The sequence below is a fragment of the Streptomyces sp. NPDC050564 genome, assembly GCF_044457265.1.
GTDB lineage: Bacteria > Actinomycetota > Actinomycetes > Streptomycetales > Streptomycetaceae > Streptomyces.
In genome coordinates, this window is the sequence record NZ_JBITGS010000014.1 from 208,658 (window position 1) to 266,328 (window position 57,671).

A 57,671-nucleotide genomic window follows, 5' to 3' on the forward strand; every position below is an offset into this window, starting at 1 on the left:
CGGCCTCCCCAGCCCCCTTGGTTTTTTACAGGGGGGGGCTGTGGGGGGGGGCCCCGGGGGTGGGGGGGGGGTGTTTTTTACCCCACAAACCCCCCCCCCCCTCACCATGGCGTCGTCTAGCCGTCTACTGGATCCCCCGCCAGCCCTCGGGGTCCACCCCACCCGGCACAGGAGCCCCCTCGTCGTAGGGCTGCCGCGTGAAGACGAAGGACCCGAGGTCGAGATGGCTCACAGAGCCGTCCGGGCGCCGTACGGCCCGCAGCAGCTCACCCGCGTAGTAGCCGTCGAGCCCCGTCCATGTCCCGTCACCGTTCACCCGGAACCGGGCGCGCCGACCGATGCCGGACAGCGGCTCCAACGCGACGTCCCCACCGGCCGCCAACCGCAACCCGAACGCCTGAGTCCCCCAATACCACTGCCCGACCAACTCCAGTACAGAACCATCGACTTCGGTCATAGGGCGCCAGGGTTCGGGGATCCTCGGCTCGGCCTCCGCCACGATCCGTACGAGATCGGCGGCGACGGTCAGCGCGGGCGGGCCAGAGGTGCAGTTGGACAGCACGACCGCCGCCACGTCGTCCTCCATACCGATCACCAGGCCGGCCAGGAATCCCGGCAGGGAACCGGAGTGTCCGACGAGTGACCGGCCGTCTCGGTGCAGGATCTGCACGCCGAGGCCGTAGGCGGCACCGGCGGCCAGCTCCGCCGCCTCGGACGGCGCGGCAGGCGTACGCATCTCCCGTACGGACTCCGCGCTCAGCACTCGGTCGTCCCCCTGGGTCAGGAAGACGGCGAAGCGCGCCAAGTCAGCGGTGGTGGACCACAGTTGTCCGGCTGGAGCCATCCGGCCCAGGTCCTGGACGGGTTCGGGCATCATCACGTCCGCCCAGGGGTGAACGGCCCAGCCTCCCGCGTGCGGTGCCTGCGGGCGACCGCTCGTACGCTGCAGACCCAGCGGCTCGAGCACCTCGCGCCGCAGCACCTGCTCCCAGGGAGCGCCCCGCAACTCCTCGACCAGCGCGCCCAAGAGCGTGTAGCCGGGGTTCGAGTAGTGGTGTCGGCGCCCTACCGGGTGCCGGAAGGGCTGCTCGCCCAGGACGTCGGACAGTTCGGGGCGGAGCGAGCCCGGCGTGCGCTCCCACCAGGGCGCGGGCGACTCGGCCGCCAAACCGCCGGTGTGCGCGAGCAGTTCGGCGATGGTGACCTCCCCCGCGCCGGTACCCGGAAGATGCTTCTCCAGCGGGTCGCCGAGGCCCAGCACGCCCTCGTCACGCAACCGCAGTACGAGTACAGCGGTGAAGGTCTTGGTAATGGAGCCGATCCGGTACTGCACGTTCTCGTCGGGCCCGTGCCCGTCCACCGAGGTCCGTGCCCCGTTCCACACCGTCTCCCCGCCCCGGACGACGGCCGCGACCAGCGACGGCGCCCGACCCTGGGTCTGTGCGACGGCGATACGGTGCAGCAGAGCCCGGCGCGTGGCGGGAAGCAGATCATCCTGAGGTGTCGTCATGGCACCAGTCCACCCGGCCCGGCACCACACGTCGAGCGCATTAACCCGGGGCCGGCGCCGCAGGGCGTCGGATCAGGTCTGTGCCATGTCCACGAAGCGCGAGTAGTGGCCCTGGAAAGCCACCGTGATCGTGGCCGTCGGGCCGTTACGGTGCTTGCCGACGATGATGTCCGCCTCGCCCGCGCGCGGTGACTCCTTCTCGTACGCATCCTCGCGGTGCAGCAGGATCACCATGTCCGCGTCCTGCTCGATCGATCCGGACTCACGCAGGTCGGAGACCATGGGCTTCTTGTCCGTACGCTGCTCGGGACCACGGTTGAGCTGTGACAGCGCGATCACCGGCAGCTCCAGCTCCTTGGCCAGCAGTTTGAGGTTTCGCGACATGTCGGAGACTTCCTGCTGGCGGCTCTCGGACCGCTTGCCGCCCGACTGCATCAGCTGCAGATAGTCGATGACCACGAGCTTCAGATCGCTACGCTGCTTGAGGCGGCGGCACTTGGCGCGAATCTCCATCATCGACAGGTTCGGGGAATCGTCGATGTAGAGCGGGGCGGCCGAGACATCGGGCATACGGCGCGCGAGCCGGGTCCAGTCCTCGTCGGTCATCGTGCCGGACCTCATGTGGTGCAGGGCCACTCGGGCCTCGGCCGACAGCAGACGCATCGCGATCTCGTTGCGGCCCATTTCGAGCGAGAAGATCACGCTGGGCATGTTGTGCTTGATCGAGCAGGCCCGCGCGAAGTCCAGGGCCAGCGTCGACTTACCCATGGCGGGACGAGCCGCGATGATGATCATCTGGCCCGGGTGCAGACCGTTGGTGAGCGAGTCGAGGTCGGTGAAACCGGTCGGCACGCCGGTCATCTCCCCCGAACGCGAACCGATCGCCTCGATCTCGTCGAGAGCGCCCTCCATGATGTCGCCGAGCGGCAGATAGTCCTCGGTGGTGCGCTGCTCGGTGACCGCATAGATCTCGGCCTGGGCGCTGTTGACGATCTCGTCGACGTCGCCGTCGGCCGCGTATCCCATCTGGGTGATGCGCGTGCCCGCCTCGACCAGGCGGCGCAGGACCGCCCGTTCGTGCACGATCTCCGCGTAGTACTCGGCGTTCGCCGCGGTCGGGACCGTCTGTACCAGGGTGTGGAGATACGGTACGCCGCCGACCTTCGTGATCTCGCCGCGCTTGGTGAGCTCGGCCGCGACCGTGATGGGGTCGGCCGGCTCGCCCTTGGCGTACAGGTCGAGGATCGCCCCGTAGATGGTCTCGTGCGCAGGCCGGTAGAAGTCGTGCCCCTTGAGGACCTCGACGACATCGGCGATGGCGTCCTTGGACAGAAGCATGCCGCCGAGGACGGACTGCTCGGCGTCCAGATCCTGAGGCGGTACACGTTCGAAGGACGAACCTCCGCCCTCCCACGAGCCACTGTCCCGGTCGCGGTCGTGCTGCTCGTCTCGGCCGCGGCCACCGTTGCTGTGCTGGCGGGAAGAGGGCAGACGATCACTGGGACCGCTGTCGGCCCAGGGGTCGTCCAAGGGCTCGGAAATACTCACCGAGCCACCTCCTCCCGTCCGCAGAGCGGACCTAACCGTGCCTCTCATTTCTACGGCACGGCACTGACAACTGAGATGCCCAACTCCGGTTCTGACGCGTTGGTTTTGCCAGGTTTCCGAGGACGGAGGAGAGAGCGGGCGCCGCACCACGTTAGGGCCGCGGGCACCGTCAGCCAATCTGGTTATCCACAGGCCATGTGGACGACGGCCCGGATGCTGTGGAGAACCCCACAAAACCTGTGCACGACCCGGTGGACAGCCCTGTGAACAAGCCCTCAACCCCTGCGATGAACCCGCTCTGACCTGCTACTTTCCCATCCACCGGCTGTGCAGAAGAAAAACTTTCCCAGTCGGGCCAAGATCGCTGCAAACAGTGCGCGGGGGCACGCCTTGCCGGCGAGCGAGTAAGGGTCCTTTCGGCATTGCATCTCTTACCTGTGGAAGATTAGATTGGTGCTCATGACACAGGCTCCCGTGGCACCCAGGGCCACCCGCCGCCGGCACGACCGAGAGATCGTCGCGCTGGCTGTTCCGGCCTTCGGCGCACTCGTTGCCGAGCCTCTCTTCGTGATGGCCGACAGCGCCATCGTCGGCCATCTCGGCACCGCACAGCTGGCCGGCCTCGGCGTCGCCTCGGCGCTCCTCATGACCGCCGTCGGCGTCTTCGTCTTTCTCGCCTACGCCACCACGGCCGCCGTCGCCCGCCGTGTCGGCGCAGGCGATCTGCGGGCCGCAATTCGCCAGGGCATGGACGGCATCTGGCTTGCCGTGCTGATCGGCGCAGCCGTCATAGCCGTCGTCCTGCCGACGGCGCCCAGTCTCATGGAGCTGTTCGGCGCCTCTGACACCGCCGCCCCGTACGCCACCACCTATCTCCGGATCTCGACGCTCGGCATCCCTGCCATGCTCGTCGTGCTCGCCGCCACCGGTGTCCTGCGCGGACTGCAGGACACGAAGACCCCGCTCTACGTGGCCATAGGGGGCTTCGTCGCCAACGCCGCCCTCAACGCGGGCCTCGTCTACGGTGCCGACCTGGGCATCGCAGGCTCCGCCTGGGGTACCGTCATCGCCCAGTGCGGCATGGCGGCCGTCTATCTGTACGTCGTCGTCCTCGGAGCGCGGAAGCACGGTGCCTCGCTGCGGCCGGATGTCGACGGGATACGGGCCTGCGCCCAGGCCGGCGCTCCTCTGCTCGTGCGTACGCTGTCACTGCGGGCCATTCTCATGATCGCCACCGCGGTCGCCGCCCGGCTCGGGGACGCCGAGATGGCAGCGCACCAGATCGTCCTCTCGCTGTGGAGCCTGCTCGCCTTCGCACTCGACGCGATCGCCATCGCGGGGCAAGCCATCATCGGGCGGTGTCTCGGCGCGGACGATGTCGAAGGCGCCCGCGAGGCCTGTCGGCGCATGGTGCAGTGGGGCATAGCCACCGGGGTCGTGCTCGGCATGCTGGTCATCGCCGCTCGCCCCCTCTTCCTGCCCCTCTTCAGCAGCGATTCGATCGTGCGAGACGCTGCGCTGCCCGCCCTGCTGATGGTGGCCGTCTCACAACCGCTCTGCGGCATCGTCTTCGTCCTGGACGGAGTACTGATGGGAGCGGGGGACGGGCCATACCTGGCGTGGGCCATGCTGTTCACCCTGGTGGCCTTCGCTCCCGTCGCGCTGCTCGTCCCGGCACTCGGAGGCGGTCTTACCGCGCTCTGGAGTGCGATGACGCTGATGATGACGATCCGGATGATGACCCTCTGGCTGCGTTCTCGCTCGGGGCGCTGGATCGTCACGGGCGCGACGCGCTGACCGTTTCACGTGAAACCCCCGTTTCACGTGAAACCGCGAGCACCGGTATACGTGTGAGACGCAGCCTCAGCTCACGAAACGCCGAAGGGCCACACCCCGAGGGGTGCGGCCCTTCTCTCAGCTATGCCGAGCGCTGCACTCAGGCAGCAACAACCTCGATGTTGACCTTGGCGGCAACCTCGGGGTGCAGACGCACGGACGTCTCGTGGGCGCCCAGGGTCTTGATCGGCGCGCCCAGCTCGATGCGGCGCTTGTCGACCTCGGGGCCACCGGAAGCCTTGATCGCCGAGGCGATGTCGGCCGGGGTGACGGAACCGAAGAGACGACCGGCGTCGCCGGAGCGAACGGCCAGGCGAACCTTGACGCCCTCGAGGCGGGCCTTGATCTCGTTGGCCTGCTCGATGGTGGCGATCTCGTGGATCTTGCGAGCACGACGAATCTGCTCGACGTCCTTCTCGCCGCCCTTGGTCCAGCGGATCGCGAAGTTCCGCGGGATCAGGTAGTTGCGAGCGTAACCGTCCTTGACGTCGACGACGTCGCCCGCGGCACCGAGGCCGGAGACCTCGTGGGTGAGGATGATCTTCATGTGTCGGTCACCCTTCCCTTATCGCGCGGTGGAGGTGTAGGGCAGCAGCGCCATCTCACGGCTGTTCTTCACGGCCGTGGCGACGTCACGCTGGTGCTGCGTGCAGTTGCCGGTCACGCGGCGGGCACGGATCTTGCCGCGGTCGGAAATGAACTTCCGCAGCATGTTCGTGTCCTTGTAGTCCACGTACGTGACCTTGTCCTTGCAGAAAGCGCAGACCTTCTTCTTCGGCTTGCGCACAGGCGGCTTCGCCATGGTGTATCTCCTGTGTGATCAAGAAGTGAGGGTACGACCCACCCTCGGCCCGGGGGCCTAGAAGGGGGGCTCGTCCGAGTAGCCGCCGCCGGAGCCGCCGGAGCTTCCGCCCCAGCCGCCGCCGCCACCGCCGCCGCCCTGGTTGCCACCGGCAGGGGCGCTGGTCGCCCAGGGGTCGTCGGCGGGAGCGCCGCCACCCTGCTGCTGACCGCCGCCGGAGCCTCCGCCCCAGCCGCCGCCCTGCTGGCCGCCACCACCACCGCCGCCGCCGTAACCACCCTGGCCGCCTCGACCCGTGGTCTTGGTGACCTTGGCCGTGGCGTTCTTCAGGCTGGCGCCGACTTCCTCGACGTCCAGCTCATAGACCGTGCGCTTGACGCCCTCACGGTCCTCGTAGGACCGCTGCTTCAGCCGGCCCTGCACGATGACGCGCATGCCTCGCTGGAGCGATTCCGCGACGTTCTCCGCCGCCTGACGCCAGACCGAGCAGGTCAGGAACAGGCTCTCGCCGTCCTTCCACTCATTGGTCTGACGGTCGAAGGTGCGGGGAGTGGACGCGACACGGAACTTCGCGACCGCCGCACCGGAAGGGGTGAAGCGCAGCTCGGGGTCGTCGACAAGATTGCCGACGACCGTGATGACGGTCTCGCCTGCCATGGGGGAACCTCTCGGCGGGTTTGCTGCTGGCTGCTAGTGCTGCTACTCGATGCCCGAGATCAGCTGAGCTGGAGAGCTCAGTGGGTCTCGGGACGGAGGACCTTGGTCCGGAGGACCGACTCGTTCAGGTTCATCTGGCGGTCGAGCTCCTTGACGACCGCAGGCTCGGCCTGCAGGTCGATGACCGAGTAGATGCCCTCGGGCTTCTTCTTGATCTCGTACGAGAGACGACGACGGCCCCAGGTGTCGACCTTCTCGACCTTTCCGTTGCCCTCACGGACGACGGCGAGGAAGTTCTCGATCAGGGGGGCGACAGCGCGCTCCTCGAGATCGGGGTCGAGGATGACCATCACCTCGTAGTGACGCATGTGGAACCCACCTCCTTTGGACTCAGCGGCCACGGTCGTTCCGTGGCAGGAGGGTTGTGATGCGTACGCAACGGTATCGGCCGCCACTGACAATCGGGCTCCCCGTCGGTGGACCGAGCGGGAATCCCTGTCGTGACCTGGCCTTGGCCTGGGCAGACACCGGTGCAGACGCTACAGACTACCTGCACACCCGCTTCCGGTTGAAATCCAACCGGGTTGACCGTCAATCTGTACACATCGGGTGTGTATGGCGCTACGATGCGCCGCCTTCCGCAGGAGGTGCCACATGGCACAGGTATTGCGACCCAACACGACCGGCTCTCTCTTCGCCACGGATGGCAAGGCCCATCCGCTCCAGGACACCTTGCTCGCGGTGACCCTGGTGCTCGGGATCACGGCCTTCGTCACGGCGATGTTCCACAACCTGCACCTGCTCACCTCTTGGGCCGGGCTGATCGGAATCCTGACCGGCGCGTACGGACAGTTCATCTCCGTGACGACGCGGGAGCGCTTCGGGCTGATCCTCGGGCTCGGTGCGTCGGCCATCGGCTTCTTCCTCGGCATGGCGCATGGGGGTCTCTTCGGCGGCCTCTTCTAATCCGAACGCCCGATTTCCTCTGCCCCCGGGACTCTTCTTCATCCGTCCCCAGGGCGCAGGTTCCATACGGCCATTCGAGGCGCTCCCAGGGCGCAGTAGGCTTCGGCGCGAGAGCCGGAGCCCCTGTACCCATGGGGACACACCAGCCCGAGGAGCGCCCCGAATGAGCCTGACCCTGAGGACCATCAGTCGAGAGCAGCATCTGGCGTACATCCAGAGCCTGCCCGCGGCGAGCCACATGCAGGTCCCGGCCTGGGCAGACGTCAAGGCGGAATGGCGCTCCGAGAACCTCGGCTGGTTCGACGACAGGACCGGCGAGATGGTCGGCGCGGGCCTGGTGCTGTACCGCCAGCTGCCCAAGATCAAGCGCTACCTCGCCTATCTGCCCGAGGGCCCGGTCATCAACTGGTACGCGCCGAACCTCGACGACTGGCTCCAGCCGATGCTCGCGCACCTCAAGCAGCAGGGTGCCTTCTCCGTGAAGATGGGTCCGCCGGTGATCATCCGGCGCTGGGAAGCCGCGTCCATCAAGGGCGGCATCCAGAACCCGGACGTCAAGCGCCTGCGCGACATCGAGGCGGACTTCATCGAGCCGCGCGCCTTCGAGGTCGCCGACAAGCTGCGCCGCATGGGCTGGCAGCAGGGCGAGGACGGCGGCGCCGGCTTCGGCGATGTACAGCCCCGCTACGTCTTCCAGGTGCCGCTGGCCAACCGCTCCCTGGAAGAGGTCCACAAGAACTTCAACCAGCTGTGGCGCCGCAACATCAAGAAGGCCGAAAAGGAGGGCGTCGAGGTCGTCCAGGGCGGCTACCAGGATCTCGAGGAATGGCAGCGGCTGTACGAGATCACGGCGATCCGCGATCACTTCCGGCCCCGCCCACTGTCGTACTTCCAGCGCATGTGGACGGCCCTCAACACCGAGGACCCCAACCGGATGCGGCTGTACTTCGCCCGGCGCGACGGTGTGAACCTGTCCGCCGCGACCATGCTGGTCGTCGGCGGGCACGTCTGGTACTCGTACGGCGCCTCGGACAACATTGGACGTGAGTTCCGGCCCTCGAACGCGATGCAGTGGCGGATGCTGCGCGACTCGTATGCCCTGGGTGCGACCGTCTATGACCTGCGCGGCATCTCCGACTCGCTGGACGAGACCGACCACCTCTTCGGCCTGATCCAGTTCAAGGTGGGCACGGGCGGGCAGGCCGCCGAGTACCTCGGCGAGTGGGACTTCCCGCTGAACAAGCTGCTCCACAAGGCGCTCGACATCTACATGTCGCGCCGCTGAGCCGGCCCGAAACGCATGCCGAGCCGCTGATCCGGCCCGGCGTCGCCCCGTCGGTCCGGCGGATCCGCCACAATTTCCTTTCATACCCTGATACACCGCAGCCACGAGAAAGGTTCCGGGACCGGCCATGGCGCTCACGCTCTACGTCGACACCGCGCGCTGGCGGGCACACCACAAGCACGTGTCCGAGCAGTTTCCGGGGCTCGTCCCCGTCTGCAAGGGCAACGGCTATGGCTTCGGCCACGAGCGGCTCGCTGACGAGGCCACCCGCCTGGGCTCGGACGTCCTCGCCGTCGGCACCACGTACGAAGCCGCCCGGATCAAGGACTGGTTCGGCGGCGACCTACTGGTCCTGACGCCGTTCAGGCGGGGCGAGGAGCCCGTGCCGCTGCCCGACCGCGTCATCCGCTCCGTGTCGTCCGTTGACGGCGTGTACGGCCTTGTGGGGGCCCGTGTCGTCATCGAGGTGATGTCCTCGATGAAGCGGCACGGCGTGAGCGAGCACGACCTGCCCCACCTGCACTCCGCCATAGAGAACGTCCGGCTGGAGGGCTTCGCCATCCATCTGCCGCTGGACCGCACCGACGGCTCGGACGCCGTCGAGGAGGTCATCGGCTGGATGGACCGCCTGCGCGCCGCCCGCCTGCCGCTGCACACGATGTTCGTCAGCCACCTCAAGGCCGAGGAACTAGCCCGTCTCCAGCAGCAGTTCCCTCAGACCCGCTTCCGCGCGCGCATCGGCACGCGGCTGTGGCTGGGGGACCACGAGGCGACCGAGTACCGCGGGGCCGTCCTGGACGTCACTCGCGTCTCCAAGGGCGACCGCTTCGGCTACCGGCAGCAGAAGGCCGCCTCCGACGGCTGGCTGGTCGTCGTGGCGGGCGGTACGTCGCACGGAGTGGGCCTGGAGGCCCCGAAAGCGCTGCACGGCGTCATGCCGCGCGCCAAGGGCGTCGCCCGCGCCGGCCTCGCGACGGTCAACCGGAACCTTTCGCCGTTCGTCTGGGCGGGCAAGCAGCGCTGGTTCGCGGAGCCCCCGCACATGCAGGTCTCGATCCTCTTCGTGCCCGCGGACGCCACGGAGCCGAGGGTCGGCGACGAGTTGGTGGCCCATCTACGGCACACCACCACGCAGTTCGATCGCATCGTCGAACGCTGAACCCAGGGCTCGACCAGCTCGAGCCCAGCAGAAAGGCCGTACACGGACACCCGTGTACGGCCTTTTGTGCGCCTTCTCTACGCCCTGTTCGCTCAGGGCGAACCGTCTCCGGCTGCCGCGCTCCGGCTGCCCCACTCGACCTGCGGCCCGTCGAAGTGCGCCGCGTGCCGCGGTGGATGGGCCGCTGCACCGAGCACGAAGACGTCCTCCGCACCGTCCAGGACGCCGCCCGACGGATCGTCGTCACCGGCTCGGCGCACCATGTCGCGCTCCGGCATGAAGATGTCGCGTACGACCACGGCGCACAGGTACAGCGTCCCCAGCAGGTGGACGGCGATGGCGATTTGGTACCCGTCGGTCGGCAGGCCCTTGTGGGCGTCCCCGCTGGTCGTGTACGCGAGGTACATCCAGATGCCCAGGAAGTACGCGACCTCGCACGCCTGCCAGATCAGGAAGTCCCGCCAGCGCGGCCGGGCCAGCGCGGCGAGAGGGACCAGCCACAGCACGTACTGGGGCGAGTAGACCTTGTTGGTGAGGATGAAGGCCGCGACGATCAGGAAGGCGAGCTGGGCGAAGCGGGGGCGGCGCGGGGCGGTGAGCGTGAGCGCGGTGAGGCCCACGCAGATGAGCAGCATCATGATCAGCGCCCAGTTGTTCGCCGTCTCGAAGGTGATCGTGATCTTCAGCCACTGCGAGATGAACAGGAACACCGACCCGAAGTCGACCCCGCGGTCGTGGCTGAAGCTGTAGAACTTCGCCCAGCCTTCGGGCGCGAAGTACATCACCGGAAGGTTCACGGCGAGCCAGGCACCGACGGTGCCGAGCAGCGCGATTCCGAACTCACGCCACTTACCGGCCCGCCAGCACAGCAGGAAGAGCGGTCCGAGCACCAGGAACGGGTAGAACTTGGCAGCCGTGGCGAGCCCGATCAGCACACCGAACGCCAGAGCCCGCCCCCGCGACCACATGAGCATGGCGGCGGCCAGCAGGACCACAGCGAGGAGATCCCAGTTGATGGTGGCCGTGAGCGCGAAGGCGGGCGCGAGGGCGACCAGGAGGCCGTCCCAAGGCCGCCGACGGTGGGTGCGCGCGGTGCACACAGCGATGACCGCCGCGCACACCATCAGCATCCCGGCGTTGACCATCCAGTAGATCTGCTCCTGGTCCTGGATGCTCCCGCTGCCCGGCGTGAGCCAGGCTGCGACCTCCATGAACACACCGGTCAGCACCGGGTACTCGAGGTAGTCCATGTCGCCGGGGATCTTGTCGAAGTACGGCACAAGACCGTCGGCGAAGCCGCGTCCCTGGTAGAGGTGCGGGATGTCGGAGTAGCACGCGTGTGTGTACTGCGAGCTGGCGCCGAAGAACCAGGCGCCGTCGTAGCACGGCAGCTTCTGCACCATGCCGAGGGCGAACATGCCGATCGCGACGAGCGCGACGACCCGCACGGGCGTCCACCACGACGTCCCGAGCAGGGCTCGTCGCCCGATGGGGCCGCCGATCAGCTCGCTGCCGCTCGCGGCGACCTCGTCTTCCTTGGTCGGCCGTACCAGCTCCGGCTCGTGCACGCTCACTCGCGTCGTCTCTGCACTGGGCATGCCGCACATCCTGCCGTACGCAGCTAGGAATACGCCGAGGGCCGCCGCACCTGGTCGGTGCAGCGGCCCTTGTTTCACGTGAAACGGTGCGTTTCACGTGAAACACACTCGGAGGTGGCTATCCGGTCGGCCCTCCGAAGATCCCTCCATTGCCGTTGCCGTTACCTCTGGTGGATCCGGTGCTGGTGGTCTCCGTCGGTGTGGCGGTTACCCCTCCGTCCGTTCCACCGGTATCAGTGCCGCCGGTGTCGGTACCACCGTTGTTGCTGCAGTTCCAACCGAAGTTTCCGCAGGTCTCACTCGTGGACGGCGAGGGAGACGTCACGGTCTCACTGGGCGTCGGAGTCGGCGTCGCGCTCTCCGTGGCACTCTCGGTGGGCGAGGGGGTCACGCTCGGGCTCGGGGTGTCGTTGAGGACCTGGCCGATCGGCTCGGGGGTCTGGAAGTTCTCCGCGGGTTGCCCCTTGAGCGCCTGTTCCATGTAGTCGCGCCAGATCTGGGAGGGGAACGAGGCACCGTGGATGGTCTTCTCGCCACCCGTGCCGTACATCTGCAGGAACTCGCGGTTCTTCTTGGTCTCGTCGTCGTCCAAGCGGTACATGCCGATCGCAGTCGACAGCTGAGGGGTGTATCCGACGAACCAGGCGGACTTGTTGCCGTCGGTGGTACCGGTCTTACCGGCCACTTCACGACCGGTCAGCTGGGCGTTGGTACCGGTTCCCTTCTCGACCACGGTCTTCAGAACGTCCGTGACGTTGTCGGCGACCTGCTCGGTGAAGGCCCGCTTGGTCTTCGCGATGTCGGCGTGCTGGAAGACCGTGCCGTCCTTGTCGGTGATCTTCTCGACCGAGTACGGATCGCGCTGCTTGCCACTGGCCGCGAACGTGGCGTATGCGCCGGCCATCCGGATCGCGCTCGGGGAAGACGTGCCCAGGGAGAATGACGGATAGTTCGCGCTGGCAAGGCTCGACTTCAGGATGCCCGAGTCCAGGACGGCTTCCTTGACCTTGTCCAGGCCAACATCCATGCCCAGCTGGACATATGCGGAGTTCACGGACTCCCGCATCGCCTCACGCAGGTCGATCTTGTAGCTGGGCGGGTTGTACGACTGCTCACCGTCGTTCTTCTGCAGCCACTCCCTGCCCTTGTCGTCCTTCCAGTCGGTGCCGTCGTAGTCCTGGATCTTGAGCTTGTTCTTACCGCTGTACAGGCTCTTCGGAGAGACGATGGTGCGTTCGTCCTGCGCCTGGACCGGGTCGCCCTTGGGATCACGAGCACCCCATGACATGGCAGCTGCCAGTACGAAGGGCTTGAACGTCGAACCCACCTGAGCACCGGTCTGATCGGCGTTGTTGGTGAAGTGCTTGGTCGCGTCCTCACCGCCATATATGGCCTGGATCGCCCCGGTGTCCGGGTCGACGGAGGCCCCGCCGAACTGGACGTGGGTGTCCGTCTTCGGGCGTAGCTTGGGCTTGATGTTGGCCTTGCGGACCTTGTCCACGGCCTTCGTGAGCGCATCGACCTTCTTCTTGTCGAAGGTCGTGTGGATCGAGTAGCCGCCCTGCTGGAGCTGGTTGGCGGTGATGTCGGTGTTGTTGATGATGTAGCCCTTGGCGAGGTCGACGAGATAGCCGATCTGGCCGCTGAGCCGCGTGTTCGAGCGCGGGTTCTGCCACTTGGGGAGTTCCTTGTACTTGGCCCGCACCGAGGCGCTCAGGTGGCCGTACTCGACCTCCTTGTCCAGGGTGTCATTCCACTGGGCCGTGGCCCGCTTCGTGTTGGACTTGGCGTCCGCAGCCGGGTCGAACTCCGCCGCACCCGCCGGGTCGTAGTACGTGGCGCCCTTGAGCATCGCCGCGAGGAAGGCGCACTCGCTGGGGTCCAGCTTGACGGCGTCCTTGTTGAAGTACGCGCGCGCGGCTGCCTGGATACCGTAGGCCCCGCGACCGTAGTACGCGGAGTTCAGGTAGCCGGCCATGATGTCTTCCTTCTTGACCGTGGCGCCGACCTTTATCGCTACGAAGAGCTCCTTGAACTTCCGCGAGACCGTCTGCGACTGGTCGTCCAGCATCGCGTTCTTCACGTACTGCTGGGTGATGGTCGAGCCGCCCTGCGTCTGACCGCCCTTGGCCATGTTGAAGAGGGCTCGGGCGATGCCCTTCGGGTCGATGCCGCTGTCGGTCTCGAAGGTCTTGTTCTCCTGCGAGATGACGGCGTACCGCATCGCTTCGGGGATCTGGTCGTAGTTGATGATCTGGCGGTTGGTCTCACCACCGGTGGCGACCATCTCGGTGCCGTCGGCCCAGTAGTACACGTTGTTCTGTGCCCTGGCGGTGTCGGCGACCTTCGGGACCGAGACCATCGCGTACGCGATACCGGCCACAGCGACCAGACTGCCGAAGAAGCCGATGCACAGTCCCGACACGAGCTTCCAGGACGGGACCCAGCGCGCCGCGCCGTACCTACCCGCGCGCGGGTAGTCGATGAAGCGCTTCTTGACGGGCCCGGAAGGACGGCCTCTCCCGCGCCCCGGACCGTTCGGGCCCGCGGGTCCACCGCGTCGGCCGCCACCGCCTCCGGGGCCGCCTCGGCCCGCGCCGTCGGCCGCTCTGCGTCGGCCTCCGCCACTACTCCTCTGTGCCGCCCGCCGGGCCTCGGCACGGCCACCGTACGGGCGCTCTTCACCCCCCGACCCATAGGAGCCGGAAGGAGACTCGGTGGCGCCTCGCGGTGCCGCACGGCGACCGGAGGACGTGCCGGGCTGGCCGCGTCGGGCCGCGGCACGTCCGCCTTCCTGCGGCTGCGGCAGTTTGCGACGGTGCTCGCTCATCGAACGATTACTCCTCGGGCAGGCGCACCCATGCGCGCCTGGAAACGGCGGCTGGTTTCCGGTCCCCCCGAAGTACGGATGCGGTCGTTTGCGCATTCACCCGTACTGCACCAAAGACGATGACGCCCTCAGGTGTCACTCGGTTCCCGGTGGTGTGCATGCCGCACAGACTACGCACCACCAAAACCCACCTAGGGACGAAGTTCACCGCAAATCAGGCAACTCGCTTCGTATGAATCGGTGATGTGACGCCGTTCACCGTGGCCCCTCTTGTCGCATCCGGATGACCGTTCTATCGTGCTGATGTATCGAGTCGATACATCAGCACGGCATAAAGACCGTGCCGACGAGGCCGCGACAGGGAGGAGGCGACGATGAGCCGGCGTTCCGGGATCCTCGAGTTCGCCGTACTCGGACTGCTCCGCGAGTCCCCGATGCACGGCTATGAGCTGCGCAAACGACTCAATACGTCACTGGGTGTGTTCCGTGCATTCAGCTACGGGACGCTCTACCCCTGCCTCAAGACGCTGGTCGCCAACGGCTGGTTGATCGAGGAATCAGGATCCACACCCGAAGACGCACTCACGGCAACGCTCGCGGGGCGTCGCGCCAAGATCGTCTATCGATTGACGGCGGAAGGTAAGGACCACTTCGAGGAACTTCTCGCACAGACGGGCCCCGACGCCTACGAGGACGAGCACTTCGCCGCTCGCTTCGCCTTCTTCGGGCAGACGTCGCGCGACGTACGCATGCGCGTACTGGAGGGCCGCCGCAGCCGGCTGGAGGAGCGCCTGGAGAAGATGCGCGCCTCCCTGGCGCGCACCCGGGAGCGCCTCGACGACTACACGCTTGAGCTCCAGCGCCACGGAATGGAGTCCGTGGAGCGCGAAGTGCGCTGGCTGAACGAGCTCATCGAGAGCGAGCGGGCGGGACGGGACGTCAAGAGTTCCGCCTCCGAAGGCTCCGCTCAGCAGGACAACACATCTGGAGAGACGGGCGGCCTGCCCCGGCACCGGGACAGCACCCGGCCGGATCCGTCCGACGACACCGCCACGTGAGGCCCATTCGGGGTTTCACCGATACACACAGGGAGCAACCGGAATGGGTTCGGTTCGCGTAGCCATCGTCGGCGTGGGTAACTGCGCCGCCTCGCTGGTTCAGGGCGTCGAGTACTACAAGGACGCCGACCCGGCGACCAAGGTCCCCGGTCTGATGCACGTCCAGTTCGGCGACTACCACGTCGGTGACGTCGAGTTCGTCGCCGCCTTCGACGTCGACGCGAAGAAGGTCGGCCTCGACCTCTCCGACGCCATCGGTGCCAGCGAGAACAACACCATCAAGATCTGCGACGTCCCGAACAAGGGCGTCACGGTCCAGCGTGGCCACACCCTGGATGGTCTCGGTAAGTACTACCGCATGACCATCGAGGAGTCCGCCGAGGCCCCGGTCGACGTCGTCCAGATCCTCAAGGACAAGCAGGTCGACGTCCTCGTCTGCTACCTGCCCGTCGGTTCCGAGGACGCGGCGAAGTTCTACGCCCAGTGCGCCATCGACGCCAAGGTCGCCTTCGTCAACGCCCTCCCGGTCTTCATCGCCGGCACCAAGGAGTGGGCGGACAAGTTCACCGAGGCGGGCGTCCCGATCGTCGGCGACGACATCAAGTCGCAGGTCGGCGCCACCATCACGCACCGTGTGATGGCGAAGCTGTTCGAGGACCGCGGTGTCCGTCTTGAGCGCACCATGCAGCTCAACGTCGGCGGCAACATGGACTTCAAGAACATGCTGGAGCGCGACCGCCTCGAGTCCAAGAAGATCTCGAAGACGCAGGCCGTCACCTCGCAGATCCCCGACCGCGACCTGGGCGAGAAGAACGTCCACATCGGCCCGTCGGACTACGTGCAGTGGCTCGACGACCGCAAGTGGGCGTACGTCCGCCTCGAGGGCCGTGCCTTCGGTGATGTCCCGCTGAACCTGGAGTACAAGCTCGAGGTCTGGGACTCCCCGAACTCCGCGGGTGTCATCATCGACGCCCTGCGCGCCGCGAAGATCGCCAAGGACCGCGGCATCGGCGGCCCGATCCTGTCGGCGTCCTCGTACTTCATGAAGTCCCCGCCGGTCCAGTACTTCGACGACGAGGCCTTCGCCAACGTCGAGAAGTTCATCAAGGGCGAGGTCGAGCGCTAAAGCACATCTTTGTGAGTGCTGCTGAGGGTCCCTGGGCATGTCGTCCGGGGACCCTCCTCGTATGTGAGGCTGTGCCCCATGGCTGTCGTGCGTGACCTGCGCGTACTTCTGCGCTTCCAGGGCTTCAGACGCCTGCTCGGCGTACGGCTGTTGTCCCAGGGCGCCGACGGCGTCTATCAGGTCGCGCTCGCCACGTACGTCGTCTTCTCACCGGAGAAGCAGACCTCCGCGGCTTCGATCGCGTCCGCGATGGCGGTACTCCTGCTCCCTTACTCCCTCATCGGCCCCTTCGCCGGCGTCCTGCTGGACCGCTGGCGACGCCGCCAGGTCCTCCTCTACGGCAATCTGCTGCGGGCGGTGCTGGCCTGCGTGACGGCCGTCCTGATGCTGAGCCATGTCCCCGACTGGCTCTTCTACGTCTCCGCCCTGTGCGTCACCGCGGTCAACCGCTTCGTCCTGGCGGGCCTGTCGGCGGCACTGCCGCGCGTCGTCGACTCCGAACGCCTGGTGATGGCCAACTCCCTGTCGCCGACCGCGGGGACACTCGCCGCGACCACAGGCGGCGGTCTCGCATTCGTCGTACGGCTGGTCGCCTCGGACTCCGACGCGGCGGTCGTCCTCCTCGGAGCGGCCCTGTATCTGTGCGCGGCGCTCGCCTCCCTGCGCATCGCCCCGGAACTGCTGGGCCCCGACGTGGAGTTGGTGGAGTCGCGCCTTGCCACAGCACTCGTCGGCACGGCACGCGGCCTAGCGGCGGGCGTACGCCATCTCGCCGAGCCCGGGCGCCGGGAAGCGGCCTGGGCACTCGCGTCGATGACGCTGATGCGCTTCTGCTACGGCGCCCTGTTGGTCATGGTGCTGATGCTCTGCCGGTACGCCTGGTCGTCCGACTCGGACGGTGGCCTCGCCCTGCTGGGGCTGGCCGTGACCATCTCCGGGGCGGGCTTCTTCGTGGCGGCCGTGGTCACGCCCTGGGCGGTGGGGCGCCTCGGCCCCGGCGGCTGGATCGTCACATGCGCGGGCGCCGCCGCGATCCTGGAGCCGGCGCTCGGCCTCCCCTTCGCCCCCGCGCCGATGCTGGTCGCCGCCTTCGTCCTGGGCCTGACCACACAAGGCGCGAAGATCGCCACGGACACGATCGTGCAGTCATCCGTCGACGACGGCTTCCGCGGCCGGATCTTCTCCCTTTACGACGTCCTGTTCAACGTCGCCTTCGTCGGCGCGGCCGGAGTAGCCGCTCTGGTACTGCCTTCTGACGGGCAGTCGGTGCCTCTCGTGGCCACAATCGCCGTTATCTACACAGCAACTGCAGCTTGCATGGCCCGATCTAGCGCGCACTGAGTATCCGAACTCTCTGATGAACCTCAACTCCCTTGTTTCAGCTAGTTGTTGGCTGCAAAGATCTCGTTTCGTGCCCGGAGATGACCTCCCGAGCACAACACCAGGAGACTTTCACTCCAGAAATCGGGGAACGTTCATGAAGACTCGCACCTCGCACGGAATAGCAGCAGCGCTCAGTACCGTCGCCATCCTCGCTGGCACCGCATCACAGGTTTACGCCACTGAGGCCCAGCAGACCGTGGCCAAGCAGACCGATTCCGCAGCCACCCCGGCCGCATACGCCAAGTATCTGCGTCACTCCCACGAAGAGGGTGCAGCTGATGCTCTCAAGCAATTCCAGCACCTGACGCGGGCCGAGCAGAACAAGTTCATCGGCTACCTCCACGACCCTGCCCTGCTCAAGTCGCTCTTCGACAAGAGCGCAGACCAGGGCAATGGAGTTTCTGCCTACGCCCGGAACACCAGCAGCACGACCTCGCTGCGCAACGGCGACGTCATCTTTGGGCAAGAGCGCACTATCAGCAACCTTTCCACCAGGGCAAGCAGGCCACTGCCCAGCGGAAACCACACGGTGACGTACACGGCCTACATGAAGCTCTTCGGCGTAAAGGTCATAAAGCTCAACCTGTCGGTGAACTTCCGCATCAGCGGAGGAGACATCACCAAGGCGAATTACGCCGAGGCCAGCAAGAAGAACCTCAGCGGCGTCATCACACTTTCCCACGACCGCCCGAAGAAGTCGCTGGGCACTTGGGAGTATTGCACGCTTCACCCTACCCGCTGCCATCACGGCCACCACGCCAACGCCTCTGTCATCTGGGAGGGCAGTATTGCGTTTCGCGGGAGCAACTTCCAGATCGACAAGAAGCAGTACATGGTGGCCAACAACTACGGCGAAGTCATCGACTACTACCTTCACAACGTGTAGGTAGGGGCGAAATAGCACGATGACTCTTTGATACATCGCCGCCGGGCAGGGAATGCTTTCTCTAATGCCCACTCAGGCTCATGGGAAGGAGGCGCCATGGTTCATGTGAAGCTAGGCGCCTCCTTGCCGTGACCCTCCCTTGCCTGGCCCACCACTCCTTGAGCCCGACCACAGCTGCATCACGGTGCTGACGAAGTCGGACAGATCGAGTCAGCTCCCCGTCTCCTGGAACTGCGCGATACGCTCCCCCAGTCCGTCGTTCGCCCGCGATGAAGATGTTAGAGCTGGTGAGCTTGTGCAGGCGCTGAGGAGCGCGCCCTCGGCGCATACGTAGCTGCGTACGTGGGTCAGCTGCGGTGGCCGCTCTGATATTGCCTTCTGACGGCTGCTCGGCTTCCTTCGTCGATACCGTGGCGGCGCTCTTCGCAGCGATTGCTGCCGCTATGGCCCGCTTTGCATTGCAGTAAGTGTCACATGAGTGCCACAGAGCCCCTCCGGGCTACTGAGTTGTCACAGGTCCCGATAACTTACGTGCGTCTTATTCGCGTCACGCGCCTACGTTCTAGGGGGACCCCCAAGTGACCACTCCGCCGCCCCAGGGCCAGAACCCGTTCGCCCAGGGCCAGCCAGCCTACGGCCAGCCGCCTCAGGGTCAGGCCCCCTACGGCCAGCAGCCCCCGCAGGGTTACCCGCAGCAGCCCAGCCAGCCGGGCTTCCCGCAGCAGGGAGCCCCGTACACCGCGGTCCCGCCGCAGCGGCCGAAGCGCGGCATCAAGCAGTACCTGCGCATTGGGATCGCCATTGTCGCCCTCATAGCCGCCGGAGTTGGCTATCTCGCGAGCCGTCACGACCCGGACACCGCCAAGGTCGGCGACTGCATGAGCATCAGCGACCCGAACAACCCCACCGACCCGGGCCTCAAGGTGGTGGACTGCAGCAGCTCCAAGGCCAAGTACAAGGTGGCACAGAAGAAGAGCGACAACTCTGGCTGCGACCGCACAAAGTACGCGGAGTACACCGAGACCGGCAAGAACGACTTCACCCTCTGCCTGTCTGAGTACTCCGCCAAGTAAGGCGCCGCTGACGCCCGGAGGGGCGGTGTTTCACGTGAAACACCGCCCCTCCGTGTCGCCCGGGGTCATGTTTCACGTGAAACATGACGCGCCGCGCCGGCCTCAGCTCTGCTCGGCCCACCACTCCTTGAGCGCAGCCACCGCTGCGTCGTGCCCCATGGGGCCATTCTCCAGCCGCAGCTCGAGCAGGAACTTGTACGCCTGACCGATGGCCGGGCCCGGGCCGATGCCCAGGATGTCCATGATCTGGTTGCCGTCGAGGTCCGGGCGGATCGCGTCCAGCTCCTCCTGCTCCTTGAGCTGGGCGATGCGCCCCTCCAGGCCGTCATACGCGCGGGAGAGTGCGGCCGCCCTCCGCTTGTTCCGCGTGGTGCAGTCGGAGCGGGTCAGCTTATGGAGGCGGTCGAGGAGCGGACCCGCGTCACGCACGTAGCGACGAACCGCGGAGTCCGTCCACTCGCCGGTGCCGTACCCGTGGAAACGCAGGTGAAGTTCGACCAGGCGCGAGACGTCCTTCACAAGATCGTTGGGGTACTTGAGCGCCGTCATGCGCTTCTTGGTCATCTTGGCGCCGACCACCTCGTGGTGGTGGAAGGAGACCCGCCCGTCCTTCTCGAAGCGGCGCGTCCGCGGCTTGCCGATGTCGTGCAGCAGCGCGGCGAGCCGGAGAGTCAGGTCGGGGCCTTCCTCCTCCAGCTCCATCGCCTGCTCCAGAACGATCAGCGTGTGGTCGTAGACGTCCTTGTGCCGGTGGTGCTCGTCACGCTCCAGCCGCAGAGCGGGAAGCTCCGGCATCACATGGTCGGCGAGCCCGGTGTCGACGAGCAGCGTCAGGCCCTTGCGTGGGTGTGCGGAAAGGAACAGCTTGTTCAGCTCGTCCCGCACCCGCTCGGCCGAGACGATCTCGATGCGGCCGGCCATGTCCTTCATCGCGGCGACGACGTCAGAGGCCACCTCGAAGTCCAGCTGAGCGGCGAACCGCGCGGCCCGCATCATCCGCAGCGGATCGTCGGAGAAGGACTCCTCCGGAGTGCCCGGGGTACGCAGAACGCGAGCGGCCAGGTCGTCCCGGCCGCCGTGCGGGTCGATGAACTCCTTCTCCGGCAGAGCCACCGCCATCGCGTTCACCGTGAAGTCGCGGCGCACCAGATCTTCCTCGATGGAGTCGCCGTAGGACACCTCAGGCTTGCGTGAGGTCCGGTCGTACGCCTCGGAGCGGTACGTCGTGATCTCGATCTGGAACGACTGCTGTGCGCCGTCCACGCGGGCATCCTTCTGCGCGCCCACCGTGCCGAAAGCGATCCCGACCTCCCATACGGCGTCCGCCCAGGGCCGCACGATCTTCAGTACGTCCTCGGGGCGGGCATCGGTCGTGAAGTCCAGGTCGTTGCCGAGCCGGCCAAGGAGCGCGTCCCGGACCGAGCCGCCGACCAGGGCGAGCGAGAACCCGGCCTCATGGAAACGGCGGGCGAGGTCGTCGGCGACAGGGGACACCCGCAGCAGTTCATTCACCGCGCGGTGCTGCACCTGACTCAGGGCACTGGAGTTGTCTTCGTTGGCGTTCGGCACAACAGAAAAGGGTACGTGGCCGAGGCACCCGCGGGCGCCTCCATAAAAAGTGCACGGGCACCCCTCCGTCCAAGGGCTTCAATAGGCGCACATACGGGACAGCCGACCCTGTCCCCCGATCTTGTCGAGCACTCCGCGGCACTTACCCTCAGCGCGCATCGTTACCATGCGTGGACGCACATTCCGACGACCACTGACGACGACGAGGGACGGGCGAGCGCGTGGCCGAGGCGGCAGACTTCCAGGGGACGAGTCCCTCACCTGCCCGCCGGTGGCTCCGGCGAAGCGGCGTACTGCTGGCCGGGGCACCCCTGCTGGCGGGGCTGCTCCAGCTGCCCATCAGCACGTCCGCGGCCGCCGCGGACAAGACCTCCGTGGCCGACGCCACCGGGTCGAGCACGGTCGACGTCTCACTCGACTCGCTCAGCCCCAGCGCTCCCACGGACGGCGACACGATCACCGTCGCCGGCTCGGTCACCAACAACGGCAAGCAGACGGTCACGGATGCCCATGTGGGCCTGCGCGTGGGACCGTCCCTGAACAGCCGCTCCGCCATCGACAGCGCCGCACAGCGCACCGGGTTCCAGGTGGGCCTGGACGCCCCGGAGGTCGGTGGCAAGTACGTGGCGAAGTTCTCCAGGCTCGCGGCGGGCGTCTCTCAGCACTTCAGCATCTCGGTACCGGTCAAGGAGCTGGACCTGGGCTCCGACGGGGTCTACCAGCTCGGTGTCTCGCTCACGGGCCGGACCGCCGCCCAGCCGTGGGACCAGATCCTCGGCATTCAGCGGACGTTCCTGCCATGGCAGCCCGAGGGGGCGGACACGAAGACGAAGACGACGTACCTCTGGCCGCTCATCTCCACGGTCCACCTCACGGCGGAAACCGGCTCGGACGAGCAGCAGACGCCCGTCTTCAAGAACGACGACCTGGCCAAGGAGATCTCCCCGGGCGGCCGCCTGGACCAGCTGCTGTCCCTGGGCAGCGACCTCGACGTCACCTGGGTGCTCGACCCGGACCTGCTGGCCTCCGTCGACGCGATGAGGGACGGCTACCAGATCCGGACCGAGGACGGCAGAACCACGAAGGGCAAGAGCCAGGCGGTGGCCAAGGCCTGGCTCGACAAGCTGGAGAAGACGGTCCAGGACAAGAAGGTCGTCGCGCTCCCCTTCGCCGACCCCGATCTCGCATCACTGGCCCACAACGGCAAGGACGTCACCGGGTCCCTCAGCCACCTGAAGGACGCCACCGATGTGGCCGCCGACACGGTGGACACGATCCTTCATGTGAAGCCGAGCACCGATTTCGCCTGGCCCGCAGACGGTGCCGTCGACCCGTCGATCGTCAAGGTGGCCACCTCGGCCGGCGCCGACAAGGTGATCGCCCGCAGCGACAGCCTGCGTGAGACGGGCGCGCTGTCGTACACGCCGAGCGCGGCGCGCCCCATCGGCGGCGGAACGACGGCCGTCGTCGCCGACGCCCGGTTGTCCACCGCGTTCCAGGGCGACATGACGAAGGCCGACACCTCCACGCTCGCGGTACAGGAATTCCTCGCCCAAAGCCTGATGATCAACCTGCAGGAGCCCGACGAGCAGCGCAGCATCGTGGTCGCCCCACAGCGCATGCCGTCCGGAAGCGAGGCCCAGACGATGGCACAGGCGCTCAAGGCTCTCCAGGACGGAAACTGGTCCGAGTCCCAGGACCTGTCCGCGGCCGCCAAGGCGAAGCCGGACGCGGGCGCCACCACGAAGGTGCCCTCCGCGCACTCGTACCCGTCGTCGCTGCGCAAGCAGGAGCTGCCGCGAGCGGCCTTCGAGCGGATCCAGGGCACGCAGACCAAGCTCGACAACTTCCAGGTGATCCTTACCGACAAGTCCCGGGTCGTCACCCCGTTCGGTCGGGCCATAGACCGTGGGATGTCCACGTCCTGGCGGGGCCGTGCCTCCGAGGGGGCGACCTTCCGGGAGGGCGTGGATTCGTACCTCAACGACCTCACCGGCTTGGTTCATCTGATCGAGAAGTCCGACGCGAAGCTCTCCGGGCGCAGCGCCACCATCCCCGTGACCGTCCAGAACAACCTCGTGCAGGGCGTCGACAATCTGGTGCTGCGCCTCACCTCGCGCCAGCCCAACCGCCTCAAGATCGGTGACGGCCCCTACGACGAGCAGCCGATCCAGGTCGCGGGCGAGCACAGCCAGTCGGTGAAGTTCACCACCTCGACCAAGGCCAACGGTCCGGTGGAGGTGTTCGCCCAGCTGTACACGAAGGACGGCCAGGCGTACGGCCCCGCGGTCCCCTTCGAAGTGAAGGTCACCGAGATCACGTCCACGGTGATGCTGGTCATCGGCGGTGGCGTCCTGCTGCTCGTGCTCGCCGGATTCCGGATGTACACGCAGCGCAAGCGCGCCGTCGCCCTGCAGGCCGAGGAAGAGCCGGAGGACGGTCTCGAGGCCGAGGGCGTGAACAAGGACACGGACGGCACCGTAGACACTGAGGACACCGAAGACTCCGAGAACGGTCCCGAAGGGGAATCCGGCACGGAGTCCGGGGCAGACGACCCGGAGCACCCGAGTGACCCGACACCGGACACCGCACCGGAAAGCACCGACCCATCCGGCACGGGTGAGAGAGTGGACCGTTGAGCGATGTCGTGGCCGGTGGGCCCGGGGACGATGAGGTGGGGTAACCATGAACGCGCCGTACGACGGTGACCGTGGCCAGGGCGCCGGCAGCCCGAGCCACCCCGAGGGCTACCCGGACCAGGGCGCGGGTCACTCCGGCTACCCCGAGGGATACCCGGAAGGCCCGCCGCCCGAGCACGCCCAGATGCCGCCGGGATCTCCCGCGGACATGTACTTCCAGGACGCCTACGACCAGGATCCCTACCGGGCACAGGACCTCGCTGCCCAGGATCCGGTGACCGAGGCGCTCTACGACCGTGCCGCGCACCCCCCACCGCCTCCCGGCACGTACTACCCGCAGCAGCCCCTCTACACTCAGCCGCCCACGCCGCAGCACGCACCCGACCCGCGCGTGTGGGCCCAGACACCCCCTCCGGAACCGGCCGGCCCGACACGGCACCTCCCGTACGGCGAGGACGCGCGCACAACCCAGTTCGTGGGCGTCGACGACCTGGTCACGCAGGCCGGTGAGGAGCGTCATGAACCCGACGCCTTCGCCCATCTCTTCCGCGACCAGCAGCAGGCCGGCGGTCGTCCTCCCGCGGAGGCCGCGGCCGTCCCCGCCCCGTCCCCGGCACCATCCGTGAACCAGGGCCCGACGGCACAGCCTCCCGGCCCGGTGTCCGACAAGACGATGACGCTCACCCCCACATCTGCGCCCGCGCCCGCGTCGAAGAAGGGCGGACGTGCCTCGGGTCTGCTGAAATCGAGCGCGGTGATGGCCGCGGGCACGCTGGTGTCCCGGCTCACCGGTTTCGTCCGGACCATGATCATTACGGCAGCCCTGGGCGCCGCGACCCTCGGTGACGTGTGGAGCGTGGCGTACACGCTGCCGACGATGATCTACATCCTGACGGTCGGCGGCGGCCTCAACTCCGTATTCGTGCCGCAACTGGTGCGGTCCATGAAGGAGGACGAGGACGGCGGCGAGGCGTACGCCAACCGCCTGCTGACCCTCGTCATGGTCGCCCTCGGCGTGATCGTCACGATCGTCGTCTTCGCCGCGCCGCTGCTGATCCGGCTGATGTCGGACGCCGTCGCCAGCGACCCGGCCTCGAACAACGTCGCCGTCACCTTCGCCCGCTACTGCCTGCCCACGATCTTCTTCATGGGCATCCACGTGGTGATGGGCCAGATCCTCAATGCCCGCGGGAAGTTCGGCGCGATGATGTGGACTCCGGTCCTCAACAACATCGTCATGATCGCCACTTTCGGGCTGTTCCTGTGGGTGTACGGAACCGCCGCGGACTCCGGCATGTCGGTGCACAACATCCCGCCCGACGGAGTCCGTCTCCTGGGCATCGGCACCTTGCTCGGCCTGGTCGTGCAGGCCGTGGCGATGGTGCCTTACCTGCGCGAGACCGGCTTCCGCTTCCGGCTGCGGTTCGACTGGAAGGGCCACGGCCTCGGCAAGGCGGTCAAGCTCGCGAAGTGGACCGTGCTGTTCGTCCTCGCCAACCAGGCAGGCGTCCTCGTCGTCACCCAGCTCGCCACGGCTGCGGGCAAGGCCTCCGGCAAGAGCGGCGCGGGCATCATGGCCTACTCCAACGCGCAGCTGATCTGGGGCATGCCGCAGGCGATCATCACCGTCTCGGTCATGGCCGCCATGCTGCCCCGCATCTCGCGCGCGGCTCACGACGGCGACCCCGGCGCGGTGCGCGACGACATCTCACAGGGGCTGCGCACCTCGGCCGTCGCGATCGTCCCCGTAGCCTTCATGTTCGTCGCGCTCGGCATCCCGATGTGCACCCTGCTCTTCGGCTCCAGCGGCATCGGAGCCGCCCAGTCCCAGGGCTATGTCCTGATGGCCTTCGGCCTCGGCCTCATCCCGTTCTCCGTGCAGTACGTGGTCCTGCGCGGCTTCTACGCGTACGAGGACACCCGCACGCCCTTCTACAACACGGTGATCGTGGCCGCGGTCAACGCGGCCGCCTCGGCCCTGTGCTACGTGATCCTGCCCGCGCAGTGGGCGGTCGTCGGCATGGCCGGCGCGTACGGGCTGGCGTACGCCGTTGGCGTCGGAGTGGCCTGGCAGCGGCTGCGCAGGCGGCTCAGCGGCGATCTGGACGGCGCACGCGTACTGCGGACGTACGCGCGTCTCTGCCTCGCGGCCATTCCTGGCGCCGTGGTCGGCGGCGCGGTCGGGTTCGCGATCACCGGGGCCCTGGGACACGGGGCCCTCGGGTCGATCGCTGCCCTGCTGGTCGGCTCGGTCGCCCTGCTCGGCGTCTTCTACGTCGCTGCGCGCAAGATGCGCATCGAAGAACTCAACTCAATGGTCGGAATGGTCCGCGGGCGCCTGGGGCGCTGAAGCGGGGGTATGCGCACAACCATCGTCCGTCGCCGTGTGTCGTGCATAGCGCCGGACTGTGGGCACAATTGGTTTCTGCGGCGGACAGCGCGCAACGGATGGGGAGGCAGGAACGACGGTGGCGGAACGGAGCACGGCTGCCGTCGACGTGGCAGACAACAGCGGTGACGAGCCGCTGACCGCCAAGGCGGACCAGTCCACGGCCGACGGGGTGGCCCAGAACCGGGAGCAGGACACGGAGAGCGAAGAGGCACAGGGGAGCGGCGGGACCGAGCGTCCCGGAAAGGCCTCACCGCCCGAGCTGCACAGCGGTCACAAGCTCGCCAGACGCTACCGTCTTGAGGAGTGCGTCACCCGTCTGGACGGTTTCAGCAGTTGGCGTGCGGTGGACGAGAAACTCCGCCGCGCCGTCGGTGTGCACCTGTTGCCCGCCGACCATCCGCGGGCCCGCTCGGTACTGGCGGCCGCCCGCTCGTCCGCCCTGCTGGGCGATCCCCGCTTCGTCCAGGTCCTGGACGCGGTCGAGGAGAATGACCTCGTCTATGTCGTGCACGAGTGGCTGCCGGACGCCACGGAGCTGACGACGCTCCTGGCCCCGGGTCCGCTCGAAGTGCACGATGCCTACCAGATGGTCAGCCAGGTCTCCCAGGCCATGGCCGCGGCGCACCGCGAGGGCCTCGCACATCTGCGGCTGACCCCTGGCGCCGTGCTGCGCACCTCGTCCGGCCAGTGGCGCATCCGCGGGCTCGCAGTGAACGCCGCGTTGCGCGGCATCAGCTCCGACACCCCCCAGCGCACCGACACCGAGGCGATCGGCGCCCTCCTGTACGCCGCGCTCACCCAGCGCTGGCCGTACGAGGACGACGCGTACGGCCTCTCCGGTCTACCCAAGGGCGTCGGTCTCATCGCCCCCGACCAGGTACGGGCCGGTGTCCACCGGGGCCTGTCGGAGCTCGCCATGCGCGCGCTCGCCAACGACGGCGCGACCGCCTCCCGCCATGAATCCCCGTGCACCACGCCTGAGGAACTGGTGAAGGCGATCAGCGAGATGCCCCGCATCCGCCCGCCGGAGCCGGCGTTCACCGCCCCGCCCGAGTACCAGCGCACGACGTACCAGCAGGGCACGTACGGCCGTCAGGCCCCGCGTCCGGGTGTCACGCAGCCCGTAGCGACCCCGCTGCCCCCGCTGCAGAGCCGTACCGGCAAGGCCCTCAAGTGGGCCGTGTCGGCACTCCTCATCGCCGCGCTGGGCCTTGGCAGCTGGCAGCTCGCGGACGCGCTGATGGACCGCAGCAAGTCGGACGACAACACCAACCAGACCCACACGAGCGACGGCAACGACAAGAGCGGCGACAAGACCAAGCCGGTCAAGCCGATCAAGATCCAGAGTGCCGCGGAGTACGTCGCGAAGGGGGATGCCCAGGCACCTGGAGACGTGGCCAACACGTACGACGGCAACAGCTCGACGTATTGGCGGACCAAGAGCTTCATAGACGGTCCTGAGATGAAGCCGTCCTTCAAGCCCGGCGTCGGCATCGTCTACGACCTCGGCTCACAGCAGACGGTCTCGGGCGCCTCAATAGGCCTCCTGTACCCCGGTGACCACACGACGATCACCCTCTACGCGACGGACTCGACGAACTCCTCGACGCCCCTGGAATCGATGACGAAGATCGGGACCGTGACGACGGGCGGCACCACCGCGAAGATCACGATCAGCAAGAAGGTGAAGAGCCAGTACGTCCTGCTGTGGATCACCGCGATGCCCCGTGCAGCTGGTGACCAGTACAGCGGCGACGGCTACAAGCAGGCCATCACGGACGTGAAGTTCACCGGCTGACGGCTCGGCGGCGAAGGGGAGGGGATCCGATGGCCGAGGAAGCCGGATACGGCGAAGCAAGCGATCAGGATCTCCTCACTCGCCATGTAGAGGGCGATCCGGATGCCTTCGGTGAGCTCGTACGGCGTCACCGCGACCGGCTGTGGGCGGTGGCGCTGCGGACGCTGGGAGACCGCGAGGAGGCCGCTGACGCCGTCCAGGACGCGCTGGTATCCGCCTACCGGGCCGCCCACACCTTCCGCGGCCAGTCGGCCGTCACGACCTGGCTCCACCGCATCACGGTGAACGCCTGCCTGGACCGGGCCCGCAAGGCCGCCTCCAGGAAGACCTCTCCCGTCGACGACACCGAACGCCTGGAGCAGCTCCTCGAGCCGCACGAGGCCGCCTCCGCTCCGGCCGAGCGCAACGATCTGCACCGCGAGCTCCTGGAGGCACTGGGCACGCTCCCGGCCGACCAACGTGCCGCCCTCGTCCTGGTGGACATGCAGGGCTACCCCGTGGCGGAAGCGGCCCGCATCCTCGATGTGCCGACCGGCACCGTGAAGAGCCGTTGCGCGCGCGGCAGAGCCAGACTGCTTCCGCTGCTCACCCATCTCCGTACGGGGAACGGGAGCGGCGAGGACGGCAAGAAGTCGGGCGACGGAAGGAACCGGACGCAGGGGACATCCGTCCCACCGGCAGCGGGACCACACGATGCAGGGCCAAGCGATTCAGCTGCTGTGAAGGGCGGAGGTGGGCGAGCGTGACAGCCACGACGGATACGGCCGGGCACCCGGACGTCGCGGAGCTCTCCGACCTCACCGAAGGTCTGCTCCCGCCTACCCGTACCGCGGACGTGCGACAGCACCTCGAAGACTGTGTGCTCTGTGCCGACGTGTACGACTCGCTGGAGGAGATCCGGGGTTTGCTCGGCACCTTGCCGGGTCCAACACGCATGCCTGACGACGTGGCCGGACGCATCGATGCCGCACTGGCCGCGGAAGCCCTGTTGAGTGCCACGTCGCCCGATCACGCATCCGGTGGAGCGAGTGTTTCACGTGAAACATCGACCGCCGACCTCTCCGGAGCAGCGGTCGACTCGGGCTCCACTTCGTCCGCAGACCGCCCCTCGGGACATCCTCGCGCGTCCACCGGCCCCGGCCGTGCCCGCCAGGTACCCCGTGGACGCCGCAGGACGGCGGTTCTCGGCACGGTCTTCACGGCTGCCGCTCTGGGGCTGGGCGCGATCCTCGTACAGTCGATGGGCGGCGACGGCAAAGGTTCCGAGACGGCGACGCAGCAGGAATCGGGCTCGACGGCCACCTTCTCCGAGGGGCAGCTGAAGGATCACGTCGCGGAACTCCTCGCGAAGAACAAGAGCACGGGCAGCCGTTCCGGCAGCGCGAAGCCCTGGGGAATCGAGTCCAATGGCGCGTCGACCGACTCCGGCGGAGTCGGCACCTTGATCACGCCCACCGTTCCTGTCCCTGACTGCGTCCAGCAGGGGACAGGCAACAGCGGGGTAGTCCTCGCTGCCGAGAAGGGCACCTACAAGGGGACGAGCGTCTATCTCGTCGTGCAGCCCGACGCCTCCGACAGCACGAAAGTCGCGGCCTACGTCGTCGACGACGCCTGCGAGAAACAGGGCTCGGCATCCCCCGGCAAGCTGCTGCTGACGCGGTCCTACGCCAAGTCCTGAGGACGTCCGTACCCAACCGTCTTCTCCCCGGACCCGCATGGCATCTGTGTGCGGTGGCGCGTCTCCGTGTGCCGGGACACAGCGGGAATTGAAGCCCCTTAGGATCCGTTGGGTGGGGTGAGAGTACTGAGAGAGGCTCCCACCGGTCCGCAGCAGTCTCCAGAGACGAGGAATCAAGCCGTGAGCGACGTCCGTAACGTGATCATCATCGGCTCCGGGCCCGCCGGCTACACGGCGGCGCTCTACACCGCGCGCGCGTCGCTGAAGCCGCTGGTGTTCGAGGGCGCCGTCACCGCAGGCGGTGCCCTGATGAACACCACCGAGGTGGAGAACTTCCCCGGCTTCCAGGACGGCATCATGGGCCCCGAGCTCATGGACAACATGCGCGGCCAGGCCGAGCGGTTCGGCGCCGAGCTGGTTCCGGACGACATCGTCGCCGTCGACCTGACGGGCGAGATCAAGACCGTCACGGACACCGCGGGCACCGTGCACCGCGCCAAGGCCGTCATCGTTACGACGGGCTCGCAGCACCGCAAGCTGGGCCTGCCCAACGAGGACGCCCTCTCCGGTCGCGGCGTCTCCTGGTGCGCGACCTGTGACGGCTTCTTCTTCAAGGACCAGGACATCGCCGTGATCGGCGGCGGCGACACCGCGATGGAGGAGGCCACCTTCCTGTCCCGGTTCGCCAAGTCCGTGACGATCGTCCACCGGCGGGACACCCTGCGCGCCTCGAAGGCGATGCAGGAGCGCGCCTTCGCCGACCCGAAGATCAAGTTCGTCTGGGACAGCGAGGTCGCCGAGATCAAGGGCAGCCCCAAGCTCGAGGGCCTGACGCTGCGCAACCTGAAGACCGGCGAGATCTCGGAGCTCCCGGTGACCGGCCTGTTCATCGCGATCGGCCACGACCCGCGCACCGAGCTCTTCAAGGGCCAGCTCAACCTGGACGACGAGGGCTACCTGAAGGTCGAGGCGCCCTCGACCCGGACGAACCTGACCGGTGTCTTCGGCGCCGGTGACGTGGTCGACCACACGTACCGCCAGGCGATCACCGCGGCCGGCACTGGTTGCTCCGCCGCCCTCGACGCAGAGCGCTACCTCGCCGCTCTCGCGGACAGCGAGACCGCTGCCGCGACCGCCACCGTCTAATCCCCCATCCGCCTCACCGCAGAAACAAGTTAAGGAGCCCGCCGTGGCCGGCACCCTGAAGAATGTGACCGACGACTCCTTCGAGCAGGACGTCCTCAAGAGCGACAAGCCCGTCCTGGTGGACTTCTGGGCCGCCTGGTGCGGTCCGTGCCGCCAGATCGCTCCGTCGCTCGAGGCGATCGCCTCTGAATACGGCGACAAGATCGAGGTCGTCAAGCTCAACATCGACGAGAACCCGGGCACGGCCGCCAAGTACGGCGTCATGTCGATCCCGACCCTGAACGTCTACCAGGGTGGCGAGGTGGCCAAGACCATCGTCGGTGCGAAGCCGAAGGCCGCGATCGTTCGCGACCTTGAGGACTTCATCGCCGAGTAGCGGGGGACGGCCGTGCGAGCGGCATGTTTCACGTGAAACACGAATGGGCCAGCCCTTCCGGGCTGGCCCATTCGCTGTAGAGGCAGAGCACCGGCTACAGGGGACGGAGCGCCGGTTCCTTCTGCACCGCTCCCAGGAGGCGGTCCAGCGCCAGCTCGACGTCCTCCTTCCAGGAGAGCGTCGTTCGCAGCTCCAGCCTCAGCCGCGGATAGGTGGGGTGCGGCCGGACCGTCTTGAAGCCGACGGCGAGCAGATGATCGGCGGGCAGCACGCAGGCCGGTTCCTTCCACCGCGCGTCCCCGAAGGCCTCGATCGCTTTGAAGCCGCGGCGCAGCAGATCCTTGGCGACCGTCTGGACCATCACCCGGCCGAGCCCCTGCCCCTGGTAACCCGGCATGATGAAGGCAGTCATCAGCTGAACCGCGTCCGGCGACACCGGGCTCGTGGGAAATGCCGTTGAGCGTGGGACGTAGGCGGGGGGCGCGTACAACACGAAGCCCACCGGTGCGTCGTCTACGTAGACGACACGACCACAGGAACCCCAGTCCAACAGGACCGCGGAGATCCAGGCTTCCTTCTCCAGTGCGGGAGTGCCCGCCTTTACCGCGGCCTCGCCGCTGACTGGATCCAGCTCCCAGAAGACACACGCGCGACAGCGGTTGGGAAGGTCCTGAAGGTTGTCCAGCGTGAGCGGTACGAGCCGGCGCCCCATGAAGGCTGTTCCTCGCTTCCTTCGCCCGCAGCATCGCGAGCGGCTGTCAGAGCGCTCCGCTCCCTGAGCAGGCTGCCGACGAAGCCGCCGACCGCTCCCAGGCCCAGGCCCGCGGTCACCAGTCCGGTACGGCTCACGGTTTGCATGGCCCCCGCCTCCCCAATGAAGGTGCCGCCGGGTGGATGCGCCATACCCGAATGCATCGTATCCACGATGCGATTCCATCGATACCGTCAGAAAGCAAAGAGCGGACCGTGTTCCGGTACACACCGGACACGGCCCGCGCTCCTGTTCGACCTGTCAAAAGTCCGTCCCGCCGTGGGCGGCTCAGTCTTCCGTGTCCGAGTCACCATCCACGAGGCTCTTCTGGAGGACAGGACCCTCGCCCGGGGCGAGGGCGCCCAGGATGCGCTCAAGGTCGTCCATCGAAGCGAACTCGACGGTGATCTTGCCCTTCTTCTGCCCCAGATCGACCTTCACCCGCGTCTCGAAACGGTCCGAGAGGCGGGTTGCCAGATCGCTCAGCGCCGGAGAGAGCCGCGCACCGGCGCGCGGCCCCTTGGAACGCGGAGCGGTCTGCGGCCGCGATCCCATGAGGGTGACGATCTCCTCGACGGCCCGCACCGAAAGCCCCTCGGCCACGATGCGGTGAGCGAGCCGGTCCTGTTCCTCCGAGTCATCGACGGAGAGCAGCGCTCGCGCATGCCCCGCGGAAAGGACTCCGGCGGCAACGCGACGCTGGACCGCCGGCGAGAGCTTCAGCAGACGCAGGGTGTTGGAGACCTGCGGGCGTGAGCGGCCGATACGGTCCGCCAACTGGTCGTGCGTGCAGTTGAAGTCTTTGAGCAGCTGGTCGTAGGCGGCCGCCTCTTCCAGCGGGTTCAGCTGGGCGCGGTGCAGGTTCTCCAGCAGCGCGTCCAGGAGGAGCTTCTCGTCCTCCGTGGCCCGCACGATCGCCGGAATGGCCTCCAGCCCCGCCTCACGGCACGCCCGGAAGCGCCGCTCGCCCATGATGAGCTCATAGCGTGCCGGGCCCACCTGCCGAACGACGACCGGCTGGAGCAGTCCGACCTCCTTGATGGAGGTGACGAGCTCAGCGAGAGCGTCCTCGTCGAACACCTCACGGGGCTGGCGCGGATTGGGGGTGATGAAGTCGAGGGGCAGCTCGGCGAAGTGAGCGCCGACAGGCGCAGAGGGAGCCTCCATGGCTCCGTTCGCCGAAGGCTCCTCCGTTTCATGTGAAACAGGCGGCAGTGTGGCCACCTTCGCCGCCGCCACCCCGCGCTCCGCAGTGAGCACCGGCACGGCCGCCGGCGAGGTGGAGGCTCCACCCGCTGCCGGGGAAGCCGCCTTCTCTCCGGTCGGAGCCGCGGGGATCAGTGCGCCGAGGCCCCGCCCCAGCCCTCGTCGTCGCTCACTCACTGGATCCCCTCCACCATGCTCTGATCATTCTGTGCGCCCAGGTGGGCGTGTTGTGCGTCGTAAGCCACACCGACTCCGCGGAGGGCGATTTCTCGTGCGGCCTCAAGATACGAGAGAGCACCGCTCGATCCTGGATCGTAGGTCAGTACTGTCTGCCCGTAGCTCGGGGCCTCGGAGATACGGACCGAGCGAGGAATGCTCGTCCGCAACACCTCGTCGCCGAAGTGGTTGCGTACCTCGTCCGCGACCTGGGACGCAAGGCGTGTCCGGCCGTCGTACATGGTGAGCAGAATCGTCGAGACGTGGAGGTTGGGGTTGAGGTGCCCCCGGACCAGGTCGACGTTGCGCAGGAGTTGGCCCAGGCCCTCCAGCGCGTAGTACTCGCACTGGATAGGGATGAGGACCTCCGCACCGGCAACCAGCGCGTTGACCGTCAGGAGTCCGAGCGACGGCGGGCAGTCGATGAGGATGTAGTCCAGCGGCTGCTCGTACGCCTGGATCGCGCGTTCCAGCCGGCTCTCCCGTGCCACCAGCGACACCAGCTCGATCTCCGCACCGGCGAGATCGATCGTGGCAGGGGCACAGAAGAGACCCTCGACATCAGGGACCGGCTGAACGACTTCGGAGAGCGGCTTGCTGTCGATCAACACGTCGTAGATGGATGGGACTTCGGCGTGATGGTCGATACCCAGCGCGGTGGAGGCGTTGCCCTGAGGGTCGAGGTCGATCACCAGGACGCGACCGCCGTGCAGGGCCAGCGAGGCAGCAAGGTTGACCGTGGTCGTGGTCTTACCCACCCCGCCCTTCTGGTTGGCGACCACCATGACGCGGGTCTGCTCGGGCCGTGGCAGGCCCTCACCGGCGCGACCTAGCGCCTCCACAGCCAGTTGGGCAGCACGACCGATGGGAGTGTCGTCCATCGGGGGCGGTGTTTCACGTGAAACATCCTCCCCCATCGACTCGGTACGGGGACCGGGGACCGGATCGGTCATCGGTCCCGCGATGTTGGCGTCGGACCGCAAGGATTCACTCTCCTCGACTTCAGGCTCGCAATGAACAGAGCCTCCCATGTCTTCGGGGTTGTGAACCAGCGAGGCCCGTTCTTCTGTGGAGAAATCCACCTCTGTGGACAACTCCGCACCCTCTCCGAGTGAGCCCAGAGGCCTCCGGTCGCGGGGTTCGGCCGCGGCGCGGCCGCGACTGATGATGCCGTGCAACAGTGAGCGACGTTTCACGTGAAACACGATGCATAGCGGCCACGGCCATCACGACGCGACACTCCGAGATGCATAGGTTTGGCAGCTTGTGTGGAGTACGGCTCGTCGTCAGGACGGATCAGCCGGAGTGACGAAGAACTCCTGGCCCCCGAACAGAAAAACTCTCGGCCCCACGCACAGCGGAGCCGAGAGTTCAGGGACAACCGGAAACCGTGTGGGTCAGCGGCGCCGTCGGGTCCGTCCCGTCCGAGCCGCCTTGGCCCGCTTCGCCGCGAAGCGCACCCCGCCGGGGCTCTCCCCGACCTCGACGCGCACCACAGTGGACAGCGGGTCCACGACGCCCTCGCCGACGTGCAGGATGGACGTCTCCACGGCGCCGAGCTTGCTCAGAGCCGTGGCGGCGGCCTTCAGCTCCTCCTCGGCGGTGTCGCCCTTGAGCGCGAGCATCTCGCCGTACGGGCGAAGCAGTGGGATTCCCCACGTCGCCAGCCGGTCCAGCGGAGCGACTGCCCTGGCCGTCACCACGTGGACGGGTTGCAGCTTCCCCATGACCTCCTCGGCGCGGCCGCGCACGACGGTGACATGGTCGAGGCCGAGCAGCTCCACGACCTCGGTGAGGAAGTTGGTCCTGCGCAGGAGTGGTTCGAGCAGCGTGATCTTGAGGTCCTCGCGGACGAGGGCCAGCGGGATGCCCGGCAGCCCGGCGCCGGAGCCCACGTCGCACACGGTGACGCCGTCGGGCACGACCTCGGAGAGCACGGCGCAGTTCAGCAGGTGTCGCTCCCACAGCCGGGGCACTTCGCGGGGGCCGATCAGCCCGCGCTGCACTCCCGCCTCGGCCAGCAGTTCCGCGTACCTGATCGCGTCCGCGAAGCGATCGCCGAATACCTCGCGCGCCTGCTCGGGCGCAGGGGGAAGCTCCGCTGCCTCCGTCACGGGGGACCGTCCTTCCGTACCGCATGAGCGCACTGAGCGCTGAGTTCCAGGACTATCAGGGACCACAGCTGCCCGGGACCGAAGCTGTCAGGGACTTCTACAGCTGCCGGGGGCTACCAGCTGTCAGGGACTACCAGGCTGACAAAGTTCGGCCCCGCCTGCGCAACAGACGGGGCCGGAGGAACGGACGTACCGATCAGGCGGGGAGCACGACGACGAAGCGCTCCGGCTCCTCGCCCTCGGACTCACTGCGCAGTCCCGCGGCCTTGACCGCGTCATGCACCACCTTGCGCTCGAAGGGCGTCATCGGCTTCAGCTTCACGGGCTCACCGGAGCTCTTGACCTCCGCTGCGGCCTTGGCGCCCAGCTCGGAAAGCTCCTCACGCTTCTTGGCGCGGTAGCCCGCGATGTCGAGCATCAGGCGGCTTCGGTCGCCGGTCTCCCGGTGCACGGCCAGGCGCGTGAGCTCCTGGAGGGCCTCCAGTACCTCGCCGTCCCGGCCGACCAGCTTCTGCAAATCGCGGCTGCTCGCGTCGCTGATGATCGAGACAGCGGCGCGGTCGGCCTCGACGTCCATGTCGATGTCGCCGTCGAGATCGGCGATGTCCAGCAGACCCTCGAGGTAGTCCGCCGCGATCTCGCCTTCCTGCTCAAGGCGGGTCAGGGTGTCGCCCTCAGCGGCGGCGGAGGTGGTGCCTTCCGTCACGGGATGGACTCCTTCTTACTTCTTGGACGGGGACTTGGGCCTCTGCGGGCCCTTGCGCTGTCCGGACTGGGCTTTGCTGCGGGTACCGGTGCCGGGCTTGCTGCCGCCGCCGGCCGCCTTGGGTGCGGGCTTGGCGTCCTCCGGCTCGTCGGACTTGGTCAGCGAGGTCTTCGGCTCGGACTCGCCCGCCGCCTTGGCCGTGCCGGCTGCCGCGCCCGACTGGCGCTGCGACTTGGACTGCCGCTTCGGTTGCTGCCGCTTGGGGGCGCCACCGGTGGTGGTCGTGGTGCCGTCCTCGGCCTCGACGACCGTCGCGGCCTCACCCTTCACCACGGTGCCGTCGGCCTGGGCCACCAGACCCGCCTTGGTCAGGCTGTTGATGAACTTGCGCTCGAAGTCATTGCGGTCGCGGCCCTTGGCGACGATCGCCTTGACGATGGCCTTCTCGCCCCGGCTGCGCGTCTTCTCGTGGTGCGTGACGTGCTTCTGCAGGCGCTCCAGGTACGCGGCCTGAGCCTTGCTGCCCGGGGTCGGGTTGTTGTGGATGACGTACATCTGCTGGCCCATGGTCCACACGTTGGTGGTCAGCCAGTAGACGAGAACACCGACCGGGAAGTTGATGCCGAAGACGGCGAACATGACCGGGAAGACGTACATCAGCATCTTCTGCTGCTGCATGAAGGGCGTCTTCACCGTGGTGTCGACGTTCTTCGTCATCAGCTGACGCTGGGTGTAGAACTGCGACCCCGACATCAGCACGATCATGATCGCGGTGACGACACGGACATCGGTCAGCGTGGCGCCGAGCTGGGCGACCTTGTCGGCGCTGTCGGTGAACTTGGCCGCGAGCGGGGCGCCGAAGATATGCGCCTTACGGGCGCTGGCGAGCAGCTGATCGTCGATGACGCCGATCGTCTTGCCCGTCGCGATGCCGTTGAGCACGTGGTACAGGGCGAAGAAGAACGGCGACTGCGCCAGGATGGGAAGGCACGAGGAGAGCGGGTTGGTACCCGACTCCTTGTACAGCTTCATCATCTCTTCGGACTGGCGCTGCTTGTCGTTCTTGTAGCGCTCCTGGATCTTCTTCATCTCGGGCTGCAGGGTCTGCATGGCCCGAGTGGCCTTGATCTGCTTCACGAAGAGCGGGATCAAGCAGATACGGATCAGGATCACCAGGGACACGATGGACAGGCCCCAGGCCCAGCCCGTATCGGGACCGAAGATCTTCCCGTACACGGAGTGGAACTGGACGATGACCCAGGAAACAGGTGTCGTGATGAAGCTGAAAAGACTGGCAATCGTGTCCACTAATCAGGCTCCTTGAGCATGGGACGGGGTCTCGGCGGCCGGACTCGAGGGATGGTCGGACATTCCATGACCCTCGATGGCCGGTTCGGCGGCGGAGTTCCCGCCCTTGCGTGCACGCCAGGCGTTACGCAGCATTTCGTGCCATCGCGGACGCTTGCGCGGCGGAACATGGTCCACGCCGCCAAGCGACCACGGATTGCACCGGAGGATGCGCCAGGCGGTGAGTGCCGTTCCCTTGATCGCACCGTGCCGGTCGATGGCCGTGTAGCCGTAGTGGGAGCACGACGGGTAGTACTTGCAGACCGGCCCGAGCAACGGGCTGATCGTCCACTGGTACAGCTTGATAAGAGCCAGCAGCGGGTACTTCATCGCGCGCCCCCTCCCAGCAGCCGCTGAAGGGCGGCGTCCAGGTCTCGGGCCAGCTGTTCATGGTCGGCGTCGCCCGCACCGGGCAGCGCTCGTACGACTACCAGGCTACCGGGGGGCAGCAGAGCGACTCGGTCACGCATCAGATGGCGAAGCCTGCGCTTCACCTTGTTGCGTACGACCGCTCCACCCACGGCCTTGCTCACGACGAAACCCGCACGCGTCGGGGGAGCGCTCTCCCCAGGCGCGTGCGGGTCCGTTGCACCGCTACGTAGATGGACGACGAGGAGCGGGCGTCCGGCCCGGCGTCCTCGGCGTACCGCGGTCGCGAAGTCCTCGCGCCGCCTCAGCCGATGCTCGGTAGGCAGCACGACGTCATGACCTGTAAGTGATCAGGCGGACAGGCTGGCGCGACCCTTGCCACGACGGTTCGCGAGAATCGCGCGGCCGGCACGGGTGCGCATCCGCAGGCGGAAGCCGTGGGTCTTGGCGCGACGACGGTTGTTCGGCTGGAAGGTGCGCTTGCTCACTCGGGGGCTCCAGAAAGAATCGGTGGTGGCGGGGTGCCGTCCTGGCTGTCACCGTGCGCCCACGAGGTAGCTCGTTACGCCCGAGTGCACCGCTTCCCGATCACTCTTCGCGATCTGTGCCCATCGGAGGCAGGCGGCAGCAGCCATCGACAACTCGACCTGGTTACGGTACGCGCGGCTACGCCATCCGGTCAAACCAGCCCCGGCCAGGGGACACTATCCACAGGCTGGGGACAACAACTTGAACCGCACCGGTCGCCCTGACTACCGTGGCTGGACTCCGATTCGTTCCCTTCCCACCGCCCCAGCGGTTTTGTTCCCCCCGCCCCACCCGACTGACTTCCCAACCCGTTCCCAGAACCACACGTTCGTGGGACCCATGAGAGAGCGTGCCCTGTGGCTGACGTACCTGCCGATCTTGCCGCAGTGTGGCCACGAGTACTCGAACAACTCCTCGGGGAAGGCCGGGGGCAGGGTGTCGAGGCGAAGGACGAGCACTGGATCAAGCGCTGCCAGCCGTTGGCACTGGTCGCGGACACCGCGCTCCTCGCGGTCCCGAACGAGTTCGCGAAGGGCGTACTCGAAGGTCGCCTCGCGCCGGTCGTCAGCGAAACCCTGAGTCGTGAGTGCGGCCGCCCGATCCGGATCGCGATCACCGTCGACGACTCCGCCGGTGAGCCCCCGGCCCCGGCACCACCGACCCAGTCCCGGTACGAGGAGCCCGAGCTCCCCTCCGGGTCGGGCCAGGGCCGCGACTCGTACGAGGGCCAGGGCCGCGACGAACGCAGCGTCTACGAGAGCCAGGGCCGCGAAGAACGCAGCGTCTACGAGTCCGAGGGTCGCGGCGAACGCAGCGCCTACGAGCCCCAAGGACGCGACGAGCGCAGCCCGTACGACGCCCAGCGCCGCGACGGCTACGAGGGGTATGGCCGCCACCGCGCCGACGACCGCAGGAACGGCCGCTCCGACCCGCTCCCGGGCGCCCCCGGCGACCAGCTGCCGTCCGGCCGCCAGGACCAGCACTCCTCGGGTCGCCCGGACCAGCTCCCGACCGCCCGTCCGGCCTACCCGGACTACCAGCGCCCGGAGCCGGGCGCCTGGCCGCGGCACTCGCAGGACGACTACGGCTGGCAGCAGCAGCGCCTCGGCTTCCCGGAGCGCGACCCGTACGCCTCGCCCTCGCAGGACTACCGGCCGCAGTCCATGGAGCGCCCGCCGTACGAGCAGCAGCGCCCGGACTACGACCAGCCGCGCTCCGACTACGACCAGCGCCCCGACCGCCGCGATCTTCAGGAGCCGCCCTCGGGCAGCGGCCAGGTGCACCGCGGCGGCCCCGCGCTGCCTTCCTCCAGTGGCGCCCCCGGTCCGCTGGCCGCGCAGCCCGCGCCGGCGACCGGTCCGGGCGAGCCCACCGCGCGCCTCAACCCGAAGTACCTCTTCGACACGTTCGTCATCGGTGCCTCCAACCGCTTCGCGCACGCCGCCGCGGTCGCTGTAGCCGAGGCGCCAGCGAAGGCGTACAACCCGCTCTTCATCTATGGGGAGTCGGGCCTCGGCAAGACGCACCTGCTGCACGCGATCGGGCACTACGCCCGCAGCCTCTACCCGGGCACGCGCGTGCGCTATGTGAGCTCCGAGGAGTTCACCAACGAGTTCATCAACTCCATTCGGGACGGCAAGGGCGACAGCTTCCGCAAGCGGTACCGGGAGATGGACATCCTGCTGGTCGACGACATCCAGTTCCTGGCGGACAAGGAGTCGACGCAGGAGGAGTTCTTCCACACCTTCAATACGCTCCACAACGCCAACAAGCAGATCGTGCTGTCCTCCGACCGGCCGCCCAAGCAACTGGTGACCCTGGAGGACCGGCTGCGGAACCGTTTCGAGTGGGGTCTGATCACGGACGTCCAGCCGCCCGAGCTGGAGACCCGTATCGCGATCCTTCGTAAGAAGGCGGTGCAGGAGCAGCTCAACGCTCCCCCGGAGGTGCTGGAGTTCATCGCGTCCCGGATCTCGCGCAACATCCGCGAGCTGGAGGGCGCGCTGATCCGGGTGACGGCGTTCGCGTCGCTGAACCGGCAGCCGGTGGACCTCGGTCTGACGGAGATCGTCCTCAAGGACCTGATCCCCGGCGGAGAGGACTCGGCCCCCGAGATCACCGCGACCGCGATCATGGCAGCCACCGCCGACTACTTCGGACTGACGGTGGACGATCTGTGCGGATCCTCGCGCAGCCGCGTCCTGGTGACGGCGCGGCAGATCGCCATGTATCTGTGCCGCGAGCTCACGGACCTGTCACTGCCGAAGATCGGCGCGCAGTTCGGCGGCCGCGACCACACGACCGTCATGCACGCCGACCGCAAGATCCGCGCGCTGATGGCCGAGCGCCGCTCCATCTACAACCAGGTCACCGAACTCACGAACCGCATCAAGAACGGCTGACGGCACAGCGGTACGCCGCTGAGGGCGCCCCGGGACACGCTCCCGCGGGCGCCCTTCGCCGTTCTCGTCCGCGCGGCGAGGGCGACCGTCGGCCTTCTCGTCCGCGCGGCGAGGGCACCCCCAGGCCTTCTGACGCAGGTGCCAGGGGCGCCCGCGACCGTTCTCGTGCACGTGTCGAAGGCGTCCTTCGCCGTTGCCGAAGACGTCCTTCGCCGTTCTCGTACGCGCGCAGACGGCTTCCGCCCCCTTGTCGCCGCTACCGACCCGACATCTGTTGTTCGAATACGAGCTCGGTTACGGCCACTCTCCACAGATTCGGTGACTTTCCGACGTCCACAACCTGGGGACTGGGAAGTTGTCCCGATCGTGTCCACAGGGGCTGCTGTTGCGAGACCATCGGACCAGGTCAACACCCTGTGGATTCGTGGACGAAGACTCTCCACAGACTGTGGACGAAGAAAAGATCCACAGGGTGTGTACGGAGTTGTCCACCGGAGACCCACAGGCCTGAGTCGGTTGTCCCCAGTGATCCCCAGCTTCTCCACACCTCTGTCCACTGTTCGGCAAGGCGCCGCGCCTTCTCACCGTGTCGAGTGAAAGGCGTCACACAAAGGTGTCCGGTTGGCCTGTGGGGAACGTGGGTAAAGCTGGGGACGGTGCTGGGGAGAAGTGGCACGAGGCTGTGCATCGAGTGTGCAGAACTTTTCGTCGTCCACAGAAACCCTCGGTTGTCCACCGCCTCCGCCCACAGGGCCAGTGGACAAAAAATCGCCTCTGAGCTGCGAAAACACGGTTATCCACGGTTTCCACAGGGCCTACTACTAAGACCAACTAGAGAGAGCCTGGGAATCGTTTCGAAGACGGGGCTGTGCACAACTCGCTCTCGGAGGCTCCAGTGCCACTCGGCACGACTTGACCCCGAGGGGCACCGACTGTCAGCGCGGTGCGTCAGACTGTTCCCCGGTGTCCTTCCCGTCACAGGGTCGAGGGACACCGAGTCAGACGACGAAGGCCAGCAGGGCGAGAGCGCCGGCAACAGACGGAGGCGGCAACGGTGAAGATCCGGGTGGAACGCGACGTACTCGCGGAGGCAGTGGCCTGGGCGGCACGCAGCCTCCCGGCCCGTCCGCCGGCGCCTGTGCTCGCCGGCCTCCTTCTGAAGGCCGAGGACGGTGCCCTCAGCCTCTCCAGCTTCGACTACGAGGTTTCGGCGCGCGTCTCGGTGGACGCGGAGGTCGACGAAGAGGGCACGGTCCTCGTCTCCGGCCGCCTCCTCGCCGACATCTGCCGCGCCTTGCCCAACCGGCCGGTGGAGATTTCCACAGACGGTGTACGGGCGACCGTGGTCTGCGGCTCCTCTCGATTCACACTCCACACCCTGCCTGTGGAGGAGTACCCGGCGCTGCCGCAGATGCCGTCGGCGACCGGCACCGTCCCGGGTGAGGTCTTCGCCTCGGCCGCAGCTCAGGTGGCCATCGCGGCAGGACGTGACGACACCCTCCCCGTCCTGACCGGCGTGCGCATCGAGATCGAGGGCGACACGGTCACCCTCGCCTCCACCGACCGCTACCGCTTCGCGGTCCGCGAGTTCCTGTGGAAGCCGGAGAACCCGGACGCGTCCGCGGTCGCCCTGGTGCCCGCCAAGACGCTCCTGGACACCGCCAAGGCCCTCACGAGCGGCGACAGCGTGATCCTGGCGCTGTCCGGCTCGGGCGCGGGCGAGGGCCTGATCGGCTTCGAGGGCGCCGGGCGGCGTACCACCACCCGTCTGCTCGAAGGCGACCTCCCGAAGTACCGCACGCTGTTTCCGACGGAGTTCAACTCCGTGGCCGTGATCGAGACCGCCCCCTTCGTGGAGGCAGTCAAGCGTGTGGCCCTGGTCGCCGAGCGGAACACCCCCGTGCGGCTCAGCTTCGAGCAGGGCGTGCTCATCCTGGAGGCCGGCTCGAGCGACGACGCACAGGCTGTGGAAAGGGTTGACGCCCAGTTGGAGGGTGACGACATCTCGATCGCCTTCAACCCGACGTTCCTGCTCGACGGCCTGAGCGCCATCGACTCGCCGGTGGCCCAGCTCTCTTTCACGACGTCCACCAAGCCCGCGCTGCTGAGCGGCAAGCCCGCCGTGGACGCCGAGGCGGACGACGCCTACAAGTACCTGATCATGCCGGTGCGCCTGAGCGGCTGAGTACTGCGAGCCCGCCGGTCCGCACGGCCCGGCGGGCAAATTCGCAGGTGGGGCGTTCGCCTGAGCGGCTATGCCCACAGGTGTGCGTGAGCGTCCGGGTTTAGGCTCGGATCCAGGTACGAGAGTGCCCTCACGCCACGTCGCAACCCCTAAGGAACAACTGATGGAGCTCGGTCTCGTCGGCCTCGGCAAGATGGGCGGCAACATGCGCGAGCGGATCCGCCGCGCAGGCCACACCGTCATCGGATACGACCGCAACCCGGACCTCGCCGATGTCCACAGCCTGGAAGAGCTTGTGGGCAAGCTCAAGGGCCCGCGCGTGGTGTGGGTCATGGTCCCGGCCGGTGCCGCGACCCAGTCCACCATCGACGAGCTGGCCGCTCTCCTGGAGCCTGGCGACGTCGTCGTGGACGGCGGAAACTCCCGCTGGACGGACGACGAGAGGCACGCGGTCGAGCTGGGCATCAAGGGCATCGGCTTCGTGGACTGCGGTGTCTCCGGCGGCGTCTGGGGCCTGGAGAACGGCTACGCGCTGATGTACGGCGGCACCGCCGAGAACGTCGCCAAGGCGCAGCCGATCTTCGACGCGCTCAAGCCCGAGGGCGACTTCGGGTCGGTGCACGCCGGCAAGGTCGGCGCGGGTCACTTCGCGAAGATGGTCCACAACGGCATCGAGTACGCCATGATGCAGGCCTACGCCGAGGGCTGGGAGCTCCTGGAAAAGGTGGACTCCGTCACGGACGTGCGCGAAGTCTTCCGCTCCTGGCAGGAGGGCACGGTCATCCGCTCCTGGCTGCTCGACCTCGCCGTCAACGCGCTGGACGACGACGAGCACCTGGAGAAGCTCAAGGGTTATGCACAGGACTCCGGCGAAGGCCGCTGGACTGTGGAAGCCGCCATCAACCACGCGGTGCCGCTGCCCGCGATCACCGCGTCGCTCTTCGCACGCTTCGCCTCGCGACAGGACGACTCGCCGCAGATGAAGATGATCGCGGCGCTGCGCAACCAGTTCGGCGGCCACGCCGTCGAGAAGGCCTGATCAGCGCCCCGGGTTCGCCACCCGGGGTGACCCGGTTGTCCACAGCCGGGGGAAAAGCCCGAAGGCCGGGGTAGACCCGACCGTCGGGAAGTACGGAAACACCACGCTGGGGGAGGTCGGCGAACGACCATGCACGTCACGCATCTGTCGCTGGCCGACTTCCGTTCGTACGCCCGGGTGGAGGTCCCGCTCGACCCGGGCGTCACCGCGTTCGTGGGACCCAACGGACAGGGCAAGACGAACCTGGTCGAGGCGGTCGGCTATCTGGCGACCCTCGGCAGCCACCGCGTCTCCTCCGACGCGCCGCTCGTCCGCATGGGCGCCGATCGGGCGATCATCCGGGCCAATGTCCGCCAGGGCGAGCGCCAGCAGCTCGTCGAGCTGGAGCTGAACCCCGGCAAGGCCAACCGTGCCCGCATCAACAGGTCCTCGCAGGTCAGACCCCGTGACGTCCTCGGCATCATACGAACCGTGCTGTTCGCCCCCGAGGACCTCGCACTGGTCAAGGGCGACCCCGGCGAGCGGCGCCGCTTCCTCGACGAGCTGATCACCGCCCGCTCCCCGCGGATGGCGGGTGTCCGCTCGGACTACGACCGGGTCCTCAAGCAGCGCAACACCCTGCTGAAGTCGGCCGCGCTGGCCCGGCGGCATGGCGGCCGCACCATGGATCTGTCCACGCTCGACGTGTGGGACCAGCACCTCGCGCGCGTGGGCGCCGAGCTGCTCGCCCAGCGGCTCGACCTGATCTCCGCGATCCAGCCGCTGGCCGACAAGGCGTACGAGCAGCTGGCGCCGGGCGGTGGGCCGATCGCGCTGGAGTACAAGCCGTCCGCACCCGGCGAGGCACACACGCGCGAGGACCTGTACGAGCAGCTGATGGCGGCGCTCGCCGAGGTGCGCAAGCAGGAGATCGAGCGGGGCGTGACCCTGATAGGACCCCATCGAGACGATGTGCTTCTCAAACTCGGTCAGCTGCCCGCCAAGGGATACGCCTCCCACGGGGAGTCCTGGTCCTACGCGCTGGCGCTGCGCCTGGCCTCGTACGACCTGCTCAGGGCCGAGGGAAACGAGCCGGTGCTGGTCCTGGACGACGTGTTCGCGGAGTTGGACACGCGCAGGAGGGAGCGTCTCGCGGAACTCGTCGCGTCGGGCGAGCAGGTGCTGGTGACCGCCGCGGTCGACGACGACGTACCGGACGTACTGGCGGGGACGCGATATGCCGTGTCCGAGGGCACGGTGGAGCGCGTATGACGGAGAACACACCCGGAAAAAACGCTCCCGAAGCCGCACCCGGCGAAGTACCCGGCAAGAAGACCCCCGAGCCCTCCGGCGTCGACCTCGCGCGCGTGGCCCTGCGCGCCGCGAAGGAACAGGCACGCGCGCGCGGGGACGCGGCGCAGCAGAAGAAGCAGGCGCGGCGTGGCGGGCTGCGCTCCGGCGCGCGCGCCGACGGGCGCGACCCGATGGCGCTCGGTGCCGCCATCAACCGGCTGCTCACCGAGCGTGGCTGGGAGACCCCGGCCGCGGTGGGCGGTGTGATGGGCCGCTGGCCGCAGATCGTCGGCGACGACCTTGCCAAGCACTGTGTTCCGCTGCGCTATGACGACGACCCGGCCGAGCGGGTGCTGACGGTGCAGTGCGACTCGACCGCCTGGGCGACCCAGCTGCGCCTGCTCGCCCCGCAGTTGGTCGCGCGGCTGAACCAGGACCTGGGGCACGGCACGGTGCGGTTGATCAAGGTGCAGGGCCCCGGGGGCCCCGCGCGCCGCTTCGGGCCCCTGCGCGCCCCCGGCAGCACGGGTCCCGGCGACACCTACGGGTGACCAAGGCCCGCGGGAATCGTCCATCACTGCTGATCACGACCGGCCTCGGCCTTCCATACTTGCGATCACGAAGCGGTCCGACAGCCCGGCACAGCCGATCATGAAGCGGCCCCTGCCATGCCCCACAGCCCGTCGTGGAACGGCCCCGGCCGTCGGTCCCGGGCAACCGCATGCGGTTGCGAACACCGACCTGACTCCGCAGTAGCCAAGGGTTGACACCCGGAAGCGCTGAGTGCCGCTGTGAGCCTCTTTGGGCCCGGGTCCGCATATGGGGAGTCGGCCGAGACCGGTTCAGGGCGGCACATGCGGACTCAGGTACCGGCAAACCCCCATCACTGTCGGCGCTACCGGTAGACTGAAAGCTAATCCCGCCCCGCTTGCGGGGACCATCGGGAAATGGTGTGCAACGCTGACTAAGGCTTACCAACGCAACACGCCGCAACCGCTCCGGCCACCCGCCGGGAGCTTGGCTTGTGCTGTGCCAGAAAGGGCGCTTCGTGGCCGATTCCGGCAACCCCAACGAGAACATCCCGTCCACCGACGCCGGCGCCAATGGCGAGGTCACAGCCTCGTACGACGCCAGCGCCATCACCGTCCTCGAGGGTCTGGACGCGGTCCGCAAGCGACCCGGCATGTACATCGGCTCGACCGGTGAGCGCGGACTGCACCACCTCGTGTACGAGGTCGTCGACAACTCCGTCGACGAGGCGCTGGCCGGCCACGCGGACACGATCGACGTGACGATCCTCGCCGACGGCGGCGTTCGCGTCGTCGACAACGGCCGAGGCATCCCGGTGGGCATCGTCCCCTCCGAGAACAAGCCGGCCCTCGAGGTCGTGCTGACGGTCCTGCACGCGGGCGGCAAGTTCGGCGGCGGCGGCTACGCGGTCTCCGGCGGTCTGCACGGCGTCGGTGTCTCCGTCGTGAACGCCCTGTCGAGCAAGGTCTCCGTCGAGGTCAAGACGGACGGCCACCGCTGGACGCAGGACTACAAGATGGGCGTCCCGACGGCCCCGCTCGCCCAGCACGAGGCCGCGGAGGAGTCCGGCACCTCGGTCACCTTCTGGGCCGACGCGGACATCTTCGAGACCACCGACTACTCCTTCGAGACGCTCTCGCGGCGCTTCCAGGAGATGGCGTTCCTCAACAAGGGTTTGACGATCAAACTCACTGATGAGCGCGAGTCGGCGAAGGCCACCGCCGGGGCGGACGAGGCGGGTGCTGACGAGAAGGACGAGGTCAAGACCGTCACGTACCACTACGAGGGCGGCATCGTCGACTTCGTGAAGTACCTCAACTCCCGCAAGGGAGACGCGGTGCACCCCACCGTCATCGACCTCGAGGCCGAGGACAAGGACAAGAGCCTGTCCCTCGAGGTCGCGATGCAGTGGAACAGCGGCTACAGCGAGGGCGTGTACTCCTTCGCCAACATCATCCACACCCACGAGGGCGGCACGCACGAGGAGGGCTTCCGTGCGGCGCTGACCTCGCTGATCAACAAGTACGCGCGCGACAAGAAGCTGCTGCGTGAGAAGGACGACAACCTCACGGGCGACGACATCCGCGAGGGTCTGACCGCGATCATCTCGGTCAAGCTGAGCGAGCCCCAGTTCGAGGGCCAGACCAAGACCAAGCTGGGCAACACGGAGGCGAAGACCTTCGTCCAGAAGGCGGTCTACGAGCACCTCAACGACTGGCTGGACCGCAACCCGAACGAGGCCGCGGACATCATCCGCAAGTCCATCCAGGCGGCCACCGCGCGCGTGGCGGCCCGCAAGGCGCGTGACCTCACCCGCCGTAAGGGCCTGCTGGAGTCGGCCTCCCTGCCGGGCAAGCTCTCCGACTGCCAGTCGAACGACCCCACCAAGTGCGAGATCTTCATCGTCGAGGGTGACTCCGCCGGCGGCTCGGCCAAGTCCGGCCGCAACCCGCAGTACCAGGCGATCCTCCCGATCCGAGGAAAGATCCTCAACGTCGAGAAGGCCAGGATCGACAAGATCCTGCAGAACCAGGAGATCCAGGCGCTGATCTCCGCCTTCGGCACCGGAGTCCACGAGGACTTCGACATCGAGAAGCTCCGCTATCACAAGATCATCCTGATGGCGGATGCCGACGTCGACGGCCAGCACATCAACACCCTGCTGCTGACCTTCCTGTTCCGCTTCATGCGGCCGCTCGTCGAGGCCGGTCACGTGTTCCTCTCCCGCCCGCCGCTCTACAAGATCAAGTGGGGCCGGGACGACTTCGAGTACGCGTACTCGGACCGCGAGCGCGACGCGCTGATCGAGCTCGGCCGCCAGAACGGCAAGCGCATCAAGGACGACTCGGTCCAGCGCTTCAAGGGTCTCGGTGAGATGAACGCCGAGGAACTGCGCATCACCACGATGGACCAGGAGCACCGCGTCCTCGGCCAGGTCACCCTCGATGACGCCGCCCAGGCCGACGACCTCTTCTCGGTCCTCATGGGCGAGGACGTCGAGGCGCGCCGCGCGTTCATCCAGCGCAACGCCAAGGACGTCCGCTTCCTCGACATCTGAGTCGGTCTCAGCTGACCGCAGCAGAAAGGATCTTCACCAGCAATGGCCGACGAGAATATTCCGAGCATCCCTGAAGAAGAGGGTCTGGCTCTCCGTGTCGAGCCCGTCGGGCTCGAGACGGAGATGCAGCGCTCGTACCTCGACTACGCGATGTCCGTCATCGTGTCGCGCGCGCTGCCCGACGTACGGGACGGCCTCAAGCCTGTCCACCGCCGCGTCCTGTACGCCATGTACGACGGCGGCTACCGGCCCGAAAAGGGCTTCTACAAGTGCGCCCGCGTCGTCGGCGACGTCATGGGCAACTACCACCCGCACGGCGACTCCTCGATCTACGACGCGCTGGTCCGCCTCGCGCAGCCGTGGTCGATGCGGATGCCGCTGGTGGACTCCAACGGCAACTTCGGTTCCCCGGGCAACGACCCGGCCGCCGCCATGCGGTACACCGAGTGCAAGTTGATGCCGCTGTCCATGGAGATGGTCCGCGACATCGACGAGGAGACCGTCGACTTCACGGACAACTACGACGGCCGCTCCCAGGAGCCGACCGTTCTGCCGGCCCGCTTCCCGAACCTGCTGATCAACGGCTCCGCCGGTATCGCGGTCGGCATGGCGACCAACATCCCGCCGCACAACCTCCGTGAGGTCGCGGCCGGCGCCCAGTGGTACCTGGAGCACCCCGAGGCCTCCCACGAGGAGCTGCTCGACGCCCTTATCGAGCGCATCAAGGGCCCCGATTTCCCGAGTGGTGCCCTGGTAGTGGGCCGCAAGGGCATCGAGGAGGCGTACCGCACGGGCCGTGGCTCCATCACGATGCGCGCGGTCGTCGAGGTCGAGGAGATCCAGAACCGCCAGTGCCTGGTGGTCACCGAGCTCCCCTACCAGGTCAACCCGGACAACCTCGCGCAGAAGATCGCCGACCTGGTGAAGGACGGCAAGATCGGTGGCATCGCGGACGTCCGCGACGAGACGTCGTCCCGCACCGGCCAGCGACTCGTGATCGTGCTCAAGAGGGACGCGGTCGCCAAGGTCGTCCTGAACAACCTCTACAAGCACACTGACCTGCAGACGAACTTCGGTGCCAACATGCTGGCGCTGGTGGACGGCGTCCCGCGCACGCTGTCGCTCGACGCGTTCATCCGCCACTGGGTGACGCATCAGATCGAGGTCATCGTCCGCCGTACGAAGTTCCGGCTGCGCAAGGCCGAGGAGCGCGCGCACATCCTGCGCGGCCTCCTGAAGGCCCTGGATGCCATCGACGAGGTCATCGCGCTGATCCGGCGCAGCGACACCGTCGAGATCGCACGCGAGGGCCTGATGGGCCTCCTGGAGATCGACGAGATCCAGGCCAACGCGATCCTCGAGATGCAGCTGCGCCGGCTGGCCGCCCTGGAGCGCCAGAAGATCATCCAGGAGCACGACGAACTCCAGGCGAAGATCCGCGAGTACAACGAGATCCTCGCCTCGCCGGTGCGCCAGCGCGGCATCATCAGCGAGGAACTCGCCGCGATCGTCGAGAAGTTCGGCGACGACCGCCGCTCCAAGCTGGTGCCCTTCGACGGCGACATGTCCATCGAGGACCTGATCGCCGAAGAGGACATCGTCGTCACCATCACGCGCGGCGGCTACATCAAGCGCACCAAGACGGAGGATTACCGCTCGCAGAAGCGGGGCGGCAAGGGCGTACGCGGCACGAAGCTGAAGCAGGACGACATCGTCGACCACTTCTTCGTGTCGACCACGCACCACTGGTTGCTGTTCTTCACCAACAAGGGCCGCGTCTACCGCGCGAAGGCGTACGAGCTTCCGGACGCCGGCCGTGAGGCGCGCGGCCAGCACGTCGCGAACCTTCTCGCCTTCCAGCCGGACGAGGCGATCGCCGAGATCCTCGCGATCCGCGACTACGAGGCGGCGCCTTATCTGGTCCTCGCCACCAAGGGCGGTCTTGTGAAGAAGACGCCCTTGAAGGATTACGATTCCCCGCGCTCCGGCGGTGTCATCGCGATCAACCTCCGTGAAACGGAGGACGGTTCCGACGACGAATTGATCGGAGCCGAGCTGGTTTCGGCAGAGGACGATCTGCTTCTGATCAGCAAGAAGGCGCAATCGATCAGGTTCACCGCTACGGACGACGCGCTGCGCCCCATGGGCCGTGCCACCTCGGGCGTCAAGGGCATGAGCTTCCGCGAGGGAGACCAGCTCCTCTCGATGAATGTTGTTCGACCCGGTACGTTCGTGTTCACTGCCACAGACGGCGGGTACGCGAAGCGGACCGCCGTCGACGAGTACCGCGTCCAGGGTCGCGGCGGCCTCGGCATCAAGGCCGCCAAGATCGTCGAGGACCGTGGGTCGCTCGTCGGCGCGCTGGTGGTGGAGGAGACGGATGAAATCCTCGCCATCACACTGTCCGGCGGTGTGATTCGCACGCGAGTCAACGAGGTCAGGGAGACAGGCCGTGACACCATGGGCGTCCAACTGATCAACCTGGGCAAGCGCGATGCCGTGGTCGGTATCGCACGTAACGCCGAGGCCGGTCGCGAGGCGGAGGAAGTCGACGGCGATGTCGCTGTGGACGAGACCGCCGAGGGCGTGGAGGCCGTCGGTACGGACGAGGGCGAGCCGTCCTCGGACGAGTAGCGCGAGGAGTGAGGCATCGTGAGCGGAGCCACGGGCGCCGGATCGACCGGTACGGAAACGGACGGCGGCCGTGGCCCCGCCACGGATACTGACTCCCATGACTCTCATGGATCCCAGGGGGGAACTGTGACGGACACCCGAGGCCCGCAGGCCCAGCAGTACGCGGGCGGGCAGGCGGCCCCGGCCGCGGCGCCACCGGCGCCTGGCTCGCCGCCGCCGGGTTCGCCGCTTCCGGGGGAGCGGCAGCCGCAGGCTGCTCAGCCGTACCACCCGCCGCAGGCGTACCCGGCTCAGCAGCCGTCGGCGGGCGCGGTCCGTCGGCCACGCACCGGGGCGCGTACGACACCGCGCACGCGCAAGGCGCGGCTGCGAGTCGCCAAGGCCGACCCGTGGTCGGTGATGAAGGTCAGCTTCCTGCTCTCCATCGCGCTCGGCATCTGCACGATCGTGGCGGCCGCGGTGCTGTGGATGGTCATGGACGCGATGGGCGTCTTCTCGACGGTCGGCGGCACGATCTCGGAGGCGACGGGGTCGAACGAATCCAACGGATTCGACCTCCAGTCCTTCCTCTCGCTCCCGCACGTCCTGATGTTCACCACGGTCATCGCGGTCATCGACGTGGTCCTGGCCACCGCGCTGGCCACCCTCGGAGCGTTCATTTACAACCTCTCCGCGGGCTTCGTCGGCGGCGTCGAGCTGACGCTGGCCGAGGACGAGTAGACGCCGGCAGGCGCCCTCTCAAACGTCCGCCGACTATCGATTTTGGGACTGGCCACGTCGTGCGCTAATCTTCAGAGGTCAGCGCGCGGGACACACACCGCACAGCGCGGCGGGGCTATAGCTCAGTTGGTTAGAGCGCATCCCTGATAAGGATGAGGCCACAGGTTCAAATCCTGTTAGCCCCACCAGCACGAAGACCCCCAACCGATCATGGTTGGGGGTCTTTGCGTTGAGTGTGCCGAGAGGTCCTGGTGCCGCAGCAGATCAGTACGAGCGTCGCCAGAAGCGAGAATCTCGGCAGGGCGTAGGGCGTAGGGCATGGCGGTGGCGAATTGATCGACTCCCTGGTCCTGGATCATCCCCGGTGCCGGTTCCTCCAGGGAATTGCCGTACAGCAGAGGCGTACAGCGGGGCCGTACAGCTGAGATGTACAGCAACCCTGCCGATCGGCAGCAGCCATTCAGCCGGGGTTGCCCTGGCATGCGGAAGGCCCGGCAACTCATACGAGTTGCCGGGCCTTCGCCCTGTGTGGCTTTGTACGCAAGTTCGCCGCTACGTCAGGGGTGCCGTGGGTGGTGCCGCGCGCTCAGAGCTGGAGGGGCGTGAGGGGCTCCGTGTCGGCCTTCGCGAGGGCTTGGGGGCTGCAGAGGGTCGCGAGGTCCGCCATGGCGTCGTCGGCGGGCGGACGGTGGCGACAGCTCGGCGAGGAGCCGTGGGCCTCGGCGCGGATGCGTTGCTTCATCGTGGGGGGCAGGGCCCGGCTGTTGGACCAGGTGCCGTAGGACATCGCCGGGAGCGTCAGGGAGGGCGCGCTGTTGCGCGTCGCCTCGGCCTGCGGTACCGCGGCGGCCGCAGTGGTCGTGATGAGTCCGAGCGCCGTGCACAGCGCCAGGAAGGCGGTGACGAAGGCGGTCCACAGCTTCATGACCTTGTTCTGGGTCATGGCCCCTCACTTTCGGGTCAGGCGATTTGCGTACTTTCCTCATGATGTGTATGTGGGCCGCGAAGTGGTGGACCGACGCCCGTGGCGCGTCGATGTTCAGATGAACACCACCCGGATGGCCGCAAGAGGCCCGAAAAGTCGCAGATCATGGTGAAAGTCACTGTCTGTGAGGCGTGATCACCCTGTGATCACCCTTCGGTCGGAGTGATCGCGTCCGGTTCTATTGCTGTGTTCCGGGCGGGAGTTGAGAGCCGATCCAGGTCACCGATCGATATCGGTCGGTGTGTATAGTCGGGCGCCAGAGGTCCCCTACGTCAAGGAAAGACGAGGTCGCGCGGTGAAGAAGCTTCTCCTGGTCGCACTGGCCGCCATCGGCGGGCTCCTCGTGTACCGCCAGATCCAGGCGGATCGCGCCGAGCAGGATCTGTGGACGGAGGCGACTGACTCCGTGCCCACGGGTTCGTGAGTACCGACAACAGTCTCAGAGCAGACCCCGGCCGCCTCGCGGTCGGGGTTTTGTGTTGTCCGGAGAAGGTTTTGCGCTGTCCGGGGAATCCCGGATTCACCTGTGCAAACAAAATGATTGCGTTGGCAACGCCGGAGTGAGGGCGAGGGCTTGGTACAAGCTCCGTTTCGGCCGCTCGTAGGGATAGCACGGGTGGCGCGGTGGTCGGCGGGGCAGTATGGGCCACGGTCCGGGGCTTTGACGAGGGGCGAGGGACGAGGGGTGGCGTGTGATGGGGCGGCGCACGGTGAGGTGGTACGGCCGCGTGCTCGTGGCTGTCGCAGCGGCGCTGTGCGCGATGGTCGCAGGGGCGGCGGGGCAGGCCGCCGCGGACGGCATACCCACGCCGTACGCCTTCGCCCAGGACGCCACCACCGTCAAAGGCACGACGGATACCACCAACTCGGTACGCCTTGAGCCGGGCAGGGCCTACAAGAGCTCCATAGGCAGGGACGGCAAGCTCTACTACCGCCTCGAACTCGACACCACGTCCAACGCATACGTCTCGGCCACCGCCGTCCCCAGGCCGGGGACGACGGTCTCCTACTCGGACGGCATCAAGGTGTCCGTGCAGGACGCCAACAGTCGCCACTGCTCCTTCTCCGGAACCGCCCATTTCGGCGCCACCCAGAGCCCCCACCCCATCGCGGCATGGGCGTCACGCGAGACGGGCGGCGATCAGTACGCCTGTCAGACGGAGGGCACGTACTACGTGGTCGTCGAGCGCAGCGGTACGGCGGACTCCCCGTCCGGCGACTGGGACCTGGAGCTCAGCTATGTGTCGGAGCCCGCCCTGAAGAAGGCGGCCGGTTCGACAAACGCTCCCGAGGTCTGGAACTCCGCGTCGCCCGACGCCCTCGCGGGGAATCCGAAGCGCCGCAGGGGCGGGGCAGGGTTCGCCACGGCGACCTCGCTGAAGCAGGGAATCTGGCAGGACGGGATCAGCCCCGGACAGACGCTCTTCTACAAGGTGCCGGTCGACTGGGGACAACAGTTCTACGCCACAGCAGATCTGGGCAGTTCGAACCGCGGTAAGGGCTATGTCGGCACCGCTCTCGTCATGTCCCTCTACAACCCCGTGCGTGGCTTCGTCGACGACGTCGGCTCCGGCTACGACGGCAGCCAGCGCTCCGCCGCGCTCGATCCACTGCCTCCCGTCGCGTACGAGAACCGCTACGCCCTCAACGACCGCGTGAGCGGGATGCGGTTCGCGGGCGCCTACTACCTCGTGGTGCACCTTTCCGCGCAGGTCGCCGACAAGATCGGCGGCGGGCCGTTCGGGCTGACACTGCGTGTGCGCGTCGATGGAACGGCGCGGACAGGTCCCGAGTACGCGGGGCAGCCACAGCCTCGCGACGCGTTCGCCCTCCCGGCGGGGGGCTCCGACGAGGCGGCCGACGGCACGGTGGGCGGTGCGACCGCCACCGGAGGCGGTGGCAGCAGTGACAGTGGCAGTCGCAGTGGCACGATGAGGTTGGTCGCCGCGGGCGGGATCGGCACGGGGAGCGCGCTGGTGCTGGGGCTCGGGGTATGGGCGGTGGTCGCGCGGCGACGGGCGGGGGTGGCGCCGGAGGATGCGGATACGGCTTCGGCTCCGATGTCCGCGCCCTGGGAGCGTGGGGCACCTCGGGGCTGGTGACTTCAGCCGGCTCGCTCAGATCTGGGCCAGCGCCCAGAAACCCACCGCGAAACAGGCCAGCGCGAACAGCAGGACAGGGACGGCCACCTTGGCGGGGGGCCCTGGACGCGGCCGTGCGCGCCTGGCGCGGTGCCCCGGAATCGCACCCGCCTGAGGCGGAACCTGCACGGACCGAGCGGTGTATGAAGCAGTAGAGGCGTACGCGTGCTGCGGCATCGCGGCGGACGGAGCCGCGGGCCGATGGGGGGAGGGCACTTGCGTAGGTGTGGGGGTGGCAGTGGGAGTGGGAGTCGGCGTGGGTTCGAAAGGCGAGGTGTAGAGGGGAGTTTGCGCCGGGAGCGCCGCGGTGGGGGGAGTGGCCGGCTGCTCGGGCTGGGGCCGCGAATGGTACGGGGCAGGCTGCAGTTGCGTCTCGTGCCATGCCTGCTGGGGCTGTGGCTCCGGCTGCGAGTGGCCTTGAGGCCGCGGCTGCGACTCCGTGTCGGGAGCGGCAGGCTGTGGTGGCGGCAGGTGGAAGCTGCCGGTGTCCGACATCGTGGACGGCTGTGGGGGGACGGTGTCGGGGGCGGGGACAGGTTGCGGCGGTACGTCATCGGGAGCGGGCTTCGGCCCTACGTTGCCGCGGGCGGACTCCGGCTGTACGTCACTGGCAGCGGACTTGGGGGGTACGCGATCGGGGGTGGCCCCCGGGCGTTCACGATCGCCGGCGGCCTCGGGACGCATGTGAGCGGGGGTGGACTCCGGCCGTATGTGCCCCGTGTGGAACTTCGGGGCTACGCCATCGGTACCGGGCCCAGGCCAGACGTTCCCGGAAACGGCGTCCTGAGACAGCGTTCCCGAATCGTGGTGCCATGGCCTGGAGCTGGAGCTGGAGCTGGAGCTGGAGCTGGAGCTGGAGCTGGAGCTGGAGCTGGAGCTGGAGCTGGAGCTGGAGCTGGGCCCAGGATCGGAGTCAGCAGCAGAACCCGGACCGGAGTTGGGGCTGGAGTTGGGGCCGGAGCCGGGCCCCGACACGGAGCCGGAGCCGGAGCCGGAGTCGGCTTCGGGGCCGAGCCAGGACGGTATGTAGTCGTGGCCGGGCCGGGACAGTGTGTTGTCGGGCCCGCGCCAGGACGGTGTGTCGTCCGGCCCAAGCCAAGACGACGTGTCGTCGGGGCCGAGTTGTGGCGCTGCCGGCGCGTCCGGACGCGTCCCGGATGACGAGCCCCCGGTGCTCGCCCCCGGCGCTGTTCGCAGAGGTCCTTTCGGGCCAAACCCCTCCGGGAGCGGGCCGAGTTGGTCGAAGACCTCGACGAGCTCGTCATCGGGCCCGGGCTCGGGCAGCAGCTCGGCGGCCGAGGCGAGAGCCTTCCGCGCCCCGGTGGCGGTGCGGAACCGCGCGTGCGGGTCGGGTTGCACCAGCGTGGCCACGACCTGCCACAACGGCTCGGGGATGCCCCGCGGAGCGGACGGCGTGCCGTTCTCGGCGAAGTACTCGATCAGCGCCTTGGCGTCGGGCTTGGCACCCTCCAGCAGATAGAGGGCGACCAGACCCACGGCGAACAGGTCGGCGGGGAAGTCCGGTTCGGCGCCCATCATCTGCTCGGGGGCGAAGTAACCGGGCGTTCCGACCACATAGTTGGTCTCCGTCAGCCGTGGTTCGCCCAGCCGCATCGCGATGCCGAAATCGGACAGGCGCAGCCGTGGCCGAGCCGTGCCGGTCGCTTCGAGCAGCACATTGGCGGGCTTGATGTCGCGGTGCACGACCCCCTCCGCATGCACCGCGGCGAGGCCCGCCAGCAGCTGGTCGAGCAGGACGCAGACGAAGGGGGGAGGCAGAGGGCCGTAGTCATTGACCAGGTGGACCAGGGAGCCGCCTGCGACCAGATCCATGGTGAACAGGACCTTGTCGTCATCGGCGGCCCAGCTGGCGGGAGCGAGCACATGTGGATGGTCGATCCGCAGCGCCTGCTCCCGCACGAAGCGCAGCAGCGCGTGCGCGTCGCTCTGCTGCAGCACCTTGGCGGCCACATACCGGCGCCGCCGGTGGTCCCAGGCGCGCCAGACCGCACCGACTCCCCCGCGTCCGATCGGGTCGACCAGTTCGTACCGGCCTGCGAAGACCTCACCCATGGTCGTGCGTCGCTCCCCTTCGGCGGTCGGTCCGGAGACCTCTTCCGAGGTGCCCGGCTGCCTGACTTGCGGCGGCTGGAAGGTGTAACGGGCCTTCAGCGGCCGGGCGTTCGGCGGCCGGGCGGCCTGCTCAGCTCTGGTGGGACTGGTAGTGCGCGACCGCGTCGGAGGTACGGCCGGCGCCGTACACCCGGAGGAACTCTGCCAGTTCCGGGTGGGTCGGGGCGAGGGTGTCCGCCGCCTCGATGATGTCCCCGGCGGCCGCCACCGAGCGCAGCAGCGACTGAATCTCCCGGACTACGCGCTTGACCGTCGGCGCGCCCGAACTGGTCGTCGACTGCGTGGTGTTGCTGAGCACCGATCCCCCCTGCGACTTCTTGATCTCGTCCATGCGCTCGGTCGCCTCGGCGGCGCTGACGCTGCCGTCCGCAACCTGCCCCGCCAGGTCCTGCAGCAGCTGCACACGCTGGACCACCGCGGGATTGCCGATCTTGGCGCGCTGACCGCTCATCAGCTGCGACAACATGGGCGCGGACAGACCCAGCACCCCGGCAAGACGCGCCTGGTTGAGACCCAGATC

General features: G+C 67.6%; 47 protein-coding genes and 1 tRNA gene (1 of these 48 cut by a window edge). 27 read left to right on the forward strand and 21 right to left on the reverse strand.

Annotation, left to right across the window (positions count from 1 at the left end; genetic code table 11):
• Positions 1-124: 124 nt before the first annotated feature.
• Both ACIBK0_RS23480 and dnaB read right to left on the reverse strand, forming a co-directional pair.
• Positions 125-1,510 (reverse strand): serine hydrolase domain-containing protein, encoded by a 1,386-nt coding sequence (locus ACIBK0_RS23480; protein ID WP_399083121.1) that lies wholly within the window; start codon positions 1,508-1,510, stop codon positions 125-127.
• Positions 1,511-1,582: 72 nt separating this feature from the next.
• The gene (dnaB, locus tag ACIBK0_RS23485; RefSeq protein ID WP_399083124.1) at positions 1,583-3,058 is read right to left on the reverse strand and encodes a replicative DNA helicase; all 1,476 of its coding nucleotides are present in this window, start codon (positions 3,056-3,058) and stop codon (positions 1,583-1,585) included.
• Between the two features lie 450 nt (positions 3,059-3,508).
• Here dnaB and ACIBK0_RS23490 point away from each other — a divergent pair, with 450 nt between their 5' ends.
• Positions 3,509-4,855, forward strand: coding sequence for an MATE family efflux transporter (locus ACIBK0_RS23490; RefSeq protein WP_399083127.1), 1,347 nt, complete (start codon positions 3,509-3,511; stop codon positions 4,853-4,855).
• Between the two features lie 139 nt (positions 4,856-4,994).
• Here the strand turns inward: ACIBK0_RS23490 and rplI are convergent, their stop codons facing one another.
• The 4 genes from rplI to rpsF all read right to left on the reverse strand — a co-directional run bounded on the left by rplI (position 4,995) and on the right by rpsF (position 6,721).
• Positions 4,995-5,441, reverse strand: coding sequence for a 50S ribosomal protein L9 (gene rplI, locus ACIBK0_RS23495; protein ID WP_189187153.1), 447 nt, complete (start codon positions 5,439-5,441; stop codon positions 4,995-4,997).
• A gap of 18 nt (positions 5,442-5,459) precedes the next feature.
• The gene (gene rpsR / locus ACIBK0_RS23500; protein ID WP_003949403.1) at positions 5,460-5,696 is read right to left on the reverse strand and encodes a 30S ribosomal protein S18; all 237 of its coding nucleotides are present in this window, start codon (positions 5,694-5,696) and stop codon (positions 5,460-5,462) included.
• A 57-nt stretch (positions 5,697-5,753) separates the two neighbouring features.
• Entirely contained in the window at positions 5,754-6,353 is a 600-nt protein-coding gene (locus tag ACIBK0_RS23505) for a single-stranded DNA-binding protein (protein ID WP_399083131.1), read from the reverse strand.
• Positions 6,354-6,430: 77 nt separating this feature from the next.
• Entirely contained in the window at positions 6,431-6,721 is a 291-nt protein-coding gene (rpsF, locus tag ACIBK0_RS23510) for a 30S ribosomal protein S6 (RefSeq protein ID WP_399083134.1), read from the reverse strand.
• A 286-nt stretch (positions 6,722-7,007) separates the two neighbouring features.
• Between rpsF and ACIBK0_RS23515 the strand changes: the two genes are divergently transcribed.
• The 3 genes from ACIBK0_RS23515 (at position 7,008) to ACIBK0_RS23525 (ending at position 9,763) form a co-directional block, all read left to right on the forward strand.
• A complete protein-coding gene (locus tag ACIBK0_RS23515; protein ID WP_399083137.1) occupies positions 7,008-7,319 on the forward strand; it encodes a hypothetical protein in 312 nt (103 codons plus the stop codon).
• 163 nt (positions 7,320-7,482) lie between these two features.
• Positions 7,483-8,604: a peptidoglycan bridge formation glycyltransferase FemX gene (femX, locus tag ACIBK0_RS23520; RefSeq protein ID WP_399083140.1), complete on the forward strand. Its 1,122-nt coding sequence runs from the start codon at positions 7,483-7,485 to the stop codon at positions 8,602-8,604.
• Between the two features lie 127 nt (positions 8,605-8,731).
• A complete protein-coding gene (locus tag ACIBK0_RS23525; protein WP_399083143.1) occupies positions 8,732-9,763 on the forward strand; it encodes an alanine racemase in 1,032 nt (343 codons plus the stop codon).
• Positions 9,764-9,855: 92 nt separating this feature from the next.
• Here ACIBK0_RS23525 and ACIBK0_RS23530 read toward each other — a convergent pair whose 3' ends face one another.
• Together ACIBK0_RS23530 and ACIBK0_RS23535 are read right to left on the reverse strand one after the other, a co-directional pair.
• On the reverse strand, positions 9,856-11,361 hold the full coding sequence (locus ACIBK0_RS23530) for a glycosyltransferase family 87 protein (protein ID WP_399083146.1): 1,506 nt from the start codon (positions 11,359-11,361) through the stop codon (positions 9,856-9,858).
• Positions 11,362-11,479: 118 nt separating this feature from the next.
• Positions 11,480-14,191, reverse strand: a complete 2,712-nt coding sequence (locus tag ACIBK0_RS23535; RefSeq protein WP_399083149.1) for a transglycosylase domain-containing protein — start codon at positions 14,189-14,191, stop codon at positions 11,480-11,482.
• Positions 14,192-14,565: 374 nt separating this feature from the next.
• Here ACIBK0_RS23535 and ACIBK0_RS23540 point away from each other — a divergent pair, with 374 nt between their 5' ends.
• The 5 genes from ACIBK0_RS23540 (at position 14,566) to ACIBK0_RS23560 (ending at position 19,717) form a co-directional block, all read left to right on the forward strand.
• The gene (locus ACIBK0_RS23540) at positions 14,566-15,249 is read left to right on the forward strand and encodes a helix-turn-helix transcriptional regulator (protein ID WP_399083152.1); all 684 of its coding nucleotides are present in this window, start codon (positions 14,566-14,568) and stop codon (positions 15,247-15,249) included.
• Between the two features lie 43 nt (positions 15,250-15,292).
• Positions 15,293-16,375, forward strand: a complete 1,083-nt coding sequence (locus ACIBK0_RS23545; RefSeq protein ID WP_399083155.1) for an inositol-3-phosphate synthase — start codon at positions 15,293-15,295, stop codon at positions 16,373-16,375.
• A 78-nt stretch (positions 16,376-16,453) separates the two neighbouring features.
• Positions 16,454-17,716 (forward strand): MFS transporter, encoded by a 1,263-nt coding sequence (locus ACIBK0_RS23550; protein ID WP_399083158.1) that lies wholly within the window; start codon positions 16,454-16,456, stop codon positions 17,714-17,716.
• A 136-nt stretch (positions 17,717-17,852) separates the two neighbouring features.
• A complete protein-coding gene (locus ACIBK0_RS23555; RefSeq protein WP_399083161.1) occupies positions 17,853-18,644 on the forward strand; it encodes a hypothetical protein in 792 nt (263 codons plus the stop codon).
• 578 nt (positions 18,645-19,222) lie between these two features.
• Complete coding sequence (locus tag ACIBK0_RS23560) at positions 19,223-19,717, forward strand: hypothetical protein (RefSeq protein ID WP_399083164.1); 495 nt, start codon at positions 19,223-19,225, stop codon at positions 19,715-19,717.
• A 102-nt stretch (positions 19,718-19,819) separates the two neighbouring features.
• On the opposite strand, the gene ACIBK0_RS23565 is transcribed toward ACIBK0_RS23560, so the two are convergent.
• A complete protein-coding gene (locus tag ACIBK0_RS23565) occupies positions 19,820-21,286 on the reverse strand; it encodes a CCA tRNA nucleotidyltransferase (RefSeq protein WP_399083167.1) in 1,467 nt (488 codons plus the stop codon).
• Positions 21,287-21,507: 221 nt separating this feature from the next.
• Here ACIBK0_RS23565 and ACIBK0_RS23570 point away from each other — a divergent pair, with 221 nt between their 5' ends.
• The 7 genes from ACIBK0_RS23570 to trxA all read left to right on the forward strand — a co-directional run bounded on the left by ACIBK0_RS23570 (position 21,508) and on the right by trxA (position 31,315).
• Positions 21,508-23,925, forward strand: coding sequence for a DUF6049 family protein (locus ACIBK0_RS23570; protein WP_399083170.1), 2,418 nt, complete (start codon positions 21,508-21,510; stop codon positions 23,923-23,925).
• A gap of 46 nt (positions 23,926-23,971) precedes the next feature.
• Positions 23,972-26,275, forward strand: coding sequence for a murein biosynthesis integral membrane protein MurJ (gene murJ / locus ACIBK0_RS23575; protein ID WP_399083173.1), 2,304 nt, complete (start codon positions 23,972-23,974; stop codon positions 26,273-26,275).
• Between the two features lie 118 nt (positions 26,276-26,393).
• Positions 26,394-28,115, forward strand: a complete 1,722-nt coding sequence (locus ACIBK0_RS23580) for a serine/threonine protein kinase (RefSeq protein ID WP_399083176.1) — start codon at positions 26,394-26,396, stop codon at positions 28,113-28,115.
• Between the two features lie 29 nt (positions 28,116-28,144).
• Positions 28,145-28,861, forward strand: coding sequence for an RNA polymerase sigma factor SigM (sigM, locus tag ACIBK0_RS23585; protein WP_399083179.1), 717 nt, complete (start codon positions 28,145-28,147; stop codon positions 28,859-28,861).
• Complete coding sequence (locus tag ACIBK0_RS23590; RefSeq protein WP_399083182.1) at positions 28,858-29,793, forward strand: anti-sigma factor family protein; 936 nt, start codon at positions 28,858-28,860, stop codon at positions 29,791-29,793. The genes sigM and ACIBK0_RS23590 overlap by 4 nt, the downstream gene beginning before the upstream one ends.
• Before the next feature lie 180 nt (positions 29,794-29,973).
• Positions 29,974-30,939 carry a thioredoxin-disulfide reductase gene (gene trxB, locus ACIBK0_RS23595; protein ID WP_399083185.1) on the forward strand — a complete coding sequence of 322 codons (966 nt, stop codon included), beginning with the start codon at positions 29,974-29,976 and terminating at the stop codon, positions 30,937-30,939.
• Positions 30,940-30,982: 43 nt separating this feature from the next.
• A complete protein-coding gene (gene trxA / locus ACIBK0_RS23600) occupies positions 30,983-31,315 on the forward strand; it encodes a thioredoxin (RefSeq protein ID WP_103545205.1) in 333 nt (110 codons plus the stop codon).
• A gap of 94 nt (positions 31,316-31,409) precedes the next feature.
• Here the strand turns inward: trxA and ACIBK0_RS23605 are convergent, their stop codons facing one another.
• The 9 genes from ACIBK0_RS23605 to rpmH form a co-directional block, all read right to left on the reverse strand.
• Positions 31,410-32,027 carry a GNAT family N-acetyltransferase gene (locus ACIBK0_RS23605; RefSeq protein WP_399083188.1) on the reverse strand — a complete coding sequence of 206 codons (618 nt, stop codon included), beginning with the start codon at positions 32,025-32,027 and terminating at the stop codon, positions 31,410-31,412.
• 327 nt (positions 32,028-32,354) lie between these two features.
• The gene (locus tag ACIBK0_RS23610; RefSeq protein WP_399083191.1) at positions 32,355-33,449 is read right to left on the reverse strand and encodes a ParB/RepB/Spo0J family partition protein; all 1,095 of its coding nucleotides are present in this window, start codon (positions 33,447-33,449) and stop codon (positions 32,355-32,357) included.
• On the reverse strand, positions 33,446-34,519 hold the full coding sequence (locus ACIBK0_RS23615) for a ParA family protein (protein ID WP_369252438.1): 1,074 nt from the start codon (positions 34,517-34,519) through the stop codon (positions 33,446-33,448). The genes ACIBK0_RS23610 and ACIBK0_RS23615 overlap by 4 nt, the downstream gene beginning before the upstream one ends.
• A gap of 366 nt (positions 34,520-34,885) precedes the next feature.
• The gene (gene rsmG / locus ACIBK0_RS23620) at positions 34,886-35,602 is read right to left on the reverse strand and encodes a 16S rRNA (guanine(527)-N(7))-methyltransferase RsmG (protein WP_399083195.1); all 717 of its coding nucleotides are present in this window, start codon (positions 35,600-35,602) and stop codon (positions 34,886-34,888) included.
• Positions 35,603-35,798: 196 nt separating this feature from the next.
• Positions 35,799-36,308: a protein jag gene (locus ACIBK0_RS23625; RefSeq protein WP_399083198.1), complete on the reverse strand. Its 510-nt coding sequence runs from the start codon at positions 36,306-36,308 to the stop codon at positions 35,799-35,801.
• A gap of 15 nt (positions 36,309-36,323) precedes the next feature.
• Entirely contained in the window at positions 36,324-37,616 is a 1,293-nt protein-coding gene (gene yidC / locus ACIBK0_RS23630; RefSeq protein WP_399083201.1) for a membrane protein insertase YidC, read from the reverse strand.
• Positions 37,617-37,619: 3 nt separating this feature from the next.
• Positions 37,620-37,985, reverse strand: coding sequence for a membrane protein insertion efficiency factor YidD (gene yidD, locus ACIBK0_RS23635; protein WP_383902963.1), 366 nt, complete (start codon positions 37,983-37,985; stop codon positions 37,620-37,622).
• A complete protein-coding gene (rnpA, locus tag ACIBK0_RS23640) occupies positions 37,982-38,353 on the reverse strand; it encodes a ribonuclease P protein component (RefSeq protein WP_266458390.1) in 372 nt (123 codons plus the stop codon). The genes yidD and rnpA overlap by 4 nt, the downstream gene beginning before the upstream one ends.
• A gap of 21 nt (positions 38,354-38,374) precedes the next feature.
• Entirely contained in the window at positions 38,375-38,512 is a 138-nt protein-coding gene (gene rpmH, locus ACIBK0_RS23645; protein ID WP_006381191.1) for a 50S ribosomal protein L34, read from the reverse strand.
• Positions 38,513-38,908: 396 nt separating this feature from the next.
• Here rpmH and dnaA point away from each other — a divergent pair, with 396 nt between their 5' ends.
• From dnaA to ACIBK0_RS23690, 9 genes are all read left to right on the forward strand, one after another.
• Entirely contained in the window at positions 38,909-40,954 is a 2,046-nt protein-coding gene (dnaA, locus tag ACIBK0_RS23650) for a chromosomal replication initiator protein DnaA (protein WP_399083206.1), read from the forward strand.
• 1,054 nt (positions 40,955-42,008) lie between these two features.
• Positions 42,009-43,139, forward strand: a complete 1,131-nt coding sequence (dnaN, locus tag ACIBK0_RS23655) for a DNA polymerase III subunit beta (RefSeq protein WP_399083209.1) — start codon at positions 42,009-42,011, stop codon at positions 43,137-43,139.
• 163 nt (positions 43,140-43,302) lie between these two features.
• Positions 43,303-44,178 (forward strand): phosphogluconate dehydrogenase (NAD(+)-dependent, decarboxylating), encoded by an 876-nt coding sequence (gnd, locus tag ACIBK0_RS23660; RefSeq protein ID WP_399083212.1) that lies wholly within the window; start codon positions 43,303-43,305, stop codon positions 44,176-44,178.
• A 129-nt stretch (positions 44,179-44,307) separates the two neighbouring features.
• Positions 44,308-45,429 carry a DNA replication/repair protein RecF gene (recF, locus tag ACIBK0_RS23665; protein ID WP_399083215.1) on the forward strand — a complete coding sequence of 374 codons (1,122 nt, stop codon included), beginning with the start codon at positions 44,308-44,310 and terminating at the stop codon, positions 45,427-45,429.
• The gene (locus ACIBK0_RS23670; RefSeq protein ID WP_399083218.1) at positions 45,426-46,001 is read left to right on the forward strand and encodes a DUF721 domain-containing protein; all 576 of its coding nucleotides are present in this window, start codon (positions 45,426-45,428) and stop codon (positions 45,999-46,001) included. Before recF ends, ACIBK0_RS23670 begins: the two co-directional genes overlap by 4 nt.
• A 473-nt stretch (positions 46,002-46,474) precedes the next feature.
• Entirely contained in the window at positions 46,475-48,538 is a 2,064-nt protein-coding gene (gene gyrB / locus ACIBK0_RS23675; RefSeq protein WP_399083221.1) for a DNA topoisomerase (ATP-hydrolyzing) subunit B, read from the forward strand.
• A gap of 42 nt (positions 48,539-48,580) precedes the next feature.
• Positions 48,581-51,172, forward strand: coding sequence for a DNA gyrase subunit A (gyrA, locus tag ACIBK0_RS23680; RefSeq protein ID WP_399083224.1), 2,592 nt, complete (start codon positions 48,581-48,583; stop codon positions 51,170-51,172).
• An 18-nt stretch (positions 51,173-51,190) separates the two neighbouring features.
• Entirely contained in the window at positions 51,191-51,892 is a 702-nt protein-coding gene (locus tag ACIBK0_RS23685; protein WP_399083227.1) for a DUF3566 domain-containing protein, read from the forward strand.
• 111 nt (positions 51,893-52,003) lie between these two features.
• Positions 52,004-52,080, forward strand: a tRNA-Ile gene (locus ACIBK0_RS23690).
• A 398-nt stretch (positions 52,081-52,478) separates the two neighbouring features.
• On the opposite strand, the gene ACIBK0_RS23695 is transcribed toward ACIBK0_RS23690, so the two are convergent.
• Positions 52,479-52,835, reverse strand: coding sequence for a DUF6344 domain-containing protein (locus ACIBK0_RS23695; protein WP_399083230.1), 357 nt, complete (start codon positions 52,833-52,835; stop codon positions 52,479-52,481).
• A gap of 337 nt (positions 52,836-53,172) precedes the next feature.
• Between ACIBK0_RS23695 and ACIBK0_RS23700 the strand changes: the two genes are divergently transcribed.
• Together ACIBK0_RS23700 and ACIBK0_RS23705 are read left to right on the forward strand one after the other, a co-directional pair.
• Positions 53,173-53,301 (forward strand): DLW-39 family protein, encoded by a 129-nt coding sequence (locus tag ACIBK0_RS23700; protein WP_003999697.1) that lies wholly within the window; start codon positions 53,173-53,175, stop codon positions 53,299-53,301.
• 271 nt (positions 53,302-53,572) lie between these two features.
• Positions 53,573-54,979, forward strand: coding sequence for a hypothetical protein (locus ACIBK0_RS23705; RefSeq protein ID WP_399083233.1), 1,407 nt, complete (start codon positions 53,573-53,575; stop codon positions 54,977-54,979).
• A 15-nt stretch (positions 54,980-54,994) separates the two neighbouring features.
• On the opposite strand, the gene ACIBK0_RS23710 is transcribed toward ACIBK0_RS23705, so the two are convergent.
• Together ACIBK0_RS23710 and ACIBK0_RS23715 are read right to left on the reverse strand one after the other, a co-directional pair.
• The gene (locus ACIBK0_RS23710) at positions 54,995-57,091 is read right to left on the reverse strand and encodes a protein kinase (RefSeq protein WP_399083236.1); all 2,097 of its coding nucleotides are present in this window, start codon (positions 57,089-57,091) and stop codon (positions 54,995-54,997) included.
• 130 nt (positions 57,092-57,221) lie between these two features.
• A protein-coding gene (locus ACIBK0_RS23715) for a DNA-binding protein (protein WP_362023614.1) crosses the window boundary here: on the reverse strand, positions 57,222-57,671 show its 3' portion. 99 nt of this gene lie beyond the right edge of the window; 450 of the gene's 549 nt are visible here — the last part of the coding sequence; its start codon lies off the right edge, out of view; the stop codon is at positions 57,222-57,224.

Excerpts from the sequence above, each read along its gene's own strand:
- ACIBK0_RS23480 (WP_399083121.1), bottom strand. The coding sequence starts at position 1,510 with ATGACGACACCTCAGGATGATCTGCTTCCCGCCACGCGCCGGGCTCTG.
- rplI (WP_189187153.1), bottom strand. The coding sequence starts at position 5,441 with ATGAAGATCATCCTCACCCACGAGGTCTCCGGCCTCGGTGCCGCGGGC.
- rpsR (WP_003949403.1), bottom strand. The coding sequence starts at position 5,696 with ATGGCGAAGCCGCCTGTGCGCAAGCCGAAGAAGAAGGTCTGCGCTTTC.
- ACIBK0_RS23505 (WP_399083131.1), bottom strand. The coding sequence starts at position 6,353 with ATGGCAGGCGAGACCGTCATCACGGTCGTCGGCAATCTTGTCGACGAC.
- rpsF (WP_399083134.1), bottom strand. The coding sequence starts at position 6,721 with ATGCGTCACTACGAGGTGATGGTCATCCTCGACCCCGATCTCGAGGAG.
- ACIBK0_RS23515 (WP_399083137.1), top strand. The coding sequence starts at position 7,008 with ATGGCACAGGTATTGCGACCCAACACGACCGGCTCTCTCTTCGCCACG.
- femX (WP_399083140.1), top strand. The coding sequence starts at position 7,483 with ATGAGCCTGACCCTGAGGACCATCAGTCGAGAGCAGCATCTGGCGTAC.
- ACIBK0_RS23525 (WP_399083143.1), top strand. The coding sequence starts at position 8,732 with ATGGCGCTCACGCTCTACGTCGACACCGCGCGCTGGCGGGCACACCAC.
- ACIBK0_RS23530 (WP_399083146.1), bottom strand. The coding sequence starts at position 11,361 with ATGCCCAGTGCAGAGACGACGCGAGTGAGCGTGCACGAGCCGGAGCTG.
- ACIBK0_RS23535 (WP_399083149.1), bottom strand. The coding sequence starts at position 14,191 with ATGAGCGAGCACCGTCGCAAACTGCCGCAGCCGCAGGAAGGCGGACGT.
- ACIBK0_RS23540 (WP_399083152.1), top strand. The coding sequence starts at position 14,566 with ATGAGCCGGCGTTCCGGGATCCTCGAGTTCGCCGTACTCGGACTGCTC.
- ACIBK0_RS23545 (WP_399083155.1), top strand. The coding sequence starts at position 15,293 with ATGGGTTCGGTTCGCGTAGCCATCGTCGGCGTGGGTAACTGCGCCGCC.
- ACIBK0_RS23550 (WP_399083158.1), top strand. The coding sequence starts at position 16,454 with ATGGCTGTCGTGCGTGACCTGCGCGTACTTCTGCGCTTCCAGGGCTTC.
- ACIBK0_RS23555 (WP_399083161.1), top strand. The coding sequence starts at position 17,853 with ATGAAGACTCGCACCTCGCACGGAATAGCAGCAGCGCTCAGTACCGTC.
- murJ (WP_399083173.1), top strand. The coding sequence starts at position 23,972 with ATGAACGCGCCGTACGACGGTGACCGTGGCCAGGGCGCCGGCAGCCCG.
- sigM (WP_399083179.1), top strand. The coding sequence starts at position 28,145 with ATGGCCGAGGAAGCCGGATACGGCGAAGCAAGCGATCAGGATCTCCTC.
- ACIBK0_RS23605 (WP_399083188.1), bottom strand. The coding sequence starts at position 32,027 with ATGGGGCGCCGGCTCGTACCGCTCACGCTGGACAACCTTCAGGACCTT.
- ACIBK0_RS23615 (WP_369252438.1), bottom strand. The coding sequence starts at position 34,519 with ATGGGAGGCTCTGTTCATTGCGAGCCTGAAGTCGAGGAGAGTGAATCC.
- yidD (WP_383902963.1), bottom strand. The coding sequence starts at position 37,985 with ATGAAGTACCCGCTGCTGGCTCTTATCAAGCTGTACCAGTGGACGATC.
- gnd (WP_399083212.1), top strand. The coding sequence starts at position 43,303 with ATGGAGCTCGGTCTCGTCGGCCTCGGCAAGATGGGCGGCAACATGCGC.
- recF (WP_399083215.1), top strand. The coding sequence starts at position 44,308 with ATGCACGTCACGCATCTGTCGCTGGCCGACTTCCGTTCGTACGCCCGG.
- ACIBK0_RS23670 (WP_399083218.1), top strand. The coding sequence starts at position 45,426 with ATGACGGAGAACACACCCGGAAAAAACGCTCCCGAAGCCGCACCCGGC.
- gyrA (WP_399083224.1), top strand. The coding sequence starts at position 48,581 with ATGGCCGACGAGAATATTCCGAGCATCCCTGAAGAAGAGGGTCTGGCT.
- ACIBK0_RS23695 (WP_399083230.1), bottom strand. The coding sequence starts at position 52,835 with ATGACCCAGAACAAGGTCATGAAGCTGTGGACCGCCTTCGTCACCGCC.
- ACIBK0_RS23705 (WP_399083233.1), top strand. The coding sequence starts at position 53,573 with ATGGGGCGGCGCACGGTGAGGTGGTACGGCCGCGTGCTCGTGGCTGTC.
- ACIBK0_RS23710 (WP_399083236.1), bottom strand. The coding sequence starts at position 57,091 with ATGGGTGAGGTCTTCGCAGGCCGGTACGAACTGGTCGACCCGATCGGA.